General features: G+C 73.8%; 47 protein-coding genes (1 of these 47 running past the window's edge). 18 read left to right on the top strand and 29 right to left on the bottom strand.

Features of this window, described 5'->3' with window-relative positions:
* Positions 1-371 precede the first annotated feature (371 nt).
* The 3 genes from JN535_RS10160 (at position 372) to JN535_RS10170 (ending at position 3,164) form a co-directional block, all read left to right on the top strand.
* On the top strand, positions 372-1,688 hold the full coding sequence (locus tag JN535_RS10160; protein WP_307868543.1) for an NAD(P)/FAD-dependent oxidoreductase: 1,317 nt from the start codon (positions 372-374) through the stop codon (positions 1,686-1,688).
* 213 nt (positions 1,689-1,901) lie between these two features.
* Entirely contained in the window at positions 1,902-2,387 is a 486-nt protein-coding gene (locus JN535_RS10165) for a hypothetical protein (protein ID WP_205205452.1), read from the top strand.
* A gap of 93 nt (positions 2,388-2,480) precedes the next feature.
* A complete protein-coding gene (locus JN535_RS10170; protein ID WP_205205453.1) occupies positions 2,481-3,164 on the top strand; it encodes an SDR family oxidoreductase in 684 nt (227 codons plus the stop codon).
* Positions 3,165-3,167: 3 nt separating this feature from the next.
* On the opposite strand, the gene JN535_RS10175 is transcribed toward JN535_RS10170, so the two are convergent.
* Together JN535_RS10175 and JN535_RS10180 are read right to left on the bottom strand one after the other, a co-directional pair.
* Positions 3,168-4,235: a hypothetical protein gene (locus tag JN535_RS10175; protein ID WP_205205454.1), complete on the bottom strand. Its 1,068-nt coding sequence runs from the start codon at positions 4,233-4,235 to the stop codon at positions 3,168-3,170.
* A gap of 131 nt (positions 4,236-4,366) precedes the next feature.
* Positions 4,367-6,133, bottom strand: a complete 1,767-nt coding sequence (locus JN535_RS10180) for a M28 family peptidase (protein WP_205205455.1) — start codon at positions 6,131-6,133, stop codon at positions 4,367-4,369.
* Positions 6,134-6,331: 198 nt separating this feature from the next.
* Here JN535_RS10180 and JN535_RS10185 point away from each other — a divergent pair, with 198 nt between their 5' ends.
* The 3 genes from JN535_RS10185 to JN535_RS10195 all read left to right on the top strand — a co-directional run bounded on the left by JN535_RS10185 (position 6,332) and on the right by JN535_RS10195 (position 9,323).
* A complete protein-coding gene (locus JN535_RS10185; protein WP_205205456.1) occupies positions 6,332-7,666 on the top strand; it encodes an exonuclease domain-containing protein in 1,335 nt (444 codons plus the stop codon).
* Positions 7,663-8,685 carry a hypothetical protein gene (locus tag JN535_RS10190; RefSeq protein WP_205205457.1) on the top strand — a complete coding sequence of 341 codons (1,023 nt, stop codon included), beginning with the start codon at positions 7,663-7,665 and terminating at the stop codon, positions 8,683-8,685. The genes JN535_RS10185 and JN535_RS10190 overlap by 4 nt, the downstream gene beginning before the upstream one ends.
* 113 nt (positions 8,686-8,798) lie before the next feature.
* Entirely contained in the window at positions 8,799-9,323 is a 525-nt protein-coding gene (locus JN535_RS10195) for an Hsp20/alpha crystallin family protein (RefSeq protein ID WP_205205458.1), read from the top strand.
* Between the two features lie 125 nt (positions 9,324-9,448).
* Here JN535_RS10195 and JN535_RS10200 read toward each other — a convergent pair whose 3' ends face one another.
* On the bottom strand, positions 9,449-9,925 hold the full coding sequence (locus tag JN535_RS10200) for a heme-degrading domain-containing protein (protein ID WP_205205459.1): 477 nt from the start codon (positions 9,923-9,925) through the stop codon (positions 9,449-9,451).
* A gap of 25 nt (positions 9,926-9,950) precedes the next feature.
* On the opposite strand from JN535_RS10200, the gene JN535_RS10205 reads away from it, so the two are divergent.
* Positions 9,951-11,336 (top strand): ADP-ribosylglycohydrolase family protein, encoded by a 1,386-nt coding sequence (locus JN535_RS10205; protein ID WP_307868544.1) that lies wholly within the window; start codon positions 9,951-9,953, stop codon positions 11,334-11,336.
* Between the two features lie 67 nt (positions 11,337-11,403).
* Here JN535_RS10205 and JN535_RS10210 read toward each other — a convergent pair whose 3' ends face one another.
* The 7 genes from JN535_RS10210 to JN535_RS10240 all read right to left on the bottom strand — a co-directional run bounded on the left by JN535_RS10210 (position 11,404) and on the right by JN535_RS10240 (position 20,614).
* Entirely contained in the window at positions 11,404-13,551 is a 2,148-nt protein-coding gene (locus tag JN535_RS10210; RefSeq protein WP_205205461.1) for a purple acid phosphatase family protein, read from the bottom strand.
* A 229-nt stretch (positions 13,552-13,780) separates the two neighbouring features.
* Positions 13,781-15,448, bottom strand: coding sequence for a collagen-binding domain-containing protein (locus JN535_RS10215; RefSeq protein ID WP_205205462.1), 1,668 nt, complete (start codon positions 15,446-15,448; stop codon positions 13,781-13,783).
* A 202-nt stretch (positions 15,449-15,650) separates the two neighbouring features.
* On the bottom strand, positions 15,651-16,541 hold the full coding sequence (locus tag JN535_RS10220; protein ID WP_307868546.1) for a PaaX family transcriptional regulator: 891 nt from the start codon (positions 16,539-16,541) through the stop codon (positions 15,651-15,653).
* Positions 16,538-17,815: a kynureninase gene (locus JN535_RS10225; RefSeq protein ID WP_205205463.1), complete on the bottom strand. Its 1,278-nt coding sequence runs from the start codon at positions 17,813-17,815 to the stop codon at positions 16,538-16,540. Before JN535_RS10225 ends, JN535_RS10220 begins: the two co-directional genes overlap by 4 nt.
* Positions 17,816-17,867: 52 nt before the next feature.
* A complete protein-coding gene (locus JN535_RS10230; RefSeq protein WP_205205464.1) occupies positions 17,868-18,965 on the bottom strand; it encodes an amidohydrolase family protein in 1,098 nt (365 codons plus the stop codon).
* Positions 18,962-19,831: a tryptophan 2,3-dioxygenase gene (locus JN535_RS10235; RefSeq protein ID WP_205205465.1), complete on the bottom strand. Its 870-nt coding sequence runs from the start codon at positions 19,829-19,831 to the stop codon at positions 18,962-18,964. Before JN535_RS10235 ends, JN535_RS10230 begins: the two co-directional genes overlap by 4 nt.
* A 63-nt stretch (positions 19,832-19,894) precedes the next feature.
* Complete coding sequence (locus tag JN535_RS10240) at positions 19,895-20,614, bottom strand: histidine phosphatase family protein (protein WP_307868547.1); 720 nt, start codon at positions 20,612-20,614, stop codon at positions 19,895-19,897.
* Positions 20,615-20,660: 46 nt separating this feature from the next.
* Here JN535_RS10240 and JN535_RS10245 point away from each other — a divergent pair, with 46 nt between their 5' ends.
* Complete coding sequence (locus tag JN535_RS10245; protein ID WP_205205466.1) at positions 20,661-21,602, top strand: ribonuclease Z; 942 nt, start codon at positions 20,661-20,663, stop codon at positions 21,600-21,602.
* 166 nt (positions 21,603-21,768) lie between these two features.
* Here the strand turns inward: JN535_RS10245 and JN535_RS10250 are convergent, their stop codons facing one another.
* Entirely contained in the window at positions 21,769-22,194 is a 426-nt protein-coding gene (locus JN535_RS10250) for a ChaB family protein (protein ID WP_205205467.1), read from the bottom strand.
* A 189-nt stretch (positions 22,195-22,383) separates the two neighbouring features.
* On the opposite strand from JN535_RS10250, the gene JN535_RS10255 reads away from it, so the two are divergent.
* Positions 22,384-23,097: a hypothetical protein gene (locus tag JN535_RS10255; protein WP_205205468.1), complete on the top strand. Its 714-nt coding sequence runs from the start codon at positions 22,384-22,386 to the stop codon at positions 23,095-23,097.
* A 93-nt stretch (positions 23,098-23,190) separates the two neighbouring features.
* On the opposite strand, the gene JN535_RS10260 is transcribed toward JN535_RS10255, so the two are convergent.
* From JN535_RS10260 to JN535_RS10275, 4 genes are all read right to left on the bottom strand, one after another.
* Entirely contained in the window at positions 23,191-23,976 is a 786-nt protein-coding gene (locus JN535_RS10260; protein ID WP_205205469.1) for a glycerophosphodiester phosphodiesterase, read from the bottom strand.
* Positions 23,973-25,361: an ABC transporter substrate-binding protein gene (locus JN535_RS10265; protein WP_205205470.1), complete on the bottom strand. Its 1,389-nt coding sequence runs from the start codon at positions 25,359-25,361 to the stop codon at positions 23,973-23,975. The genes JN535_RS10260 and JN535_RS10265 overlap by 4 nt, the downstream gene beginning before the upstream one ends.
* A 157-nt stretch (positions 25,362-25,518) precedes the next feature.
* Positions 25,519-26,427: a carbohydrate ABC transporter permease gene (locus tag JN535_RS10270; protein ID WP_205205471.1), complete on the bottom strand. Its 909-nt coding sequence runs from the start codon at positions 26,425-26,427 to the stop codon at positions 25,519-25,521.
* A complete protein-coding gene (locus JN535_RS10275) occupies positions 26,424-27,497 on the bottom strand; it encodes a carbohydrate ABC transporter permease (RefSeq protein WP_307868550.1) in 1,074 nt (357 codons plus the stop codon). Before JN535_RS10275 ends, JN535_RS10270 begins: the two co-directional genes overlap by 4 nt.
* A 380-nt stretch (positions 27,498-27,877) precedes the next feature.
* Here JN535_RS10275 and JN535_RS10280 point away from each other — a divergent pair, with 380 nt between their 5' ends.
* Positions 27,878-28,456 carry a DUF6318 family protein gene (locus tag JN535_RS10280; protein WP_205205472.1) on the top strand — a complete coding sequence of 193 codons (579 nt, stop codon included), beginning with the start codon at positions 27,878-27,880 and terminating at the stop codon, positions 28,454-28,456.
* 349 nt (positions 28,457-28,805) lie between these two features.
* The gene (locus JN535_RS10285; protein ID WP_205205473.1) at positions 28,806-29,414 is read left to right on the top strand and encodes a hypothetical protein; all 609 of its coding nucleotides are present in this window, start codon (positions 28,806-28,808) and stop codon (positions 29,412-29,414) included.
* Positions 29,415-29,569: 155 nt separating this feature from the next.
* Here JN535_RS10285 and JN535_RS10290 read toward each other — a convergent pair whose 3' ends face one another.
* The 8 genes from JN535_RS10290 to JN535_RS10325 all read right to left on the bottom strand — a co-directional run bounded on the left by JN535_RS10290 (position 29,570) and on the right by JN535_RS10325 (position 38,459).
* Complete coding sequence (locus tag JN535_RS10290) at positions 29,570-31,750, bottom strand: family 43 glycosylhydrolase (protein ID WP_205205474.1); 2,181 nt, start codon at positions 31,748-31,750, stop codon at positions 29,570-29,572.
* A gap of 176 nt (positions 31,751-31,926) precedes the next feature.
* Positions 31,927-32,508, bottom strand: coding sequence for a G/U mismatch-specific DNA glycosylase (gene mug, locus JN535_RS10295; RefSeq protein WP_205205475.1), 582 nt, complete (start codon positions 32,506-32,508; stop codon positions 31,927-31,929).
* Between the two features lie 21 nt (positions 32,509-32,529).
* Positions 32,530-33,183, bottom strand: a complete 654-nt coding sequence (locus tag JN535_RS10300; RefSeq protein ID WP_205205476.1) for a class II aldolase/adducin family protein — start codon at positions 33,181-33,183, stop codon at positions 32,530-32,532.
* Positions 33,180-34,430, bottom strand: a complete 1,251-nt coding sequence (otnK, locus tag JN535_RS10305) for a 3-oxo-tetronate kinase (protein WP_205205477.1) — start codon at positions 34,428-34,430, stop codon at positions 33,180-33,182. The genes JN535_RS10300 and otnK overlap by 4 nt, the downstream gene beginning before the upstream one ends.
* An 86-nt stretch (positions 34,431-34,516) precedes the next feature.
* A complete protein-coding gene (locus tag JN535_RS10310; protein WP_205205478.1) occupies positions 34,517-35,524 on the bottom strand; it encodes a TRAP transporter substrate-binding protein in 1,008 nt (335 codons plus the stop codon).
* Positions 35,525-35,619: 95 nt separating this feature from the next.
* Positions 35,620-36,876, bottom strand: a complete 1,257-nt coding sequence (locus JN535_RS10315) for a TRAP transporter large permease (protein WP_074803495.1) — start codon at positions 36,874-36,876, stop codon at positions 35,620-35,622.
* Positions 36,877-36,879: 3 nt separating this feature from the next.
* Complete coding sequence (locus JN535_RS10320) at positions 36,880-37,464, bottom strand: TRAP transporter small permease (RefSeq protein ID WP_205205479.1); 585 nt, start codon at positions 37,462-37,464, stop codon at positions 36,880-36,882.
* A complete protein-coding gene (locus JN535_RS10325) occupies positions 37,461-38,459 on the bottom strand; it encodes a zinc-dependent alcohol dehydrogenase (protein ID WP_205205480.1) in 999 nt (332 codons plus the stop codon). Before JN535_RS10325 ends, JN535_RS10320 begins: the two co-directional genes overlap by 4 nt.
* A gap of 235 nt (positions 38,460-38,694) precedes the next feature.
* Here JN535_RS10325 and JN535_RS10330 point away from each other — a divergent pair, with 235 nt between their 5' ends.
* Together JN535_RS10330 and JN535_RS10335 are read left to right on the top strand one after the other, a co-directional pair.
* Positions 38,695-39,432 carry a FadR/GntR family transcriptional regulator gene (locus JN535_RS10330; RefSeq protein ID WP_205205481.1) on the top strand — a complete coding sequence of 246 codons (738 nt, stop codon included), beginning with the start codon at positions 38,695-38,697 and terminating at the stop codon, positions 39,430-39,432.
* 454 nt (positions 39,433-39,886) lie between these two features.
* Entirely contained in the window at positions 39,887-40,819 is a 933-nt protein-coding gene (locus JN535_RS10335) for an HNH endonuclease (protein ID WP_205205482.1), read from the top strand.
* Between the two features lie 10 nt (positions 40,820-40,829).
* Here the strand turns inward: JN535_RS10335 and JN535_RS10340 are convergent, their stop codons facing one another.
* Positions 40,830-41,876 (bottom strand): restriction endonuclease, encoded by a 1,047-nt coding sequence (locus tag JN535_RS10340; RefSeq protein WP_205205483.1) that lies wholly within the window; start codon positions 41,874-41,876, stop codon positions 40,830-40,832.
* A gap of 163 nt (positions 41,877-42,039) precedes the next feature.
* Between JN535_RS10340 and JN535_RS10345 the strand changes: the two genes are divergently transcribed.
* Entirely contained in the window at positions 42,040-43,260 is a 1,221-nt protein-coding gene (locus tag JN535_RS10345; RefSeq protein WP_205205484.1) for a saccharopine dehydrogenase family protein, read from the top strand.
* Between the two features lie 58 nt (positions 43,261-43,318).
* On the opposite strand, the gene JN535_RS20765 is transcribed toward JN535_RS10345, so the two are convergent.
* Positions 43,319-43,840: a hypothetical protein gene (locus tag JN535_RS20765; protein ID WP_240200974.1), complete on the bottom strand. Its 522-nt coding sequence runs from the start codon at positions 43,838-43,840 to the stop codon at positions 43,319-43,321.
* A gap of 154 nt (positions 43,841-43,994) precedes the next feature.
* On the opposite strand from JN535_RS20765, the gene JN535_RS10355 reads away from it, so the two are divergent.
* A complete protein-coding gene (locus JN535_RS10355) occupies positions 43,995-44,996 on the top strand; it encodes an SHOCT domain-containing protein (protein ID WP_205205485.1) in 1,002 nt (333 codons plus the stop codon).
* Between the two features lie 60 nt (positions 44,997-45,056).
* Complete coding sequence (locus JN535_RS10360) at positions 45,057-45,689, top strand: glycosyltransferase (RefSeq protein ID WP_205205486.1); 633 nt, start codon at positions 45,057-45,059, stop codon at positions 45,687-45,689.
* Between the two features lie 124 nt (positions 45,690-45,813).
* Here the strand turns inward: JN535_RS10360 and JN535_RS10365 are convergent, their stop codons facing one another.
* The 3 genes from JN535_RS10365 to JN535_RS10375 form a co-directional block, all read right to left on the bottom strand.
* On the bottom strand, positions 45,814-48,285 hold the full coding sequence (locus JN535_RS10365) for an OmpL47-type beta-barrel domain-containing protein (RefSeq protein WP_205205487.1): 2,472 nt from the start codon (positions 48,283-48,285) through the stop codon (positions 45,814-45,816).
* A 160-nt stretch (positions 48,286-48,445) separates the two neighbouring features.
* Positions 48,446-52,381, bottom strand: a complete 3,936-nt coding sequence (locus tag JN535_RS10370; RefSeq protein WP_205205488.1) for a ThuA domain-containing protein — start codon at positions 52,379-52,381, stop codon at positions 48,446-48,448.
* Between the two features lie 169 nt (positions 52,382-52,550).
* A complete protein-coding gene (locus tag JN535_RS10375; protein ID WP_205205489.1) occupies positions 52,551-53,711 on the bottom strand; it encodes a multicopper oxidase domain-containing protein in 1,161 nt (386 codons plus the stop codon).
* A 576-nt stretch (positions 53,712-54,287) separates the two neighbouring features.
* Here JN535_RS10375 and JN535_RS10380 point away from each other — a divergent pair.
* Positions 54,288-56,624 (top strand): glycoside hydrolase family 65 protein, encoded by a 2,337-nt coding sequence (locus JN535_RS10380; RefSeq protein ID WP_205205490.1) that lies wholly within the window; start codon positions 54,288-54,290, stop codon positions 56,622-56,624.
* Between the two features lie 39 nt (positions 56,625-56,663).
* Here the strand turns inward: JN535_RS10380 and JN535_RS10385 are convergent, their stop codons facing one another.
* Positions 56,664-57,530: an alpha/beta hydrolase gene (locus JN535_RS10385; protein WP_205205491.1), complete on the bottom strand. Its 867-nt coding sequence runs from the start codon at positions 57,528-57,530 to the stop codon at positions 56,664-56,666.
* A 124-nt stretch (positions 57,531-57,654) separates the two neighbouring features.
* Between JN535_RS10385 and JN535_RS10390 the strand changes: the two genes are divergently transcribed.
* On the top strand, positions 57,655-57,671 hold the 5' portion of the coding sequence (locus JN535_RS10390) for a hypothetical protein (protein ID WP_205205492.1). Its footprint extends 1,279 nt past the window's final position; the window shows 17 of its 1,296 coding nt (coding positions 1-17); the start codon lies at positions 57,655-57,657; its stop codon lies off the right edge, out of view.

Genomic DNA, 57,671 nt, shown 5'->3' on the forward strand with positions numbered 1-57,671 from the left:
CGGGCCTGGCGGGAGCCGCGAGGAACGAGCGGCGGATGGTAGACGCGGCACCACCACCCACCCCGACCACCCAACCCGACCACACGCCGTCGAGCACAAGAACCACGGCTCTCCCTCGCGCGACCACGGCTCTACCCCACGTGACCACGGCTCTACCCCACGTGACCACGGCTCTACCTCGCGCGACCAGGGTTCTACCTCGACCGACCAGGGCTCTACGTCGCGCGACCGGGGCTCTACCTCGTGGGAGGGGTCGCCTGTTCGGCGCGGGGGCGGGGTTCGCCGTAACCTGGCAGACGTCGTCGGCGACGTCCGCGACGCAGGCGGGCGGGCACCGACGCTCTCCCGCCCCGTCGCCCCGAGGAGGCCCCGTGCCCGAGCCCGTCACCGCTGCGCCTGGTCCGGCAGCACCCGACTCCCTGCCGCACGTCGTGGTGGTCGGCGCCGGGTTCGCCGGGCTCGCCGTCGTCAAGGGGCTCGCGAAGGCGCCCGTGCGCGTGACGCTCGTGGACCGCCGCGTCTACAACACGTTCCAGCCGCTGCTGTACCAGGTCGCGACGGGCGGCCTGAACCCGGGCGACGTCACGTACTTCCTGCGCGGGCTGCGGCTCAAGCAGAAGAACGTGCGGGTCGTGCACGAGCACCTCGTCGGCATCGACCACGAGGCGCGGCGCATCCGGCTGCTCAACGACGAGTGGATCGGCTACGACTACCTCGTCGTCGCGAACGGCGTCACGGCCAACTTCTTCGGCACCCCGGGTGCCAAGGAGAACTCGTTCCCCATGTACTCGCGGTCCCAGGCCATGAAGATCCGGGACACGCTCTTCATCCGCCTCGAGAAGGCCGCGGCGAACCCCGGCAAGGACGAGGGCCTGCGGGTCGTGGTCGTCGGCGGCGGCGCGACGGGCGTCGAGGTCGCGGGGGCGCTCGCGGAGCTTCGCACCGCGGGCCTGCGGCCCGCCTACCCGGAGATCCACGGCGACGCGTTCGAGGTGAAGATCGTCCAGCGTGGCGCCGAGGTCCTCAAGTCGTTCCACCCGAAGCTGCGCCGGTACGCGGCCGAGGAGCTCCGCCGCCGCGGCGTCGGCCTGCACCTGGGCGCCGGGGTGGCCGAGGTGCTGCCGGACGCCGTCGTGCTCACGGACGGCACGCGCATCCGCTCCGACCTCACGGTCTGGTCGGCAGGCGTCCACCCGCACGAGGAGGTCGACGACTGGGGCCTGCCGCGCGGCGACGGCGGGCGCGTCGTCGTGGGCGACGACCTGCAGGTCGAGGGCCTGCCCGGCGTCTTCGCGGCGGGCGACATCGCGGTCTCTCCCGCCGGGCTGCCGCAGCTCGCGCAGCCGGCCATCCAGTCGGGCGAGCAGGTCGCGCGCAACATCGAGGCGCTGCTCGCCGGACGCCCGACGACGCCCCTGCGCTACTTCGACAAGGGCACCATGGCGGTCATCGGTCGGCGCGCGGCCATCGCGGAGGTCGTCGGCAGGCTCCGGCTCACGCGCGGCGTCGCGTGGCTCGCGTGGCTGTTCGTCCACATCATGGGGCTCATCGGGCCGCGCAACCGCCTGACGACGCTCGCCGGCCTGGTCACGCGCTACGGGTTCCCGTTCCACCGCCGCCCGATCCCCATCGTCGGCGACGTCCCGACCGTCCGGCCGCCCAAGCGCACGACGCCCCGCCGCGGCTGAGGCGCCCGCAGGATCACCCGCTGTCGGCCGCTCCTCCGGCCGCGGTCGGCGCGGCCGTCACGTACCCTCGAAGTCGCAGGGGCAGTTTGCAGGGGCAACCGGGGGCACGTAGTGGCACGACGAACGACGGCACCGTCGACGACGAGGGGCCGGACGCAGGACATCTCGCAGCGGCGCGGCAGGCGTTCCGGCGCCCGGGCGAGCGGGACGGCGGTGCCGAGACGGGCGCGCGTCGTCGTGCTCGCCGTCGTGGCCGTGGCGGCGCTTGCCGGGTGCCGCGCCGAGGCGCTGCCCGGCGGTCCCGGGACGCCGTCGCCCACCGCGACCCCGACCGCAGAACCGACCGCGGCCCCCACCCCCGGCCCGACGACCGAGCCCACCGGCTCGCCGACCACCGGGCCCGGCTCACCGGTCCCGCCCGGCGGGTCCGACGGTGTCGAGGTCTCGGTCGAGATCGAGCCCGCGTTCCCGATGCCGAACCTCGTGGAGACCAAGCTCAAGCAGGCGCGCGCGGACCTGGAGAAGCGCGGTGCCGCGAGCGTCGTCGTGGTCGACGCGCGCGACCCGGGCGCGGGCGCCCTGCCGGGCGCGTCGAACGGCTGGACCGTGTGCGTCCAGGACCCAGCGGGCGGCGACCTCCTGCGGGGCTCGGCGACCGTGACGCTCGCCGCGGCGCCCAACGCACGGCACTGCCCCTGACGCTCCCGGACGGCTGACGCCGTCCCCGGTGGCGGCGTCAGCCGGGTGGGAGCACCGTGGGACCCAGACCGCCCGCAGACAGGAGTCCGCCGCATGAAGATCGCCCTCGTCGGTGCCCACGGCAAGGTGGGCCGGCTGCTCGTGCCGATCCTCGTCGACCACGGCGCCACCGTGACCGGGATCGTGCGCGCCGAGGAGCAGCTCCCGCTCGTCCGCCGCCTCGGGGGCGAGCCGCTCCTGCTCGACGTCGAGTCCTCCTCGACCGCCGAGCTCGCTGCCGCGCTCGGCGGGTTCGACGCCGTCGTGTGGTCCGCCGGGGCGGGCGGCGGGAACCCGGAGCGCACCTACGCCGTCGACCGCGACGCCGCGAGCCGCACCATGGACGCCGCAGCAGCGGCGGGCGTCAGCCGCTACGTCATGGTGTCGTGGATCGGCTCCGTGCCGGAGCACGGCGTCGACCCGGACTCGAGCTTCTACCCCTACGCGGACGCGAAGCTCGCCGCCGACGACCATCTGCGCGGGACCGACCTCGACTGGACGATCCTCGGGCCGGGCACGCTGACCGACGACGACCCGACCGGCGCGATCCGGGTCGTCGGTGACGGCGCCGACGGGCTCGAGGGCGCCGACGACGTCCCGAGCGGCGCGGCCTCGCAGGTCTCGCGCGCGGACGTCGCGATGGTCGTCGCGCAAGCTCTGCGCACCCCGGCGGCGGTGGGCCGCTTCGTGCGGTTCACGGCCGGTGACACACCCATCCTCGACGCCCTCGACCGGTAGCGGTCAGCGCCCGACACGGCGGTTCACGCGGTCGCGCAGGTCGAGGGCCGTGCGGCGCCAGGTCGCCGCGCGCGCCACGACCGACCCCACGCTCGTGTCCTCGGCGCGCACGTGCACGACCTCGACCCCGCGCTCCGCGGCCGTCCGCACGATCGTGTCCGTGGCGCCGCGCAGCGCGAGCTGGAGCAGGACGGACGTCGTGCTCGCCTGCGCCTCGCCCGACCCGAACCGGCGCTCGTGGACGACCTGCGTGACCACCCGGTCGAACATCGGTTCCGGTGGCGCGTCCACCTCGGCCGCCGCCGCGTCGCCGTCCGTGTCCGGCGGCAGCACGGCGAGGTAGAGCGAGAGCAGGAGCTCGCTGACCTTGCGCAGCACCCACGCGCGGCCGGGCAGCGGGGGCAGCGCGACGACGTACTGCGCGAGGTTCGCCTCGAGCGCCTCGGCGGACAAGCACGTCCACGCGGGCGCGGTGCGGACCTGGACGACGCGGTCCCAGTCCACGTCCTTGCCGTCGAGTCCCACCCGCTGCGGACCGATCGTCACGGCACCGAACCGGTCGAGCAGCGCGAGCGGTGCGGTCGCGAACCGCGGCACGTACGGCACGAGCCGCACGATGCCCTGGATCGACACGTCCCACTCGCGCTCGAGCGGGTACGACGGCCGCGGGTAGGCGGCCATCGCGCGCCGCACCCACCCCGCGACGACCTCGTCGAACGAGTCGTCGCCCGCGGCGTCGTCGAGCAGACCGCCGTCCACGCCGTCGGCGACGGCAGCGTCGTCCGCGAGCGCCTCGACGAGCGCGTCCTCCAGCGAGGTGTCGAGGTCGGGTTCGAGAGCTCCCTCAGGCGCCGGGTCGACGTCGTCGCGCCGCGTGCGGCGGCCAGGGAGCGAGACGGGCCGGGAGAACGAGGGCCGCGGCAGCGACGGGAGCGAGGGGACGCGCAGGAGGCGTCGCTCGCCGAGCAGCCGCGCGAGGGTGCTGCGCTCGTCCCCCGCCGTCACGCCCGGCAGGTCCGGGCCCGCGCCCGGCTCGTCGTCCGTCGTCGTGAGGAACGGTTCCTTCGCCACCTCGGCCCCCTTGTCCATGACGCCCGACGGCGCACCGCGGTCAGCGTAGACCCGGCCGCCCCCGCAGGACGACGCAGGGCGGGGCCGCCCTCCCGTGGAGGACGGCCCCGCACGTCGGGCGACCGGCGGCGTCAGCCGCAGTCGACCGCGTCGTACGCGACGTCGTACGTCTGGGTGTGGTTCTCCCCGCCGCCCGCGAGGCGCGCGACGACGCTCACGGTGCCGGCGTCGACCGACGCCGACCGCGTGGAGAACGACTGGTACGCGTTCGCGTCGGGCGCGACCTGGCCGAACGCCCGCTGGCCAAACGGCGTGACCAGGCGGAGCGAGACGGGCTCGTCCTCACCGTTGGTCGCGCGGACGGCGACGTAGGCGGTGCCGTTCAGGCAGCGCGCCTCCGCCTCGATCGCGTCGACGCGCGGATTGCCCACGCCGTTGATCGCGAACGTGTCCTCGGACAGCGCCGCGACCGCGTGGCCGATCGCGCGCGACATGATGTCGAGCGCGGTCGCGTCGACGTTGTCGATCGTGTCCGCCGGCGAGTGATAGTTCGGGTCGTAGAAGATGCCCTCGGTGCCGCCGAACAGCGCGACCTCCTCGGCCGTCTTCGAGCCGTCCGCCCCGGTGAACAGGCCGGACGCGGGGACGCCGTTCTCGATGAACGCCTGGTAGTCGGAGCGGCCCGAGAACTCGGTGTCGACCCAGGGCTGGTCGATGCCGTCGAAGTAGTCGGTGAACACCGCCTCGGTCTCGGCCGAGCCCGGCGGCACCTCGACGGGCGCGGGGTAGGTCGACTCGTTCGCGTCGTACACGCCGATGATGTAGTTCGGCGAGCCGACCATGTCGAAGTTGAGGTACGTCGCGATGTCGTCGAGCGCCTCCGGGTCGTTCGCGGCGAGGTCGCTCACGTAGTGGGTCGAGCCGCGCAGCCCGACCTCCTCCGCCCCCCACCAGGCGAACCGGACGGCGTTCTCGACGTCCTGCCCGCCGTCGGTCGCGGCCGCGAGCTGGACCGCGACCTCGAGGATCGCCGCCGACCCCGAGCCGTTGTCGTTGATGCCCGGACCGTCCTCGACGCCGTCCAGGTGCGCGCCGACCATGACGACGTTGTGGTCGCGCCCGCCCGGGGTCTGGGCCAGCACGTTGAACGTCTCGAACTCCTCGACGTGCGTCTGCAGGTCGTAGGTCGCGACCGGCTCGGCCCCGCCCGCGATCGCGGCGAGGATCGCCTGGCCGTCCGCCTGCGTGATGCCGACCGTCGGTACCCAGACGTCGCTCTCCTCGCCGAGGGTCGGGTTCAGCGCGCCGTCGGTGTTGTTGTAGAGGATCACGGCTGCCGCACCGGCCTCCGCCGCGAACCGCGCCTTGTCCGCGAACGAGCAGGAGCCGCGGCTGACCAGGGCGACGGCCCCGGCGACGGCGACCCCGTCCCAGGTCTCGGCCGTGCAGCCCTGGACGAGCTCGTCCGCGGGCTGGACGATCGGGCCCGTGACGCCGTCGTCCGGGGTGTCGGGCGCGAACTCGGCCGGGTAGACGTCCGACGTCACCTCGACGCCGGCCGCGGTGAGGGACAGGTCGTCGACGACCAGGTCCTCGAACGTGAAGTACTGGCGCTCGGGCTCGTAGCCCGCGGCCCGCAGGGCGTCCTCGACGTAGACGGCGCTCGCCTCGTACCCGGGCGTCTCCATCGCGCGGTTGCCGCCGTTGGCGTCCGCGATGTCCTGGAAGTCCTGGAGCCGCTGCATGACCGCGTCGCCGGTGACGAGGTCCTCAAGCGGGGGCGGGCCGTCGGCGGCACGGAGGCCACCTGCGGGGGCAGCGCCGACGGGCGCTGCGGTCAGAGCCGCGAGCACGAGGCTCGCGGCGGCGGCAGACGGGACGATCGTTCGTGGTCTCACGCATCCTCCTCGACAGTGGCCCCCGCCGACCGGCCCCGGTCGTGTCGGGGTCCGGCCGAGTCGCACACGAGACGCGCGACGCTGCGAAGGCTCGTGTGCTCGCGAGCGTAGGCCCAGGAGGCCCTGCGCGAAACCCCTGTCGCACCGACCTGCGCGCACCGGGCCGGAGACGTGGGCGGCGTCGGGCAGACTGTGCCCGTGCCCGGATTCGCCGTCGTCGACCTCGAGACCACGGGGTTCTCCCCGCGCCTCGGTGACCGGGTCGCCGAGATCGCGGTCGTCCTGGTCGACGACGCGGGCCGCGTCGAGGACGAGTGGTCCACGCTGGTCAACCCCGAGCGCGACCTCGGGCCGCAGCACGTGCACGGCATCGCGGCGGCCGACGTCGCGCTCGCCCCGACGTTCGACCGCGTGGCCCCCGCGCTCCTGCGCCTGCTCTCCGGTCGCGTCCTCGTGGCGCACAACGCGGCCTTCGACACGCGCTTCCTGCGCGCCGAGATCGGGCGCGCGGGCATCGCGGCCGCGATCGATCCCGTCGCGTGCCTGTGCACCCAGCAGCTCGCGGGCCGCTACCTCACGGGCTCGCGCGCGCTCGCCGCGTGCTGCGCGGCGGTGGGCGTCGTGCACGACGACGTCCACTCGGCCCTGGGCGACGCGCGCGCGACCGCGGGGCTGCTCGGGTACTACCTCGACGTGGCGGCCGACGACGAGTGCTGGGAGGTCGCGCGCGCCGCCGCGGACGGCGTGCGGTGGTCGCTGCCCGCCGCGCTCCCCGGCGTGGAGCCGGTCCTGCGCGGCGCGAGCCGCGCGCGGGGGCACTGGCTCGCCGCGCTCGACACGCCGGCCGGGCGCCGGAGCGCCGCGCACTCGCGGACCGGCCGCCCCGGCGCCGACACCGGCACGTACCTCCGCCTGCTCGATGCCGCGCTCCTCGACCGCTACGTCTCCCACTCCGAGCGCGCGGCGCTGCTCGCCGAGGCACGCCACGCCGGGCTGGACCGTCTTGCGGTCGAGGCCGTGCACCGCGACTACCTCGCCGCCCTGGCCCGCGCGGAGCTCGACGCGCTCGACGGCGCCACCGCCACGGGCGACCGGGACGGCGGCGCGTCCCTGCGCGACGACCCCGCGCTGCACGAGGTCGCGGGCCAGCTCGGCCTCGACGCCGACGACGTCGCCGGCGCCGTCGAGGCGGCGCTCGCTGCGCGGCTCGCGGACGACCTCGCCGTCGCCCCCCGCCCCGCGTTCGTGCTCGCGGAGGGTGACGAGGTCGTGCTCACCGGGTCGATGTCCCGCACGCGCGAGGCCTGGGAGCGCGACGTGCGCGCCGCGGGCCTCTCCCCCTGGCCCTACGTGACGCGCCGGACCCGGCTCGTCGTCGCGGCCGACCCGGACTCGCTCTCGACGAAGGCCCGCACCGCGCGCCGGTACGGCATCCCCGTGGTCACCGAGGCCGCGTTCGGGACGCTGCTCGCGGCGTCCTGCGCCACGAGCGGACGCGCGCCCGGCGCCGCGGTGCGACGCTGGGCGTCATGAGCCCGAAGGCCTCCCGCGGCACCGACACCCCGCCCGGGCACGGCACCGATGTCGACGCGCTCGTCGACGGGCTCTTCGCGCTGCCGCTCGAGCAGTTCGTGGTCGCCCGCACCGCGGCGGCCAAGGAGATCAAGGCGTCGGGGGACTCGGTCGGCGCCGAGCGCGTGGGCCGGCTCGCGAAGCCGACCGTCGCCGCGTGGGTCGTCAACCAGGTCGCGCGCGAGCGGCCCGACGACGTCGCCGCGCTCGTCAGCCTCGGGGACGAGCTGCGTGACGCGACGGCCGATCACGACCGCACGCGCATCCGCACCCTCGACCGGCTGCGGCGCGAGCGCGTGGAGCGCGTCGTGGGCGAGCTGCGCGACGCCGGAGAGGTCGCCGGTCGGGCCGTGTCCGCCACGGCGCTCGACCGGCTCGCCGAGACGCTCACCGCCGCCGTCATGGACCCGGACGCCGGCGCGCTCGTCCGTGCCGGTCGGCTGTCGCAGGCCCTCCAGCACGTCGGGTTCGGGATCGTCGACGAGGGCGGTGAGCCCGCCGACGTCGTCGAGCTCCGGGCGCGCAGCGGTGCCGCCGACGAGCGCGGCGGCTCGAGGCCCGCCACGCGCGACGCCGCGATGCGCACGGCGGGACGCACCGGCGCAGCCCGTGGCACGCCCGCGGGGTCGTCCCCCGACGACGGCGAATCACCCGAGGACGCCGTCGCGGCGGCCGAGCGCGCGGTCGAGGAGACCGCGGCCGAGGTCGACCGCCTCGAGGCCGAGCGCGACGAGGCGGACACGCGCGCGCGGGAGGCGAGCGACGCCGTCGGGCACGCGGAGGAGGCGCTGGGGCGCGTGGAGGACGAGCTGGCCCGGCTCGCCGACGAGCGCGAGGAGCTGCAGGCGCGGCTCGCCGAGGCGCGCGACGCCGAGGCCGCGGCCCGGGAGTCGCTCGACGACGCCGACGCCCGGCTCGACGAGGCGGAGGAGCGCGCCGCGGCCGCTCGCAAGGCCCGGCGCGCCGCGCGCCGCGGCTGACCCGGCCGGCGTCGTTCGTCGTCCGCGAACGCGGGACTGAGCCGGGCACGCTCAAGGTTGGACAGGTCAGGACGCCACGGGCCGACCGTGGCACGACAGACCTGGAGGACCCCATGATCAGCACCTACACCGTGGCGCCGTTCCGCCCGCTCCCCACCGAGCGCGTCGTGCGCCAGCTCTGGACGCGCCCGGTGGGCACGCCCGTCGCGCGGTCCGGTTACGCGCCCGCCGCGGACGTCTACCGTGAGGGCGACGACCTCGTCGCCCGCTTCGACCTGCCGGGCGTCGACCCGGAGCGCGACGTGACAGTCGAGCTCGAGGGCCGTCGCCTCGTGGTCCGTGGCGAGCGCCGCGACCAGCGCGTCGTCGAGGCCCCCGCGGCCGAGGCCGCCGACGGCGAGCAGCCCGAGGCGGGTACGGACGGGGCGAGCACCGACGAGGCGGCCGAGGTCGCCCCGGCCGGGCGGCGCGTCCGCGAGGTCCGGTTCGGCGAGTTCCGCCGCACCGTGACCCTGCCCAAGGCCGCGGAGGCCGACGCCGTCCGCGCGTCCTACGACGCGGGCGTGCTCACCGTGACCGTCGCCGGCGTGTTCGCCGGTCGCGCCCCCCAGCGCATCGAGGTCACGCGCGCGGCCTGACGCCGCACCACCGGCGCGGCGGACGTCGCGCCGGCACCCTGACCCCGGTCGCGCCCGCCCCCTGTGCGACCGGACCACGGACGGGGCCGGCACCTTCGGGTGCCGGCCCCGTCCGCCTGCCCGGCTCAGCCGAGGAACGACCGCAGGGCCTCGGTGACGAGCGCGTGGTCGTCGCCCTGGGCGAGCCCGGACACCGTCACGACGCCGACGATGCCGACGCCGTGGACCCGGACCGGGAAGGCGCCGCCGTGGGCGGCGTACTCCTGGAGCGGGAGGTCGTGCTTCTCGTTGAACGACGTCCCCTTCGCGCGGGCGCGCAGGCCCACGAGGTACGACGACGCCCCGAACCGCTCGACGACCCGCACCTTGCGCTCGACCCAGGTGTCGTTGTCGGGCGTCGTGCCCTCGCGCGCGGCGTGGAACACCTGCTGCGGGCCCTTGCGGACGTCGATCGTCACGGGCAGGTCGCGCTCCTCCGCGAGCTCGACGAGCAGGCAGCCGAGCCGCCACGCGTCGTCGTGCGTGAACGCGCGGAGCACGAGGTCGCGCTCGTCCGCCTCGACGGAGGCGATGAGGGCGGCGAGGTCGTCGGGCGTCGTCATGCGGTCATCGTGGCACGATCGCGACGTGACGACGACGCCCGCTCCCCGCCCGGCACCTCTCGACCCGCTCGACCTCGGCCTGCTCGACCGCGCCTCAGGCGTGCTGCTCGCCCAGGCGGCCGGTGACGCGCTCGGGGTCCCGTACGAGTTCGCGCAGCCGCCCGGCCCCGGGCAGCAGGAGGCGGTCGCGGTCATGCGCGGCGGCGGCCTGGGCCCGTACGCGCCCGGGGAGTGGAGCGACGACACGCAGATGTCCGTGTGCGTCGCCCGGGTCACGGCCGCCCACGACGTGCTCTCGCCGGTCCCGGACGCGCTCGGCGCGACGCCGCTCGACGAGGTCGCGGCCGCGTTCGAGGCGTGGCGGACCGGGGGCGCGACCGACGTCGGGACGCAGACCGCGGCCGTGCTGCGCGACGCCGCCGCCCGACGCGGACCCGCCGCGAGCCGCCTGCGCGAGGCGTCCGTCGCGCTCCACGCGGCGACGGGTCGCACCGCCGGGAACGGCGCGCTCATGCGCACCGGCGTCGTCGGGCTCGTCGCGCTCGACGACCGGGACGCGACCGCGCGCGCGGCCCGCGCCGTCGCCGCCCTCACGCACACCGACCCGCTCGCCGCCGAGTCGTGCGTGCTCTGGTCGGAGGCGGTGCGCGTCGCGGTGACCGAGCAGCGGCTCGACGTGCGCGCGGGTCTGGACCTGCTGGACCCGGACGCCGCGGCGCGCTGGGCGGCGTGGATCGCGGACGCCGCGCTCGCGCGACCCACCGCCGACCTCCGGCAGAACGGCTTCACCGTCACCGCCCTCCAGGCCGCGTGGCACGCGATCGCGACGACCTCCGCGCCGCAGGGCTCGTCGTTCGCCCACCGCGACCACCTCGTGGCCGCGCTCCAGGCCGCCGTCTCGATCGGCGGCGACACGGACACCGTCGCGGCCGTCGCGGGCGCCCTGCTCGGCGCCTGCTACGGAGCCCACGCCGTGCCGCCCGAGTGGGCGCGGGCCGTCCACGGCTGGCCCGGGATCGCCCGGCGCCAGCTCACGGCCCTCGCACGACGCACCGCGCAGGGCGGGCTCGTCCGATCCGGCGCGCTCACACCGTCGGGCGCCGAGCCGGTCCGCACCCAGTTCTGCCCCCTGTGCGGCACGCTGCTCCGCGAGAACCCTCGCTACCCGCGGCACGTGTGCGCGTGGTGCGAGGTCGACGTGACCGACGAGGCGGGCCGTGCGGTCTCGCTCTCCAACGTGGGCTTCGGCGGCGGCTACCAGGCCCACTACCTCGACCGCTCCCCCGCGTCCGACGCGGTGCGCGCCGGGCGCGTCTGGATCGGCGGAGTCGAGCACCGGGCGGGCGAGGCCCGCTTCGGCGGGATCGTCGTCGAGCCGCTCGACGAGGGCTCCGGGCCTCGATCGTCCTGACGCGACGAACCCGAGGTCGTCCCGCGCGAGCGTGCGCGGGGAACGACCCCGGGTTCGGCGAGGCGCCTCAGCCGCAGGCGACCGCCGGGTAGGCGACGTCCTGCGCGGAGGCTCCGCCGTCGGGCACCTCGCCCGTCACGGTGACGGAGCCCGCCTCGGCCGCGACGGAGCGCGTCGAGAACGACTGGTACGCGGCCTTGCCCGGCGCGACCGCCGCGAACGTCCGCGTGCCGTACGGCGTCGCGAGCGTGACGTCCGCCGGGACGTCGCCGGTGTTCGTCGCGCGGACCGCGACGTACGCGGTGCCGGCGAGGCAGCGCGCGCTCGTCTCGACGTCGAGCGTGGGGCCCGCCGCGTCCTCGCGCTGAAGCGTCACCCGGTCGACGACGCGCTGCGACCCGGTCGTGTAGGTCGTGACGGTCAGCGACGTGGGCGTCACGTCGAGGTCGGAGTAGCTCGCCTCGCGCGACTGCTCCCAGCGCGCCGTCCACGGCTTGGCGCCGTCGAAGTCGTAGAACTTGGAGCCCGACGACGAGTTGCCGGTGAGGTAGAGCACCTGGTCCTCGTCGGGGGTGAGCACGTCGCCCTCGGCCGGTGCCTCGTCCGGCACGACGGGCGTCGCGCCCTCCATGAGGTACGAGCGCGTGTAGATGTGGTCGTGCCCCGCGAGGACGAGGTCGACCCCGAGCTCGCTGAAGACCGGCGACAGGGCCTCGCGCATCCGGACCACGTCGGTGTCGCGCGAGTGGAACGCCTGGCTGTAGAGCGAGTGGTGGAACGTCACGACGACCCAGTCGTACGCGTCACCGCGGGTGCCGATCACGTCGCGCAGGAACGCCTCGTGGCCGGCGATCTCGGCAGGGTCGGAGTCGTTGGAGTCGATCGCGACGACGAGCACGTTGTTGTAGGAGTACCAGTAGTCGCGGCGCTGCTCGGTCGAGAGGTTCGGCATCGCGTAGTGCTGGTCGTAGAGCGCGGACGCCGTGTCGTGGTTGCCGTCCTGGACGGCGAAGCGCAGCTCGCGCATCTGGCGCGGCGCGAGGAACCCGGTGTACTGGGCGGCGTTGCCGGCGCTGTCCACCTGGTCGCCCGCGGAGATGAGGAACGCCGTGTCCGGGTGCCGCGCGGTCATCGTGTCGAGGTTCGCAGCCCAGCGCGCGGCGTCGTTCGCGGCGTTGCCGCTCGCGCCGATCTGCGCGTCGCCGACGAAGAGTGCGCTGAACTCGTCGCCGAACGTGCCCGTGGTGAACGTCGTCGGCGCCGACCAGCCGGTCGCGGCGCTGCCCACGCGGTACACGTAGTCCGAGTCCTCCTCGAGACCGGTGATCGTCGCGTGGTGGTAGGTCGCCCCGTCGGCCGCGGTGCCGTTCCGGGACGACGACGTCGCGGCCGTCCGCCAGTCGACCTCGCCGCCCGCCTCGTCGGCGCGGGCCCACTGCACCTCGCCCGCGCCCGGCAGCGTCGAGAACCACGCGACGTTCGCCTGCGTCTCGTCCGCGCCGACGTTGAGGGCGACGTCGCGCACCTCGCCGTGCGTCGGCACGAGCGACCGCACGTCGAGGTAGATGTCCGAGCTCGTCGGCGCGTCCTGGTAGAGCGCGACGGAGATCGTGTTCTCGCCGGGCGTGAACGCGTCGGCCGGGACGACGAACGTGCCCGTCACCGGGTCCGTGCGGCCGTTGCCGTGGTACTGGAGGTTCTCCGTGATCTCGCGCCCGTCGTCGCCCAGGCGCACGACCTCCTCGCCGTTCACGTAGACGATCGCGGCGTCGTCGTAGACGATCTCGCCCTCGAACGCGGGCACGCCGTCGAGGTCTGCCGCGGTGAGCTCCACGTCGGTGCGGAAGAAGAACGTGGGGACGTCCGTCGTCGTGCCCTCGATGTACTGGGTGAGGAGCGTGGTGATCGGGAACGCGGCGCCGATCCCCGTCGCGGCGCCGCGCTTGGCACCGAACGCGCCCGTCGCGGTCTTCCACGCGGAGTCGTCGAACGCCGTGGTCGTCCACACGCGCTGGTTCGGGTCGGCGCCCGCCGGGTTCGTGTTGTCGTCGAGGTAGCGCCAGGTCGTGCCGGACGTCGAGAGCAGGGACTCGTCGGCGGCGGCCGTCGGGGTCGCGGTCGCGGCGACGAGCGCCGTGCCGACGAGCGAGACGGCGAGCGCCGACGCCGCCGCGCGCGTCAGCGCGCCGGGGAGCCGGGAGGCGTGCGGGTTCATGGGTTCCTTCGCAGGTCAGGGGTCCGCGCTGCGACGACCGTCGGACCACCGTGGCGGCGTCGGACCCGTGGTGGGAAGCGCTGTCACAGTAGGGAGGCGGGATGGCGCGCACCCGTCCGCCCGGTGAACTCCCGGCGGCGGGCAGGTGGCCGTCCCCGGACGTGCCCGGAACGCGACGACGCCGCGCCCCCGGGACGGGGACGCGGCGTCGGGCGTGCGAGGTCGCGGGTCAGGCGTCCTGACGACGGCGCAGGACGAGGACCGTGACGCCGAGCGCGACCAGCACGGCCGCCGCGAGCGCGATGCCCCAGGCCTGCACGCCGGTCGTGGCCAGGCCGCCGGAGCCGCTGTCGGCGGGCGCCGTCGGGGCGTCGGGCGTGCCCGGCGTGCCCGGCGTGTCGGGGGTCACGGGCTCGGTCGGGGTGGGGGTCGACGGCGTGGGCGTCGGCTCGACCGGCACGTCGGCCGTGTTGGTCAGCACGACCGCGACGTCCGCCGTCGCGCCGATCTCGACGCGCACGGTCCCGTCGTCGCCCGGCTCGACGGCGGCACCGTCCACCTGCCAGGTCGGCTCGCCCCACTCGACCCCGTCCACGGCGGGGAAGGTCGGCTCCGACAGCACGACCTCGGTACCGAGCGGGAGGGCGTCGACGGTCGCCGAGCCACCGACGGGCACCGCGAGCTCGCCCGTCGTCCCGTCCGCGTCGTACGCGACGGTGAAGGTCGTCCCCGCGGGCACGGTGGAGGCCGCGGCACCCGCGACGACCTTGGTGACCGTGAGGCTGCCGGTCTCGACCACGGGTTCGGTGGCGCACGGGATCGAGCCGGCGAAGAGGTAGGCGTGCGCCTCGCCGCCGAGCAGCGTGAGGTTGCGCGCGACGACCTGCCCGTCGAGCGGGGCCGCCTCGACCGTGAGGTCCGCGGTCGGGGCGTACACCGACCCGTCGAGGCGGGTCCCGCCGGTGCCGAGCGTGACCGGTCCGTCGAGCTGCGAGAGGTCCCACAGGACGTAGCGGGCCGCCGCGCCCTCCGCGCCGAACACCGAGCCACGCAGCTCGGTCGTCCCGGCGGGGACGGAGACGATCAGCGGGGTGTCGGCCGACGGCAGCACGCCGTCCGCGAACTGCACCGTGTACGCGTCCGCGATCGCGGCGTACTCGACGACGTTCGGTCGCCCGGGCTCGAGCGCCGAGAGGACGACGCGGTCGCCGGCGTCCTCGGCCACCGTGAGAACGTGGGCCGCACCGCTCGGCACGAGGTCCGCGAGGCACTGGCGCACCTCGGCCGGCTCCGTGGCGCCCGCCTCGACGTACGCGGCGACGGAGTCGCGCTCGGTCGCCACGGTCGCCGCACCGTCGGGCCACTTCTGGTTGGTCGCGTCGATCGCGGGGGCCTCGTCGACCGCGGTGCGGTACCGCACCCAGTCGGCGCGCTGGTGGGTGCCGAACGCGGGGTCGTCACCGACGACCTTGAGGTAGCCCTCGAGCTCGGCGCCGCTGCCCGCCGGGACCCCGGCGTTGGTGATCTGCGTCAGGCCGGACGTCGCCGCGTACGACCCGACGAGCAGGCGGGTCGGGTCGCCGTCGACGGTCGGGATCGTGTAGTCGGCGGTCCCGGCCACCTGGTGGACGATCGGGTACGTGCCCCCCTCGGCCCGGACGGTCAGCTCGCCACCGACGGCGACGGACCCCTCGGTCTCGTGGTTGTCGAGGTGGGCGTCCTCGCGTGCGTAGACGCTGAAGCCGCCGGCCAGGTCGAACGGGTTGACCGTCGCGCCGACGGCGCCCGCGCTCGTGACGGGCAGGACCACGCCGGTGACGGAAAGGCCGCCGGCGACGAGGATCGCCGCGGCACGACGGATAGTAGTTGCGCGGAGCAACTTGTTTGCGGACAGCATCGGGCCAGTCATCATTCACCTGGGGTCGGGGTCGAGGTCGAACGGGCCGGGAGAAGGCCCGCACCTTCACGGTAGATCGACCTGGACGCGCGTCCAGTAACTGCGACAGGGTGAAGTCAGCCCGTTGTGACCAAGGCCACCGGGCCGCGCCTCACTTCTCTCCCGGTTCCTCCGCGGTTGCCCGAGATGTCCTCTGGCCGGCTCAGGGGCTCGTGATCAGGCCGTCCGCGCGGTCGTGACCCGCGGATGCGTCGCGGTGCCCGCCACCGGTGACGACGGCGCGGACGTGCCCCGCCGCGAGCCCCGCCAGGGCGGCCCGCAGCCGGTCGAAGAGCGCGACGCTGCTCGCGCCGGGCCAGTCGGGGGGCAGCGCGCTCGGCGGCAGTCCCGGGTCGAGATACGGGACGGGCCGCCAGTCGTCGACCGCGCGCACCCACCGCGCGAACGCGTCCCGGGGCGAGCCGGCGCGCCCGAGCGGGTCACCGCCGTCGTGCCGGTCGAGGAACGCGCGGTGCAGCGCCGCGACCCTGTCGAGGTCCCACCACCGCGCGGCGGCGTCGGCGAACGCACCCACGACGCGCGGCCGCCCGGCCAGGAACACCGTCGCCGCGTCACGGACGTCCAGCGCGGCGAGGACCTCCTCGACCTCGTCGGCGAGGTGGCCCGGCGCGATCCACAGCCCGTCCGCGACGCTCCCGGCCCCGATCCAGGCGAGGTGCCGCCGGAGCTGGTGGCGCACGGCGCGCCGCTCCTCCGGCAGCGAGTACGACACGAGGCACCACGGGTCGTCCTCGCCCTGCTGGCGGTAGGCGAAGATGCGCCGGTCACCGCGCGCGAGCATCGGTCCGGCGTCGGGCGCGAGCCGGTACCCGGCGCGGCCGTCGTCGAGCGTCTCGGGGACGAGCAGTCCTTTGGCCTTGACGCGCGAGACCGCGCTGCGCGCGCCCGCGGGCGCCACGCCGAGCGCACCGAGCAGGTCGACCAGGTCGGCCACCGCGACCGCACCGCCCATGTCGCGGACGTACAGCCCGACGACGGTGCGCAGCAGCGACGTCGTGCTCCCGGGCCGGGAGTCGAGGTCGTCGAGGATCACGCGGTGCCGTCCGCGCCCGCCGACGCTCGCGTGGTCGCCCGGGACCCGAGCACCTCGAGCAGCGCGTCGCGGACCGCCTCGACGCCGACGCGCACCTCCTCGAAGCTCGTGGAGAGGGGGGACAGGCCGAGGCGCAGGCCGTCCGGGCGACGGAAGTCGGGGATGACGCCGCGCTCCCACAGGAGCGGGAGCGTCGCCTCGAACGCGTCGTGGTCGACCGTGACGTGGCTCCCCCGCCGCGCCGGGTCGCGCGGGGACGCGTACCGCACACCGAGCGGGAGCAGGAGGTCGTCCACGAGGGCGGTCGCGTGCTCGGTGAGCGCGACCGACTTCGCGCGCACCGCCGCGATCCCCGCCTCGGCCACGAGGTCGAGCATGTCCTGCATCGCGAGCATCCCCACGATCGCGGGCGTGCCCGACAGGAACCGCCGGACGCCGTCGTGCGGCGCGTACGCCGGGCCCATCTCGAACGGCGCGGCGCTGCCCATCCAGCCCTGGATCGGCTGAGTCAGCACGCCCTGGAGGTCGGCGCGCACGTAGCCGAACGCGGGCGCGCCCGGCCCGCCGTTCAGGTACTTGTACGTGCAGCCCGCGGCGAGGTCGACGCCCCACGCGTCGAGCTCGACCGGCAAGGCCCCGACCGAGTGGCACAGGTCCCACAGGACGAGCGCACCGGCGTCGTGCGCGAGCGCCGTGATCACGGCGGCGTCGCTCACGTACCCCGACCGGTACGCGACGTGGCTGAGCAGCACGAGCGCCGTCCGGCCCGAGAGCTCCGCGGCGACCTGCTCGGGCGTCACCCCCGCGTCGTGGTCGGGCGTGATCCACCGCAGCGTCGCGCCGTGCTCGCGCGCGACGCCCTCCAGCACGTAGCGGTCGGTCGGGAAGTTGCCCGCGTCGAGCACGATCTCGTCGCGCCCCGCGACCTGCGGCGCCGCGAGCGCGGCGCGCACGAGCTTGTAGAGGATGACGGTCGTCGAGTCGCCCACGAACGTCTGCCCGGGCGCCGCGCCGAGCGTCACCGCGCCGATCCGGCCGCCGAGCGTCAGCGGGAGGTCGTACCACTCCTCGTCCCAGCCGCGGATGAGCCGCGCACCCCAGACGTCGGTCGCGAACCGCGCGAGCCGCTCGGCCGACGCGCGCGTGGGCCGGCCGAGCGAGTTCCCGTCGAGGTACGCCGTGACCTCGTCGGAGCCGACGAACGCGTCGCGGAACCGCGCGAGCGGGTCGGCCGCGTCGAGCGCGGCGGAGCGGGCGGCGTGGTCCTCGGTCATGGTCGTCCTTCCGGTGGGGCGGGTTCTCGGGTCGCGCCGCGGGCGGGGTCCCTCACGGGGTCTCGCGCGCGTCGCGCTCGACGACGACGGCGCGCGCGAGCCACGCGGCGACGGCGCCGGGGTCGTCGAGGTCGGGCAGGTCGCCGGGGACCCACGTCGCGAGTGACGCGTGCGTGCTCGCGCGCTGCGTCCCGGGACGCAGCACCCCGTCGGAGACGCCTCGCCGGGCCGGGGCGTCGTGGGTGAGGGCGGCGACCAGCGCGTGCGCGTCGAGGCCCGCCGCCGCGAGCGCGCGCAGCTCGCGCGGGTTCAGGCCCGGCGGCAGCGGCCCGTTGCCGAGGTCGGTGCCGTAGACGACCGTCCCGCCCAGCGCGACGAAGCGCCGCACGTTGTCGACCGCGACGTCCTGCTCGGCCGTCGGGCTCCCCCACCCGTGGACGTCGAGCGTGCTCACCCAGACGGTCCGGCTCTCCCCTGTCCCGCCGAGCACGACCTGAGGGACGTGATGCGGCCCTTCCCGACCGTCAGGTCGTGGTCGACCGCGGGCAGGGTCGTGCTCGGCGACGGGGGACGGCGGCTCGACGCTCGGGCGGGAGGACGGGCGGGGTCGCGCCATCGCGGCGAGCAGCTCGTCGGGCAGGCGCTCGGAGAACGGGGCGTGCGCGAGCCGGTCGACGCCCGCCTCGAACGCGCGCACCGCCATGCCCGGGCCCTCGACGTGCGCGACGACGTCCCGGCCCCGCGCGTGGGCGTGCCCGACGAGCGCGGCGAGCGTGACGTCGTCGGGCACCGGGCCGGCCTCGGAGTGCAGGGCGACCTTGACGAACGACGCGCCCACGGCGACCTGGCGGTCGACCGCCGCCACGGCCGCGTCGGGCGAGCCGACCTCCTCCACCGACCCGGCCGGCGCCCACGACCGGTCCGCAGGGTAGCCGCCCGGCGCGGTGAGGAACGCGCCCGCGAACGCGACCTCGGGGAAGCCCGAACGGCCCGGCCACGTGCGCGCGACGTCGGGCACCCAGCCGAGGTCGTGCACGACGGCGATCCCGCCGCGCCGCACCGCGACGGGGTCGACGAGGCCGAGGTGCACGTGCACGTCGACGAGCGGCGGGAGCCACGTGCCGCCGTCGCCCGGCCGGCCGAGGCTCACGACCGCCCGATCTCGGTGCGGACCGCGAACAGCTCGGGGAAGAACGTGAGGTCGAGGGCCTTCTGGAGGAACCCGACGCCGCTCGACCCGCCCGTCCCGCGCTTGGTCCCGATGATGCGCAGGACCGTCTTCATGTGGCGGAACCGCCAGAGCTGGAAGTTGTCCTCGAGGTCGACGAGCTCCTCGCACGTCTCGTACGCCGACCAGTGGGCCTCCGGGTCGTCGTAGATGCGGCGGAAGACCTCGACGAGGTCGTCGTCGAGCGTGTGCGCGACGGTGACGTCGCGGTCGAGGACGCGCTGCGGGACGTCGTGGCCGTGCCGCGCGAGGTGGCGCAGGAACTCGTCGTAGACGCTCGGCTCGGCGAGCAGCCAGGCGAGCTCGGCGCGGGCGGCGGGCTCGGCGTCGAACACCGAGAGCATGCGCGCGTTCTTGTTGCCGAGCAGGAACTCGACCGCGCGGTACTGCCACGACTGGAAGCCCGACGCGTGCCCGAGGAACCCGCGGAACTGCGCGTACTCGCTCGGGGTGAGCGTCGCGAGGACGGACCACTGCTCGGTGAGCGTGCGCTGCACGTGCTTGACGCGCGCGATGCGCTTGAGCGCGGCGCCCAGCTCGTCGGCGGCGAGGAGGTCACGCGCGGAGAGGAGCTCGTGCAGCACGAGCTTGAGCCAGAGCTCGGTCGTCTGGTGCTGGACGATGAACAGCATCTCGTCGTGGTGCTCGGGATCGCTCACGGGCTCCTGCGCCGCGAGCAGCGTGTCGAGGTGCAGGTACGACCCGTACGTCATCTGCTCGCGCAGGTCCGTGACGATGTCGGACTCGAGCGCGCGCTCGTTCGGCGCGGGCAGCGGTGCGTCGGCCATCCGTCGAGCGTATGCCACGACCGTGACGACCGCCAGATCCGTGCGATGCGCCGGGACGGCCGGTCAGTCGTCGGTCGCGACGCGGCGCTCCTCCTCGGCGACCGACTCGCCCGTCGGGTCCTCGGCGACGAGGTCGTCCAGCGCCGGGCCGCCCAGCGGTCCGTCGCTCAGCCCGACGAGGCGCCAGCCCGACGCCGGGTCCCCCTCGACCTCCACGAGCCCGGTGTTGGCGAGCGGAGTCCAGGCGAGCAGGTCCAGGTCGACACCGTCGACGCGCGCGCACGCCCACGCGCGGATCGCCGCGCCGTGCGACACGACGACGGCGGTCCGCCAGCCGGTGCGCGCGACGGTCGCGACGGCGTCGTCGTAGCGGGCGAGGAACTCGGCACCGTCGGGGCCGCCGGGCATCCGACGGCCGGGCTCGCCACGACCCCACGCGAACACCGTCTCGAGGTAGGTCGCGTGGTCGTCGTGCTCGGCCGACATCTCGAGGTCGCCCGCGTCGACCTCGCGGAAGCCGTCGAGCTCGAGCGGGTCGTAGCCGTGCCGCTCGGCCAGCGGGGCGGCCGTGAGGTGCGTGCGCACCAGCGTCGAGACCGCGACGCCGTCGACCACGCGGTCCGCGAGCGCGTCCGGGATCGCCGCGGCCTGTCGTGCGCCGAGCGCGGTGAGGCCCGGGCCGGGCAGGGCGGTGTCGAGCAAACCGGCGACGTTGGACGGGGTCTGTCCGTGACGGACGAGGAGCAGGCGCATGGTTCTCCGGATCTCGGGGTCTCCTGCCACCCTACGAGCCACGCCACGACCCGTGGCGCCGTGGCACGCTGGGGCCATGTCCCGCCGCGAGCTCGTCGTCCTCGGGACGGCCAGCATGGTCCCGACCCGGACGCGCAACCACAACGGCTACGTCCTGTTCTGGGACGACGAGGCGATCCTCTTCGACCCCGGCGAGGGCACGCAGCGGCAGATGACGTACGCGGGCGTCTCCGCGACCGACCTCACGCGCATCGCCATCACGCACCTGCACGGCGACCACAGCCTCGGGCTCGCGGGAGTCTCCCAGCGCATCAGCGGCGACGGCGTGCGGCACACGATCGGGGTGACCTACCCGGCGTCGGGCCAGCGGTGGGTCGACCACCTGCTCGACGCGAGCGCCCACTTCCGCCGCGGGCACCTGGAGCTCCAGCCGCTCACGACGGACGGCGTCGTCCCGCCCGTGCCCGGCCGACCCGAGCCGGGGTTCACGCTGCGCGCCGAGCGGCTCGACCACACGCTCGAGGCCATGGGCTACCGCCTCGACGAGCCCGACGGGCGGTCGCTCGACCCCGCGCTCCTCGCGCGGCGCGGGCTCGCCGGGCCCGTGGTGGGCGAGCTGCAGCGCGTGGGCAGCGTCGTGGCGCCCGACGGCCGGACCGTCACCCTCGACGAGGTGAGCGGACCGCGACCCGGGCAGTCGTTCGCGTTCGTCATGGACACGCGCCTGTGCGACGCCGTGCACCGCCTCGCGGACGGCGTCGACCTGCTCGTCATCGAGTCGACCTTCCTGGACCGCGACCGCGACCAGGCGGAACGCTGGGGCCACCTCACGGCCCGGCAGGCGGCGACGGTCGCGGCCGAGGCCGGCGTCCGCTCGCTCGTGCTCACGCACTTCTCGCAGCGCTACCCCGACCCCACGGAGTTCTGGCGCGAGGCGCGCGAGGTGTTCGACGGCGAGCTCACCGTCGCGCAGGACCTCGACCGCGTGCGCGTCCCCCACCGCCGCCGCCCCGCCTGATCCCCAGGTCGGACCACGGTTCTGCCTCGCGAGGTAGAACTCTGGTCCCACGAGGTAGAACCCTGGTCCCGCGAGGGAGAACACTGGTCCCGCGAAGTAGAACCGTAGTCTCGCGAAGTAGAACCGTGGTCTCGCGAGATAGAACCGTGGTCGTGCACGACGGCGGTCAGTCGCCGCGGGCGCGGCGGGTCGCGCGGTCGTTGGCGCGCTGGATCGCCTCGACGAGCTCGTCCTTGGTCATGGTCGACCGTCCGTCGACGTCCAGGCGGCGCGCGACGTCGAGCAGGTGCTCCTTGGTCGCGTTGGCGTCCACACCCCCGGCGGTGTCCGTGGTCGGGTCCAGGCCGCCCTGCTCCGCTCGATCGTCGGACGGGCCGGGCTCGTCCTTGAGCTCCCAGTGGTCGCCGATCTTCTCGTGCGTGTGCTTGAGCGCGGCGAACGCGACGCGCCGCGCGCGCTCCTCGGAGCCGTACTGCTCCCTCGCGGCGTCGTAGGCCTTGGCGAACGTGCGCTGCGCCTTCTCGTCCGAGCGCTGCAGCGTGCTCGGGATCTCGGACTGCTTCGCGTCGCCGTCGCGCGTGGTCTTCGGCACGGGTCACCTCCTGCTGCCCGACGGCGGTCGCCGCCTCCTCCGAGCGTCGCGCCGCGCGCGGGGGCTCGCGCGCCGAGCGGGCACCGCCCGTGCGAGATGTGCGGCAGGGAGAACGGTGCGGCGGGCGGGTGGGGCGCGGCCGCCCACGGAGCGGGAGCGTGCCCGGGGTGCCGGACCTACGCTGCCGGGATGTCGAGCGTCCTGCGGTTCCGCGGCCGCATCGCGGGGTGGGGCACGGCGTCGGGGACGCGCGTCGTCGTCGGGCGCTGGGACGCGTCGCCGTTCGGCGTGTTCGCCGACGTCATGGTCGAGCGGCCCGACGGCGAGCGGATCCTGCTCGCGCCGGCGCCCCCGGTCGCGGACCTGGTGGCGGCGACGTACCGGTTCGATCGGGTCGAGGTCTGCCCGGTGTCGGTCACGGATCTCGACCCCGAGGCGGTGATCGACCGACCAAAGTTCTCCTTCGTCCGACCAGGGCTCTATCTCGGCCGACCAGGGTTCTACCCCGGCCGACCGGGGGTCCCCCTCGCGGAGGGCGTGGCCTGGCGGGTGGTGGCCGGGCCGCTCGAGGCGCGGCTCGGCGTCGGGCCGCGGACGGTCCTGGGGCACGTGCTGCGCGCCGTGCCCCGCCGCGTCACGACGTCGCGGCACCTGACTCTCCTGACCGACCCGGTCGCGCGGGTGCTGCTGCGCGGCGTCCGGACGCGGGGCAGCGCCGGGCTCGGGCGCACCGAGCGCTACGGCGCGACGGACGTCCACGCGCTCGTCACCGCGGACACGCGATGGGACGGCGAGCCGCTCGGCGACCTGCGCGACGTCGACCCGCCCGTGCGGTTCGGCTTCGGGTCGACACCGCGCCGACCGAGCGTGACCGACGTCGTCACGACGATCGTCGCGCGGTGACGCGGCGCCACGAAGACGCCGAACCCGGGGTTCCTCCCCACGAAGCACGTGGGCTGAGGAGGAACCCCGGGTTCGGCAGCGGAACGGACCCGGTCAGACCGGGCGGGCCGAGAGCCAGCCCGCGAGGCGGTCCGGGCGGTCGGTGATGATCGCGTCGACGCCGAGCTCGACGGCGGCCGCCCAGTGCGCGGGCTCGTTGAGCGTCCAGACCGCGACGTCGAGACCGGCGTCGTGCAGGCGCTCCACGAGCCCCGGGTCCTCCAGGAGGAGCAGCCCCATCGGGTTGCACGCCACGACGTCGAGCTCGGCGCACCGCACGAGCACGTCGTCGTCGAGCGACGCGACGAGCAGCCCGCGGCGCAGGCCCGGGTCCGCCTCGCGCAGCGCCGCGACGGTCTCGGGCCAGAAGCTCTGCGCGACGACCCGGTCGGCGATGCCCGCGAACCGGATCAGCCCGGTGACGCGCCGCACCTGCTCGGGCGTCCACGCGCCCTTGAGCTCGAGCAGCAGGTCGGTGCCCGGCCGGCGCACGAGGAGGTCGATCACCTCGGCGAACGTCGGCACGCGCTGGCCGCCGAACGCCGGGGAGAACCACGACCCCGCGTCGAGCGCCCGGATCGCCGCACGGTCGAGCCGCGCGACCGTGCCGCTGCCGGACGTCGTCGCGTCCACGGTGTCGTCGTGGATGACGACGGGCTCGCCGTCGGCCGTGAGCTGCACGTCGATCTCGATGCTGTGCGCGCCGGCCCGCCACGCCGCCTCGAACGCGGCGAGCGTGTTCTGCGGCGCGACCGAGCTGTTGCCGCGGTGCGCGATGACGCGCGGACGCGCGGCGCGCTCCGACCCGGCGCCCGTGGGCGCGAGCGCGGTCGCCGTCACAGGTACGGCTCCACGTTCTCGCTGTACGCGGTCTCGATGCGCGGCGTGACGGACTCGAACGCGGTCGCCGGGTCGACGCCCTCGATGACGATCTGCTCGATCGCCTCGTTGAGCAGCGCGTCGGCGCCGGGGACGAACACGCGGACGTCGTCCTGGATGCGGGCCTTGTCGGCGAGCTGGTCGACGGCCGTGCGGAACTGCGGCGTGGTCTCGTAGATGGCCTTCATGGTGTCCGACTCGACGGCCGACGTGCGCACCGGCATGTAGCCCGTGTTCTGCGAGAAGTACGCGGTGTTCTCGGTGTTCGTGAGGAACGCGAGGAACATCGCCGCGGCGAGCTGCTGCTCGGGCGACTTCGACGACGGGATCGCGAGGCCGGTGCCGCCGGTCGGGGTGCCGCCGCCGGCCGGGCCGTCGGGCAGGTAGGCCGTACCGACCTCGAACGACGCCGCGTCGAGCGCGCCCTTGAGCGAGCCCGTCGAGCCGATGGTCGAGGCGATGAGGCCGGACGAGAAGTCGACCATCGCGTCGTCCGCGGAGAGCGTCGCGACGCCCTTCTCGTGGAACAGCTCGTGCAGGAACTGGCCGCCCGCGATCGACTCCTCCGAGTCGAGCGTGAGGTCGAAGCCGTCGGAGTAGGCGCCGCCCTGGCCCCAGATCATGTTCTCGAACCACCACGCGCCCCACGACGGACCGGTGGAGAGGCCGAACGTCGAGCCGCCGGCCGGGACGAGCGGCTTGAGGGATGCGTCCCACTGCTCGAGCTCTTCCCACGTCTCGGGACCGCGGTCGGGCAGGCCGGCCGCCGTCCACAGGTCCTTGTTGTAGTAGAACAGCGGCGTCGAGCGCGCGTAGGGCACGGCCCAGTGCTGGTCGTCGTACTCGTAGTCCGCGTAGAGCGCGGGCTGGAAGTCGTCCGCGTCGGCCTCGACGAACTCGAGCACGTCGTCGAGCGGCATGATCTGGTCGTTGAGGTGGTAGCGGAACCACCACACGTCGGACGCGATGACGACGTCGGGCAGCTCGTCGGTCTGCGACGCGGCCTGGAAGCGCTGCGCGACCTCGTCGTAGTTGGCACCGGCCGTGACGAGGTTGACCGTGATGCCGGACTCCTCCTCGAACCGGTCGATGAGCTCCTGCTCGATCTCCTGCGACGTGCCGGGGTGGTTGCTCCACCACGTGATCTCGGACGCCGGCTCGACGGCGGACCAGTCGACGGCCTCGGCCGTCGCGTCGTCGCCCGCGGTGCCGGCGCCGTCGGCCCCGGCCACGCTCGGGCCGGCGCACGCGGTGAGCGCGAGGGCGGTGACCGCCGTGAGGGCGGTGGCGGCGGCGCGGACCCGACGGCGGCGCGCGGGCCGGCCGGGTGCGGTGCGGTGGGACACAGGTGCTCCTTCAGGTCGTGCACCGGGTCTCGGTGCGCTTCGGGGAACCCGGACCGCTGCGGGCGGCCCGGGGAGCTCGATGGTGGTGTGCGGGCACACGGGGGGCGCGGCCCGCCCGGGGTGGGCGCCGTCGTCGGGCACGACGGCGTGGGGTGGGTCAGCCGGTGACCGCGCCGGCCGTGAGGCCCGCGACGAGCCGGCGCTGGAGGACGAGGAAGACGACGAGGATCGGCAACGTCACGACCACCGTCGCGGCGAGAAGCACACCCCAGTTCGTCATGCCGTCGGTGTTCTGCAGCAGCGTGAGGCCCACGGGGAGGGTCATCTTGTCCGGGCGGTCGATGACGAGGAACGGCCAGAGGTAGTCGTTCCACTCCGTCACGACGGACACGAGCGCGACCGCGGCGAGCGTCGGCGTGCTCATGGGCACGACGAACCGCCACAGCTTGCGCCAGTGCCCCGCGCCGTCGAGCTCGGCGGCCTCGAGGATCGAGCGCGGCAGCGTGAGGAAGTGCTGCCGGAACAGGAACGTCCCGAACGCGCTCGCCAGGCCCGGCACGAGGATGCCCTGGTAGGTGTTGAGCCACCCGAGGCTCGCGACGAGCGTGTAGTTGGGGATGATCGTGATCTGCGGCGGGATCATGAGCGTCGCGATGACGAGACCGAACACGACCTTCTTGAACGGGAAGTCGAGGAACACCAACGCGTACGCGCACGTGAGGCCCAGCGCGACCTTGAGGCCCGCGCCCACGACCGTGATCCCGACGCTGTTGAGCAGCAGGCGCCCCAGCGGGATCGAGTCCGCGGCCTGCGCGTAGTTGTCGAGGTTCACGCTGCCCGGGAGCCACTGCAGCGGGACGGTGTAGAGCTCGGCGGGCGTCTTCATGCTCGCGAGCACCATCCACACGAGCGGCGCGCCGAGCACGACGGTCGCGAGGACCAGGGCGAGGTACCCGCCCGGCTGGAGGGCCCGGCGTCGGGCACGGGGTGCGCCCGGCGAGCGGGGCGCGAGGGCGGCCGGCGTGGCGGGTGCCGTCTCGGGGCGGGCGGGCGCGACGGCGCTCATGCGTAGTGGACCTTCCGCTGGACGAACCGCATCTGCACCGCGGTCACCGCGAGCAGCACGAGGAAGAGGACGGTGGCGACCGCCGACGCGTACCCGGCGCGCCCGTTGACGAAGCTCTCCTCGTAGATCGAGTACATGAGCGTCGTCGTCGAGCCGAGCGGGCCGCCCTGCGTCATCGCCTTGATGATGTCGAAGGACTGGAGCGACGCGAGGAGCATCGTCACCACGAGGAAGAACGTCGTCGGGGTGAGCAGCGGCAGGACGATCGAGCGCAGCGTCCGCGCCGACGACGCGCCGTCGAGCGCGGCCGCGTCCTTCAGGTCCTGCGGGACGGACTGGAGGCCCGCCAGGTAGATGAGGGCGACGTACCCGAGGTTCTTCCACAGGTAGACGACGACGATCATCACGAGCGGCCACGGGCGTTGCGTGTACCACTGCGGCGACGCGACGCCGACCCACCCGAGCAGCTCCTGGACCAGCCCGTAGCGCGGGTCGAACATGAACAACCACAGGATCCCGACCGCGAAGCCCGACAGCACGTACGGCGCGAACGCGACCGTCCGAGCGACGCCGCGGCCCTTGAGGCGGCGGTTGAGGAGCAGCGCCAGACCCAGGCCGAGGACCATCGCGCCGCCGACCGTCGCGAGCGTGAACACGAGCGTCGTCGTGACGATGCGGCCCGTCGTCGGGGCCGTGAACCACTCGACGTAGTTGCCCAGCCCGACCGGCCGCGCGACCGGCGACCCGAGGTTCCACTGGAGCGTCGAGAGGTAGAAGCTCTGCAGCAGCGGCCGGTAGACGAACACGAGCAGGAGCACGAGGTTCGGGCCCGCGAGCAGGAGCGCCCACAGCAGGTTCCGCCGACGGCGGCGCGCGCCCAGGCGGCTGCGGTGCAGCGCCTGCGCCTCGCGGTCGGCCGGGCCCGACGGCGCGCGGCCCGTGGGTGCGACCGCGCCGGTCGGGCGGGCGGCGGGCGAACCGGTCGCGGCGGCGTCGGCCGTGGGGGCCGTTGACGACGCGCGCGGCGCTCCGGAGGAACCCGGAGCATCCGGGGTGAAGACGGTGGTCACAGCACAGATCCGCTCGGACGAGGGAGGTGGTCACGGCCGGCGCGGCACCCGTCCTGCGGGTGGGCGGCCACGGCGAGCATAGGAAGCCGGTGCGCCGGTTTGATCCCTGAATGTCCGACTGCGGAGAGAGGCTTCGGGCAACGTTCACCGTCTCGTGCCCGACGTGCCACCTGCCCCTGTGGAGCGGCCACGTCGCGGACACCTGCACGGCCCTCGTCCACAGGACGGGACGGGCGGTTCCGTCCGTCGCGGGGTTTCGCTAGGTTGCTGGGCAGCCCGCGCGCCTCGTCGGCGAGGCGTGCGGTGGTTCGCATCGATCTGCAGGGGGTCTCGTGCGTCGTTCTCGTGTGCTGTCCCGTGCCCGACGGCGGTCGCTCGTCGTGGGCGTCGTCCTCGCCGTGGGCTGGGTGGTCGCCGGCTGCTCCGGCGGCGGCGATCCAGGTCCCGATCCGTCGGTCGAGGAGCCGGTCGAGTCGTCGGGGTCGCAGAGCCCTGAGCCGTCGCCGAGCGAGGCAGGTCCGGCGAAGCCCGAGCGCCCGGCGGCGATGGATCGTGCCGACGCCGAGGGCGCCGCCGCGGCGGCGGAGTACTTCGCCTCCCTCTACGGATACACCCTCGCCACCTTAGACAGCGCCGAATGGGAGGCGCTCGCACACGACTCCTGCGGGTTCTGCTCGGAGACGTTGGAGCAGGTGCGCTGGTTGCGTGAGTCAGGCGGCAGCCACACGGGCGGGGAACTCTCCCTCGTTATCGCCGACCCAGGAAAGTACGTTCGAGACGCGCAGACGGGCATCTGGCCGCTCGACGGCGTGGTGAAGCAAGCGACATTCACCGTGACGGACGGAACTGGTGCTGAGATCGCGTCCGAACCTGCTGGATCGAGGGAGGTCCGCGTTGAAGTTGGGCGCAACGACGGGCATTGGGTGATCGTCGAGATTTCTCCGATCCCGAAGGGCTGATCCGATGCCAGGAATTTCGCAACTGCCTGTCGCGATCGTCCTAGTCACCGCCGCTCTGATTCCAGTGAGCATCGGAAAGGTCGTGCCCCACAAGGCCGTGGCCGCGGCGCCTGCACCACCGCCACCGCCGGGGAACTGGAGTGGCATCGGCAAGATCGACAATCAAGGCGTTCACATCGAGGCCGAGCGCGCCACGCGTGGTGGCGGGACATACGAAGCGGGCGGGGCTGATGGCGGTCCTGCGGCGGAGCGGTACTTCCGCTCCACACAGAAGCTGTGCGACCTCTTCGACGGACTGGATGACCCGACATCCGACCTGTCGCAGGGGTGCGCAGACTTCGAGAGGCTCGTGGAGGGAGAGCAGCTCGAGTGCGAGGCCGACTCGTTCTACCTCGGCGCTCTGTACCGTCAGACCCGCGAGATTGGCGCCGACGGTACACCGGGTGCTTGGTCCGCGACCGGCGAGCCCGTCGCGGACCAGTCGTGCGTCACGCCGGCCGACCTCGCCGGAGAAGCCCAGCGCGCGTTCGCGACGCTCACGATCACGCCGTCACCGGTCATCGTGCAGCCCCCGGACGGGTGGACCCTGGTCAACGTCCCCACCATCACCTACACCCGACCCGACAACCAGATCCTCGACACCACCCTGCTCGGCATCCCCGTGCAGATCCGCGCCACCCCACGCTCGTTCACCTGGGACTACGGCGACGGCACCACCCCGCTCTCCACGACCGACCCCGGTGCCGCCTACCCGCACCACACCGTTGCGCACACGTACGACCAGCCCGCCGACCAGGTCCGGATCACGCTCACCACGACCTGGTCCGGGCAGTTCCGCATCACCGGCACCCCCACCTGGACCGACGTCACCGGCACCGCCACCACCACCAGCACCGCCGACCCGCTGCGCGTCTACGAAGCCCGCTCCCGCCTCGTCACCGACAACCTCTCCGACTGAGGAGCACCGCCCGCGAGATCGACCTGCGCGATCGCGATCGACCCTTACGAGGCCGATCTCGCGACGCTCAGTCCGATATCGCGAGCCACCGAGGCGCACGACGACGCCCGCGGCGCCGCTCATCGGCCGAGCGGTGCCGCGGGCGTGGCTGGGTGCTACGCGCAGGTGAGCGCGTCGTACGCGGCCGTCACCTCCGTCGTCGTGCCCGAGACGTCGGTGACGACGACGAGCGCCTCGCCCGCGTCGAGGGCGCCGCGGGCCTTGAACGACTGGTAGGCGTTCTTGCCCGGGTCGACCTGCGCGAAGGACCGCTCACCGAACGCGGTGCGGAGCGCGACGGCGACGGTCTCGTCGCCGTCGTTCGTCGCGCGGACCGCGAGGTACGGGGCGCCGCCGAGGCAGCGGGGCTGCGCGGTGACGGTGACCTGCGGGTCGACGGGCGGCACCTCGGCGGGGAAGACGTCGAGCGCGTCGAGCTCGGTGTACCAGGTGAGCTTGGTCAGGGCGACGGTGTTCCAGCCCTGCTGGAGCTCGACCTGGTGCGTCACGGACTGCCAGTTGCCCCACGTGGTGTGCGGGAAGGTGACGACACCCGCGTCCGCGCCGTTCACCGTCACCGTGCTCGTCGAGGCGAGCGTGTAGCCGCCGCGCTCGGAGCCGTTCGCGAACCGGACGCCGAGCGTGTACGGGCCCGCCTCGTCGGCGTGGACCTGGAGCGCGACGGAGCTGTCGAGGAAGTCGAGCCCACCGACCTTCTGGCCGCCGGAGGCACCCGACGCGCTCCCGACCGAGCCGTTCGTGATGACGCCGTCCTCGAACTCGTACCGCGTCGCGTCGGACGGGATGACGGGCGGCGCCGACTGGCGCGGGTCGCGCGTCGCCGGGTAGACGTCGAACGCGTCGAGCTCGGTGTAGAACGTCGCGCGGGTCAGCGTGATCGTGTTGGTGCCCGCGACGAGGTCGACGAGGTGCTCGGACGTCTGCCAGTTGCCCCACGTGGTGTGCGGGAAGACGACGGTCTCCGTGATCTCGCCGTTGACGGCCAGCGTCCCGGTCGACGGCACGCGCGTCGAGCCGTCGAGGGAGCCGTTGGCGAACCGGATGCCCAGGAGGGCCGGGCCGGCCTCGTCGGCGTGCACCTCGACCGTCACGGACGAGTCCGCGAAGTCCAGGCCGCCGACCTTGGCCCCGCCCGACGCCCCGCCGTCGGCCACGACGCGCGCGTTCGTGACGACGCCGTCCTCCGCCTGGTAGCGGTCGGACGCCTGCGGGACGAACGGGACGCCGTCGGACGTCCACTCGAGGTCCGCGACGTACATCGCGCGATAGGTGAACGCCTCGTTCCAGCCATGGAAGACGATCGCGTCCGAGCCGTCCGGCGCGGTCACGACGTCCTGCCCGCCCGGGCCGCGGACGTCGCCCTGGAAGCGGTCGCTCGTCATGAGCTCCGTCGTCGCCTTGGTCCACGGGCCGGCGAGGCTCGGCGCCGTCGCGTACGACGTGCGGTACGCACCGCCGTAGAAGTCGTTCGCCGAGTAGAAGAGGTAGTACGTGCCGTCGCGCTCGAGGAGCGTCGGGCCCTCGACGACGCGGCCCTCGTAGGCCTTGTCCACACGGATGAGCTCGACGGGCGGGCCGGTGAGCGTCGCGCCGTCGGGCGAGAGCGGCTGGGCGAAGATGATCGCCGTCTTGCCCGTGCAGCAGTTCCCGTCAGCCTTCCACAGCAGGTAGAGCTGGTCGCCGTCGACGAACGTCGCGGCGTCGATCGCGCCGCCGAGGTCCTCCGTGCCTGCTTCGCCGTTGGGGCAGACGATCGGGTCGTCGCCGACGGGGACGAACGGACCGTCCGGAGTGTCGGACAGCGCGACGCCGAGGCACTGGCGCGGCGACGTCGCGTCGCGCGCCGTGTAGTACAGGGCGTAGCCGCCCTCGACCGCGGACACCTCCGGGGCCCACACGCACCGGTCGGTCGCACCGCCCGGCGAGAACGTGCACGACTCGCTGACCCAGGCACCGAGGTCGGGCGCGACGTCGGTGGGCGCACTCCACGTGACCAGGTCCGTCGACGTCCGATGCTGCACGTTCTGGCCCTGGTTGTTCGTCGCGTAGGCGTGATAGACGCCGTCGACGAGAAGGATGTCGGGGTCGGGGAAGTTCGCGTCGACGACCGGAGAGATGGTCGGCTCGGCGGTGGCCGCGGGTGCCGCGGCCGGCACGCTCGCCGGGGCCGGCGCCGCCGTGGCGGCGGCCGCGCCCGAGACCGCCAGCCCGAGCGCGACCAGCGCACTCGTGACAGCGGTGGCACGCGAGCGCGCGCGGGACAGGGAGAGCTTCATGGGTGTCCTCTCGACGGTGAGGGGGCAAGAACCCGGGACGGCGACGACCTCGGGGCTTCGAGTGTCCCGGGCGGATCCACACAAGTCAACAACTTCTCGCAAGAGTCAACACCCGCGGTGGTGCTGACCACGGCGCGCGGCATCACGCGATGGAGGCCCGACTCCCTCGGTAGTGCTCACGTCCGACGGCGGTCCGGGAGTCCCGCAGCGAGGCGCAGCTCCGCGTACGCCGCGCCGAGCGTCGCGACCGTGTGGTGCGCGTTGAGGCCGCTCGGGTTCGGGAGCAGCCACGCCCGCGCGGGGCCGACGCGCCGCTCCAGCGGGCCGGTCGCGGCGCGGCGGTCCGCGAAGGCCGTGCGGTACGCGCCCAGGCCGAGCACCGCGACCCACCGCGGCCGGTACGTCTGCGCCGTCTCGACGAGGCGGCGTCCACCCGCGACGATCTCCTCCGGCGTCAGCTCGTCCGCCCGCGCGGTCGCCCGTCGCACGACGTTCGTCATCCCCAGCCCGGCGTCGAGGAACGCGTCGCGCTCCCACGGCCCGAGCACCCGCTCCGTGAATCCCGCCTCGTGCATCGCCTTCCAGAACCGCGTGCCCGGGTTCGCGAAGGGCAGCCCGACCGCCGCCGAGTACAGCCCGGGGTTGATCCCGCAGAGCAGCACGTCGAGGTCGGGCCGGAGCCAGTCCTCGATCTCGCGGCCGCGCGCGGCGGCGAGCTCGTCGGCTGTCGGGCGCGCGTAGGGCGGGTCGGTCGGCACCGGACCATCCTCGCCCGGACGTCAGCCCCAGGGCTGCCCGTACGCCTCGACGAGGTCGCGCACCTCGTCGTCGGTGAGGAGCCGCGCGTCGAGCCGGTCCCCGAGCAGCAACCGGACGCGCGCCGCTTCCTCGATCTCGACCGCGCGGTCGACGGCCTCCGCGACCGTGCGCCCGGCCGCGATGGACCCGTGGTTCTGGAGCAGTGCCCCGTGGAAGCGCAGCGCGCTCCCCCGCACGCGCTCGGCCTGCGCCGGGTCTCCCGGCGCGGCGTACCGGACGAGCGGCACGTTGCCCACGCGCATGACGACGTACGGCGTGACCGGCGCGAACGCCGTGTGCTCGCGCCACGGAGCGAGGCACGACGCCGCGACGGCGCTCGGCGAGTGGAGGTGCACGACGCAGCGGTACTCCGGGTCGCGCGCGTACATCGCGAGGTGCAGCGGCCACTCCTTGGTGGGCCGCGGCGCCGGGCCGTCGCCCTCCGTGACGGGGGTGCCGTCGAGCGTCGTGCGGGCCATCTGCTCGGCGGTGAGGGTCGCGAGGGACGTGCCGCTCGCGCTCATGCGCACCTCGTCGCCGACGCGCACGGACACGTTGCCCGACGTCCCGGGCGACATCCCGCTCGCGGCGAGACCCCGCCCGGCGGCGAGCAGCTCCTCGACCGGGTCGCTCATGCGAGCACCTCCCACGCGGTGACGAAGAGGTCCTCGGTGCCGAAGTTGCCCGACTTGAGGACGAGGTTGACGTCGTCGGCCCCGCGGCGGCGACCGCGCAGCCAGGACACGCCCGGGCTCAGGAGCTGCCCGACCTCGAGCACGTGCACCCCGAGCCCCTGGACGACGCTCCCCGACGTCTCGCCGCCCGCCACGACGAGCTGCGTCGCGCCCGCCTCCGCGAGCCGCGGCGCGAGCGCGGCGAACAGCCGCTCGACCACGGCCGACGCGTCTGCGGTCACCGCACGCCCGCGCGCGACGTCGTCCGGCTCGCCCACGGAGTACACGAGCACCGGTCGGTCGGGCTGCTCGGCCCAGCGCTCGCGTGCCCAGGCGAGGAGCCGCTCGACCTCCGCGTCCGGGTCCGCGAGCGCCGCCGCGACGTCGACCTTCTGGTACGGCAGGTGCGGCAGGGCCGCCCGGACCTGCGCCTGGGTGGCGCGCGACGCGCTGCCCGCGAGGACCGCGCGTCGGCCCGGGACGGCGGCGATGTCGCCGAGCGTCGCACCCGTCGGGTCGAGTCCGAGCGCGAGCCCGGAGCCGCCCGTGACGAGCGGGGCGTCGGACGTGGCGCGGGCGATGACCGCGAGGTCGTCGTTGTCGATGCTGTCGACGACGACATACCGCGCTCCCTCTGCCTCGGCCGCGACGATCGCGCCCCGCAGCGCCTGCTCGCCGGCCCGCACTGCGCCGACCGGCACCTCGGCTACCGGGTGCGCGGTCTGCGCCGCGAGGAGGTTCGCGACGCGCGAGTCCCACATGGGATTGAGCGGGTGGTCCTTCATGGGGCTGCGGTCGAGCGGGTCGTCCCCCACGAACAGGTGACCGCGGAAGACCGTGCGGCCGGCGTCCGGAAAGCCCGGGACGACGACGGCGCTGCGCGCGCCGGTCTCCTCCAGCAGCGCGTCCGCGACGGGTCCGATGTTGCCCTCGGGCGTGGAGTCGAACGTCGAGCAGTACTTGTCGTAGACCTGCGTGACGCCGAGCGCAGCGAGCGCGCGGTAGGCCGCGCGCGCCTGCTCCACGGCCTGGGGGGCGGGCACGGAGCGGATCTTCAGCGCGACCACGACGGCGTCGTGGTCGGCGAGGTCCGCGAGGTCGTCGGGACCCGGGACGCCCAGCACGACGGCGGTCCGCAGACCACGGGCCCTCCAGTTGCCGGCGAGGTCGGTGGCCCCGGTGAAGTCGTCGGCGATCGCGCCGCGCATCGGTGTCTCCTCTGGTCGGTCGGGTCGTCGGTCGTCGCGGGCGGCGCGGTCGACGCGCCGACGCGGCTCGGGGCCGCGGTACGGCGTCACGCGTCGCCCGAGCGGATGCGCTCGGCCCACTCCACGACCTGGGGGTCGACGTGGTCGAGCACCTCGGACGAGGCCTCCGCCCACTCGGCACGGTCGATCTCGTGCAGCTCGACGCCGCGCTCGACCAGGAAGTCGACGTTCTCCTGCCGCTCGGCGATCGACGTCTCGCGGTACCAGGAGGAGACGTCGTCGATCTCGGCGTCGACGATCGCGCGGAGGTCGTCGGGCCAGCCCTCGTAGGCGTCGGCCCAGACCTGGAAGTGGAAGTTGCCGAACACGTGCTCGGTGAGCGTGACGTGCGGCGCGACCTCGTAGAACGAGTTGAACCGCACGACGTCGATCGGGTTCTCCTGGCCCTCGACCGCGCCCTGCTCGATCGCGGGGAAGACCTCGCTGAGCGCGAGCGGCATGGGGCTCGCACCGAGCGCGTGCCACGTGTCGAGGTAGGTCTGCTGGGTCGGGACGCGCAGCTTGAGGCCGCGCGCGTCGGCGAGCTCGGTGACGGGACGCTGCGTGTTGAGCACGCGCCCGCCGCGGTACATCTGGCCGAGCAGCAGGAACCCGGAGTCCTCCCGGATGGCCTCGATGATCTCGTCGCCGAGCGGTCCGTCCCAGACCTCGAGGAACTGGTCCTCGTCCTCGTAGAGGAACGGCACGCCCTCGATCGCAGCGAGGTCGGTGTACCGCTCGAGCGAGCCGACGGACTCGACGACGATGTCGACGGCGCCGAACTCCAGACCCTCCTGCATGTCCTCCCAGCTCCCGAGCTGGGAGGCCGGGTAGACCTCGATCTTCACGCGGCCGTCGGAGGCGTCGGCGACCTGCTCGGACAGCCGGTTCGCGGCGCGGTCCTGCAGGCTCCCGGCGCCGTACGAGTGGCCGAGGCGGAGCAGCAGGTCGGGCTCGGGGTCCGTCGTCGTGGCCGTGCAGCCGCCGAGGGCGAGCGCGCTCGCGACGACCAGGGCGGCGACGCGACGGTGCGGCGCGGTGGTTCTCTTCCCCACGGGAAGCTCCTTCGTGTGCGGGGCGGGCGAGGGCGCGGGACGCCCTCGCCCGCCGGGGTGCTGGTGCCGGTGGCGGGTGTCGACCGTCGCGCCGGCTAGTACATGCCGGTGAGGACGGGGACGTACGTGACGAGGAACAGCAGGGCGATCGAGACGCCGAGCCACGGGAGCATGTCGCGCAGCGCCCGTTCCGCCGAGATCCCGGCGATCCGGCTCGTGATGAGCAGGTTGATCCCGACGGGCGGCGTGATGAGCCCGATCGCGAGGTTGATGACGACGATGAGCCCGAAGTGGACCGGGTCGACGCCCGCGGCGGTGACGATCGGCAGGAGGATCGGCGTGAAGATGATGATCGCCGCGTTGCCCTCGACGACCGTGCCGATGAGCAGCAGGATCACATTGGCGACGAAGAGGATGAGCAGCACGTTGTCCGTGAGCCCGAGCACGGCGTCGGCGACGATCTGCGGCGTGCCGCCGGTCACGAGCGCCCACGAGTAGGCCTGCGCCATCGCGATGATGAGCATGATCGCGGCGACGAGCATCGTCGTCTCGCGCATCGCCTTGACGACGCGCTGCCAGGACAGCTCGCGGTAGACGACGACGCCGAGGATCACCGCGATGAGGACCGCGACCGCGCCACCCTCGGTCGCGGTGAAGACACCGAGCCGGATGCCGCCCAGCACGACGACCGGGATGAGCAGGGCGGGCAGCGCCTTGGCGGCGGTGCGCACGAGCTCGCGCGCGCCCACGCCCCGCTCGGCCGGGTAGCCCTTCTTGCGGGCCACGAGCCAGCCCGTGACCAGGTACACGAGGCCGAACCCGAGGCCGATGTAGAGGCCGTGGAAGAACAGCGCGCTGATCGAGACCTCGGCGGCGACGCCGTAGATGATCATCGTGATGCTCGGCGGGAGCACGAGCGCGACGATCGACGCCGTCGCGGTCACCGACGCCGCGTCGCCGGGCGCGTAGCCGCGGCGCAGCATCTGCGGGATGAGGAGACGGCCGACCGACGACGCGTCCGCGACCGCCGAGCCGGACATGCCGCCGAACGTGATGTTCGTGAGCACGTTGACGGCCGAGAGCCCGCCGCGGATGCGGCCGACGATCGCGTAGGCGAAGTCGATGAGGCGCTGGGTCACGCCGCCCGCGTTCATCAGCGAGCCGGCGAGCACGAAGAGCGGGATCGCGAGGAGCGGGAAGGAGCGCATCCCGGCGACGAACCGCTGGGCGCCGACCTCGGGCGGCACGCCCTCGGCGGCGAGGCTCGCGAACGACGCGAGGCCGACGGCGACGCCCACCGGGGCGCCGATGACGAGGATGAGGAGGAGGAGCCCTCCGAGGATGAGGGGCATGGGTCAGACGTCCTTGTCCTGGGAGGTGGGCGCGACGAGCTGCTCCGCCTCGGCGATGTTCGCCTCCACGGCGTCGTCGGGGGTGTCGAAGTTGCCGCGCAGGGCCTCGACGAGCTTCTCGACCGCGTAGACGCACGAGAAGCCCATGCCGATCGGCACGACGACGTACATGGCGAGCAGCGTGATGTCCGTGCCCGTCGCGATGGTCAGGCCGGTCATGAGCTGGCGCGCGCCCGTCGGGAGCATCATCGCGGCGTAGACGGCGACGAGGCCGAACAGGCCCGCGGAGAGCGCGTAGCCGAGCGCGACGAACGCGCGGCGCACCTTCCCGCGCAGGCGGTCGAGGAGCAGGGTCACCGCGATGTGCTCGCTGCGGCGGACCGCGACGGGGATCGCCGTCATGACGCACCAGACGAACGCGAGGGTCGCGAACTCCTCGGACCACACGGTCGGGCTGTTGAGCACGTACCGCATGAAGACCTGGAGCACGAGGACGGCGCTCACGAGCGTGATCGCGACGCCCGAGACCACGAACAGCGCGCGCTCGGCGCCGGACAGGACGCCGCGGACGGCGCGGGCCGCGCTCACGGGACCATCACCAGCTTGACGATGTCGCCCGGCCCCTCGGCGGCCATGGTCGTCGTGATCGCGGCGCCCTCCTCCAGGGAGGTCGTGCGGGACACGAGCACGTCGGCGAGCCCGGGGTGGCGCGCGAGGACGTCGAGCGCGGTGCGGAAGTCGTCCTTCGTGTACATGGCGGTGCCGAGCAGGGCGATCTCGCGCACCTGGAGCTGCCCCACCGGGACAGGCACGGGCTGGTTGAACACCGCGACCTGGACGATCGCCCCACCGGGCGCGACGGCCTCGAACGCGCGCTCGACGAGCGCGGGAACGCCCGCGGCGACGAAGACGGCGTCGTACGAGCCGGGCTCGACCGCGGCGTCGGGCAGGTGGACGCCCGTCGCGCCGACCGCGCGCAGTACCGCGTGGACGTGCTCGCGTGGCTCGACGACGTCGACCACGGTGCTGCCGCCGTCGGCGAGGACGCGCGCGACGAGCGCGCCGATCGTGCCGCCACCGAGCACGAGCGCGCGCTCGCGGCGCCGCTCCCCCAGCTGCGCGACGGCGTGGGCCGCGACCGCGACCGGCTCGGCGAGCGCGAGGTGCTCGTCCGCGACGCCGTCGGGCGCGGGGACCAGCGTGTACGCGGGCACGACGACGAGTTCGGCGAACGAGCCGTCCCACTCGGCGATGCCGAGCATCTGCTTGCTCGCGCACAGGTGGTAGCTGCCCGCGGCGCACAGGTCGCACGTGCCGCACGGACGCTGCGGGTCGACGACGACGCGGTCTCCGACGGCTACGTCGGCGACGTCCGGGCCGACCTCGGCGACGCGGCCACCGGCCTCGTGGCCGGAGATCAGCGGCGGGACGCGGAACGGGTGGGTGCCGCGGAGGGCGGCCAGGTCGGAGCCGCACACCCCCGTGGAGGTGACGGCGAGGAGGACCTCGCCGGGGCCGGGGACCGGGCGCGGGATGTCGACCACGTGGGCGGTCCCGGACGTCTCGAATCTGATGGCGCGCATCGTGGAACAGCTCTTTCCCCGCGACTGGGAAGCCGCGTTGCTCTGCGTGCGGGTGAGGGGAGATCTGCTGGCACGGGTGCCCGACGTCGGACGCTCGGCTCAGCAGGTTGAGTGACTGTATCCTGTCATACCAGTTGAGCCAACCCCGTCTCACGACTGTGAGCGCCGCCCGCGTCCGGGCAGGTCGCGGCCCCCGTGAGGCAGAATGGCGCGGTCGTCACCCCGAGGAGGAACGGTGCCCGAGCCCGATGCGACGCTGCCGACGAGCGGCATCGTGCGACAGCGCCGACTGTCCGACCAGGTCGCCGACGCGATCCGCGACGACATCCTCGCGCGCGAGCTCCAGCCCGGCGACCGGCTGCCCTCCGAACGCGAGCTGTGCGAGTCCTACGGCGTCTCCCGCACCGTCGTGCGCGAGGCCGTCCGCGCCCTCACCGCCAAGGGCATCGTCACCGCCACGCCCGGCTCCGGCCTGAGCGTCGGGCGCACCAGCATCGACGACGTCGGCCAGATGCTCCAGATGTTCCTCCACCACGGCCCGAACGTGCCCTACCTCCAGCTCCACGAGGTGCGCGCGACGCTCGAGGTCGCCGTCGCGGGCATCGCCGCCGAACGCATCGACGACTCCGCGCTCACCGGCCTCGCCGACCTCGTCGACCAGCTTCCCGGGCACGCCGACGACATCGTCGCCGCGTCCAAGAACGACTACGCCTTCCACCGCGGCCTCGCCGTCGCGACCGGGAACGACTTCTTCGTCATGCTCTACGACGTGCTCGGCGAGGGGCTGATGGAGACCCGCATCGCGACGTTCTCCTACGACCCGCGGCGCATCGACGTCGTGACGCGCGCGCACCGTGCGATCGTCGACAACCTCGACGCGCACCGCGCCGACGGCGCCCGCGCTGCGATGCTCGACCACCTCACCGAGGTCCGCGAGACGTGGGTGCGCCACCAGGACGGCGCGCAGGCATGACCCTGCCCTTGGCGGTCGCGGCGACGGGCGGTGCGGCGGACCGCCGACGAGGTCGTGCCGGTCGTCCAGGTGCACCATCTCCACGCCTGCTCATGAACCTGCGCATGACCGCGTCGACGGCGTGACGGCGGGGAGGCCCCGAGCGGGTCGCGACCCTCACCGAGCGCGAACTCGACGTCGCACGGCTCGTCGCGCAGGGCCTGTCCAACCCCGAGTTCGCGCAGCGGCCCGCACGTCAGCGCGGCGACAGTGAAGAACCCACCTCTCCGCGGGGGGCGCGAGGCTCGGTGTGACGAACCGCGGTTCAGATCGCGGTGCTGGTGTCGCAGTCCGCTGGGAACAGCGCGTTCCGCTGACCAGAGCTGCCGAGCACGGCAGGACGAAACGGGCGCTCGCGGCGAACTTCACCCGACGGACACTTGCTCCTTCGTGGGCGGCCTGGTGAGCTGCCGGCATGGACTCTGCCGTCGAAGCCGCTCTGCGTACGCGCATCATCCAGTGGGTGCACGACCGGGCCGAGGCGAACGGCGGTTTCCTTCACCGGGACGAGTTGCTGGACTTCCACATCGACGGCCACAAGCTCCCCGTCATCGACTACTCGCGCGGGATCCGCAACCCGCAGAGCTTCTCTTCGACGCTGTCGATCGTCAGCTCGGCGACCGGACCATACGACGACACCGAGTCCGACGACGGCCTCCTCCACTACGCGTACCGCGCCGGTGACCCGTGGAGCGGCGACAACCGCAAGCTGCGCGAGGCGATGACGAGCGGGATGCCGCTCATCCTCTTCCGCAAGGAGGTCCCGAACATCTACACGCCGGTCGCCCCGGTGTACGTCGTGGACGACGAGCCGGAGAACAGTCAGTTCCTCATCGCCCTTGACGAGGCGTTCCGGTTCATCCCGGACGCGCGTCACCTCACCGCGCCCCAGCGCGAGTACGCGTTGCGCCTCGCAAAGCAGCGGCTGCACCAGCCCGCGTTCCGCACCCGAGTCCTCGTCGCCTACGAGACCCGGTGCGCGATCTGCGAGCTCAAGCACGGCGCACTGCTCGACGCCGCGCACATCGTGCCGGACAGTGATGAACGAGGCGTCCCGACAGTGAACAACGGCCTGGCGCTGTGCAAGATCCACCACGCCGCGTACGACCAGAACATGCTCGGCGTGACACCGGACTACGAGGTGCGCATCGCGCTCGACCTGCTTGAGGAGATCGACGGCCCGATGCTCAAGCACGGGCTGCAGGAGATGCACGGTCGGCGACTCAACGCGCCGCGCAGGAGGGCGGACCTGCCTGACCCCGAGCTCCTCGCATGGCGGTTCGATCACTTCGAAACACGATCGTCCACCCCAGCAGACTCCGGCGATCTTCCGCGGGCCAAGAGGTAGGGAACGCCCTCTACTCCGCCAGCATCCACACCTGCTTGAGTGGCAAGCGCGCGCGAATGTCCTCAGGCAGATCGTCGTATACCCGCGTCACCGCATCGATCAGATCTTCCGCCGTCCAGACACGGATCCGAAACTGCTGGCCGTAGACAGCGTCTCGCGCAGGCTTGGTGAGACCGCCCCAAGCAACCAGCAAGCCCTGCTCCGCGCCCTGTGCATGTATGACGCCGTTCAGGTCGCGGACAACCATCTCGGAGATCTGCCCTCCGGACTTCACTTGAACGATCGTCCGCGGCGATTCCATTCCCAGGAGCCCTCGCCCGGCAACGATGTCTATTCCACGATCTGCTCCGGGTGGAGACATCGTGCACACGAATCCCTCGGCTTCAAGGACTGCTGTCACGAGTGCAGCAAGGTCGTGCCCCGCAAACTCCTCAGCGATACGGGCCGTGATCCTGTCGCGAGCGACCTCGACGATGTCTGTGTGCAGCTCAGGTTCATCGACGTCGTCCGTATCCCGCGAACTACCTCCCGCCCCCCGCGCTACTGGGACGAACGGCAGCTGCCCAGGGTCCTCTCCCCGAGCCAAGAGCGCACGAAGCCTCTCGACTGCGTGTCCCTTCGTCGGCGCGAACACCGAGAGGGCGCTCCCCAGGGTGTAGAGGAGGTCCTGCTTGACCGCCGATCGGGGAAGGTCGGTGACCTTCCAGTCGACCCGTACGACGTGCCGTTTCTCGGGGTCCGTCTCGTGCGAGCGGTACTCGTATCCGCCTGTCACCTGGCCCATGGCAATCTGCTTGGTCGTCTTGAGTGGCATCACGAGCAGGTCACCGACCCTGATGCGACCTCGCAGCGCCCACGTCTGCCCCGTGTAGTTGGCCTGCGCGGGTGCGCCAAGCTCAGGGAAGGTATCGGCGATCACCGCGGCGACATCCTGACGGCTCCGGCACGGGCTCAGGTCTGGAACCTCTCGCCATCCCCCTCCTGAGACTCCGTTCTCGATCGCCCACTGGTCGCGCTCCCCGTACTTGCCGGACCGAACCACCCACGCTGTCGCCATGACACCTCCCGCGGAGAGCCTGCCACCTCATCAGCCAGAGGTACATCGGGCGTTCGTTCCCACAGCACGCTCACGGGCCGGACGCGGGAAGCACCGCCGACGCGCGAGCCCCGGCGCCGCTCCGTAGTCTCGCGAGATCCCCGGTTCCGGCGAAAGTGACCCCATGACCGACGCCCCGACCTCCCCGCCCGCGACGGGCCGCATCGTGCTCCTCGGCGCGACGGGCTACACAGGCGCGCTCGTCGCGCACGGGCTCGTGGCGTGCGGAGCACGGCCGGTCCTCGCGGGGCGGTCCCACGACCGCCTGGACGCGCTCGCCGCCGACCTCGCCGCCACCGCACCGATGGCGGCGCCCCGCCACCTCGCCGAACCGCCAGCCTCCGCCGGTGCCGGCCGTCCGACGCCGGACTCCCCCGCCCGACCACCGCTCGAGACCGCGGTCGCGGACGTCGACGACCCGCGGACCGTGCGGGCGCTGATCGAGCCGGGCGACGTGCTCGTCTCGACGGTGGGCCCGTTCGTGCGGCACGGCGGCCCGGCGGTCGAGGCCGCGATCGACGCGCCCGCCGTCTACCTCGATTCGACGGGCGAGCCGGCGTTCATCCGGCGCGTGTTCGAGGAGCTCGGCCCGCGTGCCGGGCGCACCGGCGCGGCGCTGCTCACGGCGTTCGGCCACGACTGGGTGCCGGGCAACCTCGCCGGCGTGCTCGCGCTCCAGGACGAGGGTGCGGACGCCGCGCGCCTGGAGATCGGCTACTTCCCCACCGGTGGCGGTGTGAGCGGCGGGACCCGCGCGAGCGCGCTCGAGACGGTGCTGGAACCCTCGTACGCCTGGCGCGGCGGACGCCTGCGGACCGAGCGCGTCGCCGCACGCGTCGTGGCGTTCGACCTGGGTGCGGGGCGCCGCGTGCGGGGCATCACGGCGGGCGGCACCGAGCCGTTCACCCTGCCGCCCCTCGCACCGGGCCTGCGCGACGTCGAGGTCGCGCTGGGCGTTACCAGCCCCGCGGCGCGGCTCGCGCCCGTGGCGACGGCGGTCGCGACCGGCGCTCTGCGCGTCCCCGGGCTGGGCGGCGCGCTGCGCCGGTTCGCGCGGTCGCGCGGCGGCTCGAGCGGTGGCCCGGACGCGGCGGCCCGCGCGGCGTCGCGCACCCACGTCCTCGCGGTCGCGCGCGATGCGTCCGGGGACGTCCTGCGCCGCGTCCGGCTCGACGGACCGGACGCCTACGACCTCACCGCGCACTTCCTCGCGTGGGGCGCCGCCCGCGCTGCCGCGGGAGAGGCCCGGGCGACGGGAGCGCTCGGCCCGGTGCAGGCGTTCGGCGTCGACGCGCTGCTCGCGGCAGCGCGCGAGGCAGGCATCACCGTGACGACCGGTCGCTGAGCCCGCGCTCCGAACAGCCGAAGGCCCGCGCGAACCCTCCCGCGGACACCGCGGCCGGTCAGCGGGCCGCGAGCGCCTCGCGCAGGATCCGCACGGCCCGGGGCCCGACCCCGTGCAGCGCGAGCAGCTCTCGATCGCTGAGCCGCGCGACGTCGGACAGCGTGGTGATCCCCGCACCGGCGAGCGCGCGAGTCGCCGGGCGTCCGATGGCGGCGGGGAGGTCACCGACGGAGCCGGGCTCGGCGGCGTCGGCCGCGACGAGAGCAGCCCCGAGCCGTTGCGGCGCGCGGGCGAACCACGCGCGCCGCACCCAGTGGTTGGCCTGCTGGCCGTCGAGGTCGGCGAGCGGCACGCTCGCGCCGAGCAGGTGGTCGCCGCGCGTCCATCGGCGCGCGGTCGGGTGCTCGGCGAGCACGCGCGCGACGTCGTCGTCCGCGAGGCGGAGCTGTACGACGGCGTCCCGCGTCACCACCGCGAACCGCCGCCCGCGCACCACGAAGGAGACGGTCCCGGCGGCCGCGCCCTCTGCCACCTCGGGCAGGGCGAGCGCGGCCGCGCGGACCTGGGCGAGCGTCGTCATGCCGCCACCCTGCCACGCATCGTGACGGTGCTCGACGCCGAGCACGCGGTCATCGACCGCCGGCCATGGTGTCGTCGACCGTATTCGGCGCCAGACGATCGTCAACCCCATGGTCGGCGGGAGGCTGGCAGCGGCCGCTCGTAGGATCGGGGTGATGTCTGACCACGCCACAAGGGCGTCCTTGCCGGACGCTCGGCACGACGAACCGCCCCTCCCGCCGTCCGCGGCGCTCGCGCGCAAGGCCGCCGACCGGAGGGCCATCCTGCGGCTGGTGGCGAACGACGAGTCCGTCGACGACCTGCCGCGGACGCCCGACGGCCTCCTGGACCCGCCGTCGAGCGTCGGGAGGAAGATCCGCAACGGCGTGCTGCTCGTGCTGCTGTCCGTGGGGTTCGTCTGGCTCGTCACGGTCAACGCGTGGGACCACGACGGCTTCTTCCCGTGGTTCTGGAACGTCGTGTGGACGATCTTCCCGTGGGTGTTCCTCGGCCCGCTGTGGGCGGGGTACGCGCGGTCGCTGCGGCGCTCGCGCGACGACGCCCCGCTCTACGCGCAGTACCACCGCGACCGGAAGGCCGCGGTTCGCGAGACGGGGGTCGTGACGGCGTCGGTCACCGACCGCACGGAGTCGGGCGGGGTCGCGCAGTGCGTGGTCCGCGTGCGGCACGGCGCGCTCACGACGACGGTGACGCGCCTCGCGCCGGTGACGAACCTGCTCCCGTCGGAGGTCCCGCAGCCCGGTGACCCGGTGGTCGTGTGGCGCCTACCCGGGGAGCGGGTCGTGGTGCAGGCGCGCCGCGGCCGCACGCGCGCCCTGCACGACGCCGCCCGGGCGGCCGCCCTCGGCGCCGTCACCGACGCGCCGGTCACCGCGTCCCCGGTCGCCGAGCCGCCGGTCACCGCGTCCCCGAGCACGGTGACCCCGAGCGCACCCGAGGACGCGCCTGCCTGGGGCTCACCCACGCCGAGCACGGCGGCCCCGTCGACGACCACGACGACCACGACCCGGACGACGCGTGGCGGGGCCGCTCCCGAGGCCACCGTGCGGCACGACATCGCGGCGGCGCTCTCGGAGCTCGCGGGCCTGCACGCGTCCGGCGCCCTGACCGACGACGAGTTCGCCGCGGCGAAGCGGATGCTGCTCGGCGGGTCCTGACCGACCGGACGACAGCGACGTCGTGCTCGGCACCGGCCGGAGGTTCGGCAGACTGTCCTCGTGAGCAGCCGCCCGCCCCGTCCCCCGCACCGGCCGAGCATGGTGTGGACCGCGGTGCGTGGTGGCGTGCGCGGCCGCGAGCGCCTGACGCCCGTCGTCGACTACCTGGCCGTCCTGCTCATCCTCGTCGCGCTGTTCGGCGGGTCGGTGTGGTTCGTCGTCTGGCTGCTGCTCCGGGAGGAGGGGGTCGCGGCGGCGGTCTCCTGCTTCCTGGTCCTGGGCTTCGGGGTCGGGTTGCTGGCGTACGTGCGTGGGCCGTCGAGGCAGGCGGTCGTGCTGCGGCCGCACGAGGTCGAGCTTCCGGTGGGTCGCGCGGAGGTGGTCCGGGTCGTCGTGCGGTGGGACGACGTCGCGCGCGTCCAGGTCGTCCCGGGCGAGGGTCGTCCGTCGCTCCGGGTCGAGCTGCACGACGGCGCGCGGGCACGCCACGCGGACGGAGAGGACCTGCTGCAGGGGCGCCCGGCGCAGGGGCCGGACCCGGACACGGTCGACGTCCCGGACGCCGAGGCGGTCGCCCGTGTGCTGCGGCACCTGCTCGACCATCCGGAGGACCGCGCGCGCCTCGCGCAGCGTGGCGGGGTGGGCATCGTCCTCGCGTTCGTGCGCCCTGTCTACGGCGACGCGCCCGCCTGACCCGGGCGCCGACGTCGGACGGCCCGGGTGACCCGAGCACGACGACGGCCCGGGCCCGCACCTGGGGGGTGCGAGTCCGGGCCGTCGTCGATCGGACTTGTCGGGTCGGACCGTCAGGTGACGGTCAGCGGCGGCCGATGTCGGACAGCACGGCCGCGGCGATCACGAGCTCGCGCTCGGCGTCGTCGAGGACGCCGTCGAGGACGAGGTCCTCGGTCACGAGGCTCACGTGGTCCACGAACTCGCGGTGCGTCGCGTACTCGTCGTTCTCGGCGATGTGGTCGTTGACCGTGCAGCCGGTGCCGTCGTCGTAGTTCTGCACCGTGCTGTCGTGGCCGTCGATGATCACGGTCGGGCGGATGTCCGACCCGACGCAGCGGTCGCGCACGAGCTGGAGCACCGTGAAGGTCACCTCGCCGGTCGTGACGTTGCCGACGCCGTCGACCGCGCGGTAACGGACCACGTGCTGGCCGTCGGCCGCGAACGCGACCGGGGCCGCGTAGCGCTGCCACGCGCCGTCGTTGGCCTGGAACTCGATGCGGTCCACGCCGGACTCCTCGTCGACCGCGGTGAGCGTGACGCGCGCGCTCGCGACGAAGTCGCCGTCGCGCGTGCGGCTGCCGCTGACGCCCGCCGTGACGACGGGGCCGTCGGTGTCGCCGGGCTCCTCACCGCCCGCGATGACGAACGAGACCGTCTTCGGGGCGGAGACGTTGCCCGCCACGTCGGTCGCGCGGTAGGTCACGGTGTGCGCACCCGGGGTCCGCACCGAGATCTGCTTCGCGTACGGGGTCCACTCGCCGCCGTCCACCTGGTACTCGACCGAGGCGACGCCCGAGTCGGCGTCCTTCGCGAGCAGGCGCACGAAGACGTTCGAGAGGTACTCGCCGGCCTCGTTCTTCTCGCCGCCCATCACGCGGTGGTCGACCGTGGGGGCGACCGTGTCGCTCCCGTCACCCTCGACGACGGCGAACGTGACGCTCGCGGCCTCGGAGACGTTGCCCGCCTCGTCGGTCGCGCGGTACGCGAGGGTGTGCTGGCCCGGCTCGTCGACCACGACGGCCTCGGTGTACTCGGTCCAGCCGGCGCCGTCGAGGTCGTACTCCACCGACGCGACGCCCGAGCCCTCGTCGGTCGCGGTGAGCAGCACGGACGCGGAGCCCACGTAGGCGCCGGACTCGTCCTGCGTGCCGCTCACCTGGTGGGCGACGGTCGGGGCGGTGGTGTCCTCGCCCGCGTCGGCGACGACGACGAACTCCGTGACGGTCTCCTCGGACACGTTGCCCGCGGCGTCGGTGGCCCGGTAGACGAGCGTGTGCTCGCCGGGCTCGTCGATCACGAGCGGCTCGGTGTACGGCTGCCAGCCGGCGCCGTCGAGGTCGTACTCGACGCTCTCCACGCCGGACCCGTCGTCCGTCGCCGTGAGCGTGGCCGTGGCCGACCCGACGAACGCGCCGTTGTCGTCCTGCTCGCCCGTGACCTCGGCGGTCACGGTCGGCGCGGTCGTGTCCTCCTCTCCGCCCGCGACGACGGTGAAGGTCACCGAACCGACCTCGGACACGTTGCCCGCGACGTCGGTCGCCCGGTAGGAGACGGTGTGCTCGCCGACCTCGGTGAACGGCACGGTCGTCGTGTAGGGCAGCCATGCACCGCCGTCGACCTGGTACTCGACCGACGCGACGCCCGAGCCCTCGTCCGTCGCGTGGAGCATGAACGCGGCGGTGCCGACGTACGCGCCGTTCTCGTCCTGCTGGCCCATGACCATGGGCTCGACGACCGGGGCGGTCGTGTCCTCCTCGACGTCGCCCTCGACGACGGTGAAGGTCGCGGTCTGCGCCTCGGACGTGTTGCCCGCGGCGTCGGTCGCGCGGAACTGGAGCGTGTGCGCGCCGACGGCGTCGACGACGAACGGCTCCGTGTACGCCTGCCAGCCCGCGCCGTCGAGGTCGTACTCGACCCCGGCCACGCCGGAGTCGTCGTCGGTGGCGGTCAGCGTGACGGTCGCGCCGCCGACGTACGCGCCGTCGCCGTCCTGCTCGCCCGTGACCTGGGCGGTCACGGACGGGGCCGTGGTGTCCTCGCCCCCGCCGCCGTCGGTGACGACGAGCTCGCCCCACATCTCGCCGTGCCCTGGGATCGCGCAGAAGTAGCGGTACTTCCCGGGCGTGAGGGTCACCTGCGCCTCGTGCCGACCGCCGTTCGCGTCGAACGGGCTCGCGAGGATGTTGAGGTTCACGTCGTGGTTGTAGCCGGGCGACGACGTGTCGAACGTGAGCGTGTGGCTCATGCCGAACGTGCTGCCGGTCGCCATGCTGTTCTCGAAGACGATCGTCGCGGGGCCCGCCTCGGCCGTGGCGGGGAACGTCTTGTAGTCGGTCACGCTGTTGTCCGCGGTCCAGGTGAGGACCTGCTCGGCGGCGACGGTGGCGTCGGCTGCGGACACGACGGCGGACGACGCCGTCGCAGGTGCGGTGGGGTTCGCCGAGGCCGGGGCGACGGTGAGGACCGTCGTCGCGGTGAGTCCGGCGACCGTGGCGGCGAGGAACCGCCGCGCGCCGCGGCGGCGGAAGCCGCCGGGACTGGTACGTCGTTCCATGAGGGTGCACTCCTCCGGGGGGTGTCTGGGTTCTGTCGGGCTGGTCGGGCGCGGGGTCGGGCGGGCCGTGCGGCCCACCCGGGGGCCGCCGTCGTGCTGCACGACGGCGGCCCCGGGCTCGGCGGGGACGGCCCGGCTCGGCCGCCCCCGCCCGGCGGTGCTACAGGTCCGCCACCCGGATGTCACGGAACTCGATGAGGTCCGCGTTCCCGTGGTTCTGGAGCCCGATGAACCCGCTGTCGAACTGGCGCAGGTCCGTGGGCGGGTCGCCGGCCCGGGACGACTGCTGTCCCGGCGTGTTCTCCCACTCGTTGATGACGACGCCGTTGCGGATGATCGTGTACTGCTGCCCGACCACCCGGATCTCGTACTCGTTCCACTCGCCCTTGGGCTTCTCGCCACCGGTGTTCAGGCCCACCGGGTCGAAGTTGTAGACCGAGCCGGTCTTCTGGGGCTCACCCGTCGGACCGTCGTAGATCTGGATCTCGTGGCCGCAGTAGATCGCGACCCACGCGGGTGACGTCTGCCCCTCGGCGCACTGGGCGCCGCCCGGGTCGTTCGGGTTCGGGAACCGGGTGAACACGCCGGTGTTGGCGTGGTGGTCACCCTCCGAGACGTCGCGGTACAGGAGCTTCACGGAGAAGTCCCCGAGCTCCTCGCCCGCGTACCAGAGCATCCCCAGGCCGCCGCTCGACTTCAGCGAACCGCCCGGCTCGAGCGTGAACTTCCCGCCCGGTGCCTGGAACCAGTCGTACAGCGACGCCTCGGTGCCGTCGAAGATCGTGCGGTACCCGCCGGGGTCCACGCCGATCTGGGACCGGGCCGCGGCGTCGACGAGGCGAGCGCGCTCGCGCTCGTCGATCCGGCTGTCGTCGTACAGGCTCTTCGCGACCGACTCGACGTGCGCCAGGAACCGGGCGTGGGTGCGCCACTCCTTCTCGTCCTGGAACAGGTCGTTCATCGTGCAGGCGCCCAGGTCGAGGTTCTCGACCGTGGAGTCCACGTCGCCGAAGAACACGGTCTCGCGCTCGTCGGGCAGGGTGCACGACGGCGAGCCGTCGGTCGTGACGGTGGCCTTCGAGCCGTCCGCGTACGTCACGGTGAGCTTGGCCTCGTAGGTCCCGATGCGGGGGTACTTGTGCTTCGGGTTGGCCTGGCGCGAGGTCGAGCCGTCGCCGAACTCCCAGAGGTAGGAGACGCCGCCGGAACGCTCGCCGGTGAACTGCACCGTCAGCGGGTCGCCCTGGATGCTCGTCGCGGACGCCGCCGGGGCCGGGGTCGGAGCCCCGCCCTGGTACGTGATCCGCATGAGCTTCTGGTTCGGGTCGAGGCTGAAGAAGCCGCCCGCGTAGTCGACGAGGTACAGCGCGCCGTCCGGACCGAACTTCGCGTCCATCCAGCTCTGCAGCAGCCCGTCACCGCGACCGCCCGGGATGATCTGGCGCAGGTCCTCCATGAACACGGGGGCGTCCAGGTTCTCCGGGTCGACCGTCACCGCGACGCGGTTGTTCGGGTTCGACTGGTCGCCGATGAACCACTTGCCCTCCCAGTACGACGGCCAGGCGACGTCCGACTCGGGGTCGACCTGCGACTGGCGGTACGTCGGGCCGGACATGACGGCCTGGCCGCCACCCCGCAGCCACGGGATGGTGTAGGTCGCGTCGTCGTCCTCGTACGTCGGGATGCCGTCGCCGCGGTCGGGGAAGACCGGCCCGCCGCCCGAGGGCGAGTACCAGATCATGTTGTCGCGCACGGGCGGGAGGTCCACGAGGCCCGTGTTGCGCGGCGACGTGTTCTTCGGGTTGTCGCAGTCGTACCAGCCGGTGAGGACGCTCGCGTCCTCGTTGCTGCGGTCACGGTACGGCTGCTTGTTGCCCATGCAGTACGGCCAGCCCTGGTTGCCCGCGGACGTGATGATCGTCGCGGTCTCGTACTTCGCCGGACCGAGGTCCGGGTTCGGGCTGGTCGCGTCCGGCCCGACCCAGGCGGCCGTGAGCCAGTCCGTGTCGGGGTCGATCTGGAGGCGCGAGATGTTGCGCACGCCCATGACGTAGATCTCCGGACGCGTCTTGTCCGCGGGGTACTCGCCCACCGGGAACAGGTTGTCCTCCGGGATCGTGTACGTGCCGTCGTCCTCGGGGTGGATCCGCAGGATCTTGCCGTTGAGGTCGTTCGTGTTGCCCGACGTGCGGCGCGCGTCCTGGAAGCTGATCCCCGCGTACTCCTGCGTCCAGTTGTTGCCGGAGTACCCGTTCGAGCCGCCGGACGAGTTGTTGTCGCCCGAGCCGATGTAGAGGTTGCCCTCGCTGTCGAACGCCATGCCGCCACCCGCGTGGCAGCAGCTGTGGATCTGCGTCTCCCACTCGAGCAGGTCGACGCGCGTGCTCTGGTCGATCGTCGGGGTCGCCGGGTCGTAGGTGAACCGCGAGACGGTCCGGTAGCCCACGCGACGCTCGCGGTCGATGCTCTCGTGCGGCATCCAGTACACGTAGAGCCAGTGGTTGGTCGCGAAGTCGGGGTCGGGCACGATGCCGAGCAGCCCCTCCTCGTTCTTCACGAGCTCGTCGCCGCTGCCGCGGTTGCCCATGACGTCGAGCGTCGTGAGCAGCGTCGCCTCGCCCGTCTCGGGGTCCCACTGGTGGATCGTGCCGCAGCCGAGGCCCACGTTCGGGTCGCTCCACGGGACGATCGGGCCGGTCGGGCAGGCACCGCGGCCGATGTAGAAGACCGTGCCGTCGGGCGCGATCGTCAGGCCGTGCTGCTCGCCGTTCTGGTCCAGCGTGCCGGGCGTGTTGACCTGGGACAGGCGCTCGGCCTGGTAGTTCGACGCGATGGTCGCCTGGCAGTCACCGCGCACGACGCCCGTCGTCCACTGGAGGGCACCGAGCAGGTGGGTGCGGAACGTCTCGTCCTCCCAGCTCTCGGGCGTGCCGCCCATGCCGGTGAAGAACGAGCGGCCGCCGTCGTAGTCGCGGCACCAGGACAGGGGCTGGAACGGGTTGGTCGTCGGGCCGGCGTCGGCGCCGGGCTCGAGCGTCGCGACCGTGTGCACGTCACCGGTCGGGTCCTCGGTCCAGTCCAGCCACCGGTCCTCGCGGTCCCACGTGAGCGGGAGGTCCGCCGTCGCGGGGTGCTGACGGTCGACCAGGTCGACCGTGCGCTCCTCGACCGGGATCTCCTCGCCGGGCTGCTCGACGGAGTCCGGGCCGTACAGGGAGATCTCGGCGAGCTGGACCTCGGCGTCGCCCGAGTTCGCCGTGACGTCCAGGCGGTACCAGCCGTACGGGGTCTCGTTGCCGACCTCGAAGGTGCGGCGCTGGAAGCGCTGCGAGAACGTCTGGTCGGTCTGGGTGTCGACGTCGACCCACGTCTGGCCGTCCGTGGAGCCCTGGAGCTTCCAGTTCTTGGGGTCGCGACCCGGGGAGTCGTTCGCGGACGTCAGGCTGTACTCCACGAGCGCGACGGGCTGCTCCATCCGGAGCGTGAGTGTCCCCGTGCGGGCGAACGTCAGCCACTTGGTGCCGGGGTCGCCGTCGACCGCCATGGGCGGCGTCTCGGCGGCCGGGCTCCGCCCGGTGCCGGTCGCCTCCGCGACCTTCTCCGAGACCGGGGTCGCGCCCGCGATCCGGGTGCCCACGAGGCCCTCGAACCACTTCGACGACTCCTGGGCGCGCGCGGCGTCGCGCACGCCGAGGAAGCCGCCGCCGCCGTTGATGTACGCCTGGAGCGCGGCCTCCTGCTCGCCGTTCAGCTCGATGCCCTCCGCGGAGAGCATGACGACGCCGCGGTACTCGCCGAGCGTCGCCTCGCTGATCATCGCGGGGTCGGACGTCGCCTCGACGTCGAACCCGTTGGCGGCGCCCAGCTCGGTCAGCGCCGCCGTCGCGGCGACCACCGGGTCGGTCTGCTCGTCCGGCGCGCCGTGGAACACGAGCACACGCACGGGAGCGGTGGCCGTCGCGGCCGCGACGGACCCGGCCGTGGGGGCCACGCTCGAGGCGACCGTGCTCGTCGGGGTCGTGGCGACGGGCTGGGCCGACGCCGGGATCACGGCCGCGCTCGCGACGAGCGCGGCGCTCGTGAGGCCGACCGTCATGGCCAGCAGTGCTCCTGGTCGGGAGCGTCCCCTCGCGGGGGATGTCGATCGTCTGGACAGCACTCTCCAACTCCTTCGTCATCGGTGCGGCACTCCCGGGCGGGCCGGGAGCGGGTCGTGCTGGTGCGGGTGTGCTGCTACGGGCCGGCCTGCGACCCGTCGGTCCCGCTCAGTGGCCGGCGTGGCCCGTGAGGCCGACGACGGCCGGTCCGGTCCCGCCCGCGGCAGCGCCGCCGGTCGTGGCCGTGGCCCCGGACGGCGCGGCACCCGACGGGGCCGACGTCGTGTGGCTGCCGTGGCCCTGGAACCGGTCGATGGACTCCTGTGCCCCCGGCGGCATGGAGCCGTCGGCGTTGCGCACGAGGAAGATGCCGGCCATCCCGCCGTCGGAGTGGAACTGGACGTGGCAGTGGTACATCCACGCCCCCGGCCCGACGCCGAGGCCGGCGACGACCTGGAACCCGAACGCGTCGCCCGGGTTGAGGTCCCGGTTGTCGACGACCTGGCTCGTGTCGTACTGGTCCGCGAGCAGGCCCGTCCGGTTGTTCGCCCAGCGGTGGGCGTGCAGGTGGAAGGTGTGGAGCTGGTTCCCGTGACCGATGCAGATAAACTCGACGCGCTCGCCGAGCTTCGCCTCGAACATCGGCGTGTCCGGGGCGACCTTGTTGTTGATGGTCATGTCGTTGAAGACCATCGTGAACTGCTTCTGCGGCAGCACGTCCCCGACCCGGCGCACGACGAGCGCGCCGTAGAGGCCCGCGGCGATCCCCTGCGTGCCGTGGTCGCCCCACGCGTGGTCGTGGTAGTGCCAGTAGCCCGCGCTGCCCGGCATCCAGATGCCGCGGTCGCGCGCCATCTTCACGGTCGACCAGGTGTAGGTGCGCGTCTCGCCCGGCTCGTTGAACGAGTTGTTGAACGCGCTGCCGTCGCTGTTCACGTCGTAGTTCACGCCGTGCGGGTGGATCGACAGGCGCTTGTCCGTCGTGTTGACGAGCGTGATCTCGAGGGTCTGGCCCTCCCACATCTCGAGGATCGGCCCGGGGACCGTGGCCTTGCCGCGCTCGAGGCCGTAGCCGACGAGGGTGTCGGAGATGCGCTCGGCGTACATCGTGATCTTGCGGACGTCGCCCGCGGCCGTGGCGACCGCCCCGGTGGCGGCCGCACCGGTCGTCGTCGCGGCCGCGGCCGGGGGCGCCGCGGCGACGCTGCCGCCGGCCCCGAGCAGCAGCGCGGCCGCCGGGCTCGCGGCGACGACGCCCGCGCCGGCGAGGAGAGCCCGTCTCGAGAGCGGCCTCGCGGGCGTCTCGGTCTCGGTCGTGGGGTCGTGCATGGGGGACTCCTTCCGGGCGTTCGGGGCCGTCCGGGCTGCTCGCGGGCGCGCCGGACCGCGTGGCGGCGCTCGCTGCCACGCTGACCGGCGCCCCGTCGGCGCGCGGAGGTCCCCGGGGTGGTGCGGCGGGGCGCTCGATGACGTGTGGGCAGGACTGGGTCGTGCGGGGGTGTCCCGCGTCGCAGAGGGTCGAGACAGGTGCTCGGTCGTGCGGGGGCTCGTCTCGCGGCCGGTGGGAGACCGACCGTGGGGCGAGGTCCGGGACCGCCGTGGTCCCGCCGTGGCACGCCTCGGTGCGCGCCGTCGGCTGTCGGTCCGGACGCCGCGCTCCCCTGCCCGACGTCCGGTCCCCTGGTCGGTTCCAGGGGCAACGAGGTTTATGACACCGCAGTCAGGAGGCGATGTCAACAGTTGGTCGAAAGTTGTGTCGACAACAAGCAAAAGTCCCCGGTCGACCGACACTTCTCCGCCAAAGCCGAGACTCGGGAGCCGCTCGGAGCCGCCCGTCGCGCGACGCGGGCGGGGTCCCGGGCGCCTCGGCGGGTGTACGACGCGCGCCCGTGGTGGAGTGACCGCGTGACGAACGCTCCCCCCGCCTGGACGGTCCGCGAGCCGGGCCTCGCGGTCGACTCGCCCCGGGCGGCCGCCTCCCTCCTGTCCCTCGCGAACGGGTACGTGGGCGTCCGGGGCGTCCTCGACGAGGTCGCCGCGGAGGACGACCCGGCGACGCTCGTCGCCGACGTCTTCGAGGAGTTCGACCAGACCTACGCCGAGCGTGCCTACGCCTACCCCGCGGTCGAGGAGCGCCTGGTGCCCGTCGTCGACGCCTGGCGGCTCGGCTGGTCGGTCGACGGCGCGCCCGTCGACGTGCGGACCGCCGCGGACGGCGACGGCGGCGACCCGGGACTCACGGGTGCGGTCGAGGCGCACGACCGCGTGCTCGACCTGCGCGCCGGTGTCCTGCGGCGGGAGCTGCGGTGGACGTCGCCGGCGGGCGGCACCGTGACGCTGCACGCCGAGCGGCTCGTGCCGCTCGCGCGGCGCGCGGTGGTCGCGGCGCGCTGGCGGGTGCAGGCGCACGACGACGTGGCCCTGGCCGTGCGGCCGGTGCCCGACTGCCCGCACGGGGACGCGGAGGAGGACCGGGCGGCGCCCGGGCTGCGCACGGTCTCGTGCCGGCACGAGGCCGACGGCTCGTCGGTGCGCCAGCGCACCGTGCGCTCCGAGCGCGGCGTCGCGGTCGAGACCGCGCACGTGGTCGAGACCGCGGACGGCGTCTCGCCCGTGTGGCACCACCGCGGCGGCGGCTCGGTGCTCACGGTCGACCTGCGTGCGGGCCAGTGGGTGAGCGTCGTCGTCCTCGCCGCCTACGCGGGCGGCGAGGACGCGGACGCCCTGCCCGCGCACGCGCACGCGGTGCTCGCCGACGCCCGGCAGGCCGGGTGGGACGCGCTCGCGCGCGAGCAGGCCGACGTCCTCGCCGACGTGTGGGACCGGGGCGACGTCGAGCTCGACGGCGACGACGAGATGCAGCAGGCGATGCGGCACTCGCTGTTCCAGGTGGTGCAGGCGGCGGCACGCGTCGAGGGGGTCGGTGTGCGGGCCAAGGGGCTCACGGGCACCGGGTACGGGGGTCATGCGTTCTGGGACTCCGAGACGTTCGTGCTGCCCGTGCTCGACCACGTGCTCCCCGGCGCGGCCGCCGCGCACCTGCGCTGGCGGCACGCGACGCTCCACCGGGCGTGCGAGCGCGCGGCCGAGCTGGGTCTGCCCGGGGCGGCGTTCCCGTGGCGCACGATCAGCGGCCGCGAGTCATCCGGCTACTGGCCCGCCGGGACGGCCGCGTTCCACGTCGCGTCGGCCGTGGCGCTCGCCGCGGTGCGGCACGTGGCGGCCACGCACGACGACGAGCTCGCGCGGGACGTCGCGGTCGACCTCGTCGTCGAGACGGCGCGCCTGTGGGCCGGGCGCGGGCACCACACCGCGGCGGGCTTCCGCATCGACGGCGTGACGGGGCCCGACGAGTACACCGCGGTCGTCGACAACAACACGTACACGAACCTCATGGCGCGCAAGAACCTGCGCGCCGCCGACGAGCTGTGCGCGCGGTTCCCCGAGCAGGCCGCCCGGCGGGGCGTCACCGCGCAGGAGCGCCGCGAGTGGCTGCGTGCGGCCGAGCGCATGACCGTCCCGTACAACGCCGAGCTTGGGGTCACCGAGCAGTCGCAGGACTTCACGCACCACGCGCACTGGGACTTCGAGGCCGAGGGCACGGCCCGGTTCCCGCTGGACGACCACGTGCACTACGTCGAGCTCTACCGCCGGCAGGTCGTCAAGCAGGCGGACCTCGTGCTCGCGCTGCACACCGCGCCCGAGGAGTTCACCGCGGAGCAGCGGCGCCGGGACTTCGACTACTACGAGCCGCTGACCGTCCGCGACTCGTCGCTGTCCGCGCCCGCCCAGGCGGTGGTCGCCGCGGAGATCGGGTACGTCGACCTCGCCTACGCCTACGCGCGCGAGTGCGCGCTCCTCGACCTGTACGACCTGCGCGCCTCGACGGACGGCGGGCTGCACGTCGCCTCGCTCGCGGGCGCCTGGACCGCCGTCGTTACCGGGATCGCGGGCCTGCGGCACGACGACGGCGCGCTCCGCCTCGCTCCCCGGCTCCCCGCCCGCCTCACGCGGCTCGCGTTCACCGCTCACCACCAGGGCGCGCGCGCCCGCGTCGAGGTCCGGCGCGACGGCGTGACCTACCGGCTCGTGTCCGGGAACGCCCTGCGGCTCGTCCACGACGACGAGGAGCTCGAGCTCACGCCCGAACGGCCGGAGGCCGAGCGGCCGCTGCTCCCGGGCATCGCGGACCCGCCGCCCGCCCAGCCGCCGGGCCGCGCGCCGCTGTTCGACGCCTCGTAGCGTCTCGTCCGGCGCCGGCCCGGTCGGCGACGGTCGGCGTCAGGCGTCCAGCACCTCGCGCAGCGCGGCCGCGAACGCCGCGGGGTCGTTGTCCGGCGACCACTCGCTGACCATGAAGCCGCCGTGGTCACCGGGGAAGGTCACGGCCTCGACGCCGAGCAGTTCCGCGAGCGCCGCGCCACCGCGCCAGGCGAGCGTGCCGCCGCCCTGCGCGCTGACGACGGGCACGATCCGCGTCCCCGAGGCGCTCAGCGCATCGGCGTCGGGCGACCACGACGGCATGGTCGCGAGGTTCTTGCCGAGCAGCAGGTCGTCGCGCGACCCGTCGTCCTCGGTCGGGAAGCCGAACGTCGCGGGGTCGGGGGCGGGGCGGTCGAGGTAGTCCGCGGGCAGCGGGCCGACGTGGCTCACGAGCGCGACGAACTTCGCCATGGCCGGGCCGAACCCCTCGCGGCGGTACGTGTCGACGATGTCCGCCTGCACCGCCGCCACGATCCCGGCGTCCTCGAGCAGCGGGGTGATCGGCGGCTCGTGCGACACGAAGGTCCGCACGTCGCCCGGGTGGCGCTCGATCCACGACAGCCCGACGACGCCGCCCCCGCTCGAGCCGAACACGTCCACCGGGCCCAGCCCGAGCGCGGTCACGACCGCGTGCAGGTCGTCGGCGTGCGCCTCGACGGAGACCTCGCCGTCCGCCGCGAGCGTGCTGCGCTCGGTGCCGCGCGGGTCGTACGTGACGACCAGGCGGTCGTCGAGCAGCCCGACGAGCTGCTCGAACCCGGACGCCGCCATGGGTGAGCCCATGACGACCAGCGGCGGGCGGTCCCCCACCACGTCGGGCGTCCAGACGTCGTAGGCGACGACGGCGCCGGGCACGTCCAGGGTGTGGGTCTTGCGCTCGCTCATGGCATCCTCCGTGTCGTCGTGCCCGCGGTCGTGCACCGGGGCTCCCGAGCGTTCTGACGACGACCGCCCCGGGAACTCATCGACGTCGGTGCGACCGGTGCGCCGCTGCCACTACCCTCGCAGGATGCCGTCATCGAGGAC

Origin of the sequence: Cellulosimicrobium cellulans, assembly GCF_016921195.1 — a bacterium.
In the GTDB taxonomy this organism is placed as follows: domain Bacteria; phylum Actinomycetota; class Actinomycetes; order Actinomycetales; family Cellulomonadaceae; genus Cellulosimicrobium; species Cellulosimicrobium cellulans_F.

Excerpts from the sequence above, each read along its gene's own strand:
- JN535_RS10355 (WP_205205485.1), top strand. The coding sequence starts at position 43,995 with ATGTCTGACCACGCCACAAGGGCGTCCTTGCCGGACGCTCGGCACGAC.
- JN535_RS10200 (WP_205205459.1), bottom strand. The coding sequence starts at position 9,925 with ATGACGACGCCCGACGACCTCGCCGCCCTCATCGCCTCCGTCGAGGCG.
- JN535_RS10325 (WP_205205480.1), bottom strand. The coding sequence starts at position 38,459 with ATGCGCGCCATCAGATTCGAGACGTCCGGGACCGCCCACGTGGTCGAC.
- JN535_RS10255 (WP_205205468.1), top strand. The coding sequence starts at position 22,384 with ATGTCGAGCGTCCTGCGGTTCCGCGGCCGCATCGCGGGGTGGGGCACG.
- JN535_RS10215 (WP_205205462.1), bottom strand. The coding sequence starts at position 15,448 with ATGCTGTCCGCAAACAAGTTGCTCCGCGCAACTACTATCCGTCGTGCC.
- JN535_RS10210 (WP_205205461.1), bottom strand. The coding sequence starts at position 13,551 with ATGAACCCGCACGCCTCCCGGCTCCCCGGCGCGCTGACGCGCGCGGCG.
- JN535_RS10195 (WP_205205458.1), top strand. The coding sequence starts at position 8,799 with ATGATCAGCACCTACACCGTGGCGCCGTTCCGCCCGCTCCCCACCGAG.
- JN535_RS10300 (WP_205205476.1), bottom strand. The coding sequence starts at position 33,183 with ATGAGCGACCCGGTCGAGGAGCTGCTCGCCGCCGGGCGGGGTCTCGCC.
- JN535_RS10170 (WP_205205453.1), top strand. The coding sequence starts at position 2,481 with ATGAAGATCGCCCTCGTCGGTGCCCACGGCAAGGTGGGCCGGCTGCTC.
- otnK (WP_205205477.1), bottom strand. The coding sequence starts at position 34,430 with ATGCGCGGCGCGATCGCCGACGACTTCACCGGGGCCACCGACCTCGCC.
- JN535_RS10225 (WP_205205463.1), bottom strand. The coding sequence starts at position 17,815 with ATGACCGAGGACCACGCCGCCCGCTCCGCCGCGCTCGACGCGGCCGAC.
- JN535_RS10370 (WP_205205488.1), bottom strand. The coding sequence starts at position 52,381 with ATGACGGTCGGCCTCACGAGCGCCGCGCTCGTCGCGAGCGCGGCCGTG.
- JN535_RS10315 (WP_074803495.1), bottom strand. The coding sequence starts at position 36,876 with ATGCCCCTCATCCTCGGAGGGCTCCTCCTCCTCATCCTCGTCATCGGC.
- JN535_RS10235 (WP_205205465.1), bottom strand. The coding sequence starts at position 19,831 with ATGGCCGACGCACCGCTGCCCGCGCCGAACGAGCGCGCGCTCGAGTCC.
- JN535_RS10340 (WP_205205483.1), bottom strand. The coding sequence starts at position 41,876 with ATGGCGACAGCGTGGGTGGTTCGGTCCGGCAAGTACGGGGAGCGCGAC.
- JN535_RS10270 (WP_205205471.1), bottom strand. The coding sequence starts at position 26,427 with ATGAGCGCCGTCGCGCCCGCCCGCCCCGAGACGGCACCCGCCACGCCG.
- JN535_RS10190 (WP_205205457.1), top strand. The coding sequence starts at position 7,663 with ATGAGCCCGAAGGCCTCCCGCGGCACCGACACCCCGCCCGGGCACGGC.
- JN535_RS10365 (WP_205205487.1), bottom strand. The coding sequence starts at position 48,285 with ATGGAACGACGTACCAGTCCCGGCGGCTTCCGCCGCCGCGGCGCGCGG.
- JN535_RS10375 (WP_205205489.1), bottom strand. The coding sequence starts at position 53,711 with ATGCACGACCCCACGACCGAGACCGAGACGCCCGCGAGGCCGCTCTCG.
- JN535_RS10345 (WP_205205484.1), top strand. The coding sequence starts at position 42,040 with ATGACCGACGCCCCGACCTCCCCGCCCGCGACGGGCCGCATCGTGCTC.
- JN535_RS20765 (WP_240200974.1), bottom strand. The coding sequence starts at position 43,840 with ATGACGACGCTCGCCCAGGTCCGCGCGGCCGCGCTCGCCCTGCCCGAG.
- JN535_RS10290 (WP_205205474.1), bottom strand. The coding sequence starts at position 31,750 with ATGAAGCTCTCCCTGTCCCGCGCGCGCTCGCGTGCCACCGCTGTCACG.
- JN535_RS10385 (WP_205205491.1), bottom strand. The coding sequence starts at position 57,530 with ATGAGCGAGCGCAAGACCCACACCCTGGACGTGCCCGGCGCCGTCGTC.
- JN535_RS10335 (WP_205205482.1), top strand. The coding sequence starts at position 39,887 with ATGGACTCTGCCGTCGAAGCCGCTCTGCGTACGCGCATCATCCAGTGG.
- JN535_RS10245 (WP_205205466.1), top strand. The coding sequence starts at position 20,661 with ATGTCCCGCCGCGAGCTCGTCGTCCTCGGGACGGCCAGCATGGTCCCG.